This is a genomic window from Pseudorhizobium sp. NPDC055634, from assembly GCF_053618655.1.
This window is the reverse complement of the sequence record NZ_JBSHHW010000001.1, coordinates 161,406-219,076: the sequence shown is the minus strand read 5'-3', so window position 1 is coordinate 219,076 and position 57,671 is coordinate 161,406. Positions and strand designations below refer to the sequence as shown.

The following is a 57,671-nucleotide window of genomic DNA, read 5'->3' as shown; positions in this document are numbered from 1 at the left end:
CATCTTTCGGCGCCGAGCGAGAGCCATCCTCCCCCGGAACGGGCGCAGAAGCCTTGAAAACCAGTGCATCGGGCCTGCGGGGCGATTGCTTTTTACGGTTCCAGCACATACAGGTCGCCGACGACCATACGTGACCTTGCCATCGAAACAGAGCGGTGGCGACGGCCGCAAGCTTCGACAGGAGAAGAAAAACATGGCTGCGCTGCTCGCGCTCAGTCGCGCGATCGATGCCGTAACGACGGTCATCGGGAAATCCGTCTCATGGCTGCTGCTGGCGGCCGTACTGATCAGCACCGGCAATGCCATCCTTCGCAAGGCGCTGGATATCTCGTCGAATGCCTGGCTGGAAATCCAGTGGTATCTCTTCGGTACCGTCTTCATGCTGGCCGCCGGCTATGCGCTCCTGAAGAACGAGCATGTCCGCATCGACATCGTCTCCTCGACCTGGAGCAAGCGCACGCGCGACATCATCGACCTCGTGCTGCACATCATCTTCCTCGTGCCGTTCGCCGCGCTCATGGCCTATCTCGCCTGGCCGTGGTTCTGGCTGTCGTTCAATTCCGGGGAGGTCTCGTCCAATGCGGGCGGCCTGGTGATCTGGCCGGCGAAGCTCGTCGTCCTCCTCGGCTTCTCGCTGCTCCTGCTGCAGGCCTTCTCCGAGATCATCAAGCGCTTTGCCGTCGTCACCGGCCGGATCGAGGATCCGCGCGAGGACACGACCGGTGAAATGCCGCCGGCCGCGACGGAGGTCTGAGCGTGATCGACTTCATCGCACACAATCTTCCGCTGATCATGTTCTCCAGCGTCATGCTGCTGCTGCTGCTCGGTTATCCGGTGGCCTTCACGCTGGCGGCGGGGGGCCTCATCTATTTCGTGCTGGGCGTGGAGCTTTCCGCCATCTCGCCGGAAATCCGGCTGTTCTGGCCGCTCCTGCAGTCCCATCCCGAGCGCATCTACGGCATCATGTACAATGATACGCTGCTGGCGATCCCCTTCTTCACCTTCATGGGGATCATCCTGGAGCGGTCGCGCATGGCCGAAGACCTGCTCGACACGATCGGCCAGCTGTTCGGCCCGATCCGCGGCGGCCTTGCCTACGCGGTCATCCTCGTCGGCGCGCTGCTCGGCGCAACGACCGGCGTCGTCGCCGCTTCCGTCATGGCCATGGGCCTGATCTCGCTGCCGATCATGATGCGCTACGGCTACAACCGGCCGCTGGTTTCCGGCACGATCGCCGCCTCCGGCACGCTGGCGCAGATCGTCCCGCCGTCGCTCGTCCTCATCGTCATGGCCGACCAGCTCGGACGCTCGGTCGGCGACATGTATGTCGGCGCGCTCTATCCGGCGCTGCTGATCGTCGGGGCCTACTGCCTCTACATCTTCGCGGTCACCATGGTGAAGCCGCAATGGGCGCCGGCGCTGCCGAGCGAAGCCCGCACGCTCGGCTCCGGCGTGACCTCGCTGGTCGTCATGATGGTGATCGGCGTCGTGCTCTACTATCTCGGCATGTACGTGCTGTTCACCGGCATCCAGTCGCCGGAATGGCAGCAGGTGACGGCCATGGCCTTCTCCGTCGGCGTCGTCTACGCGGTGGCGCTGTTCAACGGCCGCACCGAGAAGAAGCTGATCTCGCGGCTGGCCGAGCAGGTCATCATCGTGCTCATCCCGCCGCTGGCGCTGATCTTCCTCGTCCTCGGCACGATCTTCCTCGGCATCGCCACGCCGACCGAGGGTGGTGCGATGGGGGCGACCGGCGCGCTGGTGCTTGCGCTCGCAAAGGGCCGCCTCAGCTTTGCGACCGTCAAGAACGCGCTCGACGCCACGACGAAGCTTTCCGCCTTCGTGATGATGATCCTGATCGGCGCCCGCGTCTTCGGCCTCACCTTCTACGGCATCAACGGCAATGTCTGGATCGAGGAACTGCTCCTGGCGCTGCCGGGCGGCGAGACGGGCTTCCTGATCGTCGTGACGATCATCGTCTTCATCCTCGGCTGCTTCCTCGACTTCTTCGAGATCGCCTTCATCATGGTGCCGCTGCTGGCGCCGGTGGCGGAAGCGCACGGGATCGACCTCGTCTGGTTCGGCATCATCCTCGGCATCAACCTGCAGACGTCCTTCCTGACGCCGCCCTTCGGGTTCTCGCTGTTCTTCCTGCGCTCCATCTCGCCGGTGGCGCCGTGGGTCGACAAGGTGACGGGCAAGACGATGCCGGCGGTCAAGACCACGGAAATCTATACGGGCGTCTTCCCCTATATCGTCATCCAGTTCGTGATGATCATGGTGGTGATCTTCTTCCCCGGCCTTGTGATGCACTACAAGACGGATCACCCGACCGTCGATCCGGCCAATATCCAGATCGACATTCCGGGCTTTGGCGTCCCGGGTGGCCAGCTCGGCCTGCCTCCGATCGGCGGGCAGCCGGCCCCGGGTGGCGCGCCCACGGCACCGCCCGCCTTCGGCCTCCCGCCGCTCAACCTCGGCGGGGAGCCACCCGCACCGGCGGCGCAACCTGCTACCCCGCCCGCGGCTCCGCCGGCCTTCGGACTGCCGCCGCTCGAGGGGCTGCCGGGGCAACAGGCACCGCAGCCGCCAGCAGAGCAGCCGGCCCCGCAGCAACCGGCCCCGCCCGCGGCGCAGCCGGACCTCAGCCAGCCGCCGCCGATGAACCAGTAAAAACGATGAAGAGCCCCGGCAGGTCCGGGGCTTTTTTTCGTTCTGCCTTCCGAGCGGCTTGCAGCGAGGGTGAACGCAGGGGCCCTCATCGTTCACCATGAGCGAACGGTGCGTGCCCGCAATCGCCGCGGCCGCAACCTGACGGGGCGGCCGCGACATGCCATATAAGCTCCAACACAATCGGATGGAGCACGTGATGAAGAAGATCGGTTTCCTTTCATTCGGCCACTGGTCGCCGTCGCCGCAGTCGGGCACGCGTTCGGCCGGAGACGCCCTGCTGCAATCCATCGACCTTGCCGTCGCCGCGGAGGAGCTCGGTGCGGATGGCGCCTATTTCCGCGTCCACCATTTCGCCCGCCAGCTCGCCTCGCCGTTCCCGCTTCTCGCGGCGGTGGGTGCGAAGACGAGCCGCATCGAGATCGGCACGGCCGTCATCGACATGCGCTACGAGAACCCCCTCTACATGGCTGAGGATGCGGGTGCTGCCGACCTGATCGCCGGCGGGCGGCTGCAGCTCGGCATCAGCCGCGGCTCGCCGGAGCAGGTGATCGACGGGTGGCGCTATTTCGGCTACCAGCCGGCCGAGGGGCAAAGCGATGCCGACATGGGCCGCCGCCACGCGGAAGTCTTCCTCGATGTGCTGAAGGGGGAGGGGTTTGCCCAGCCGAACCCGCGCCCGATGTTTCCAAATCCGCCCGGCATGCTGCGGCTGGAGCCCCATTCGGAGGGCCTCAGGAACCGCATCTGGTGGGGCGCCGGCTCCAACGCGACGGCGGTCTGGGCGGCGAAGCTCGGCATGAACCTGCAGTCGTCGACGCTGAAGGACGACGAGACGGGCGAGCCCTTCCATATCCAGCAGGCAAAGCAGATCCGTGCCTATCGCGAGGCGTGGAAGGAGGCGGGCCATGCGCGCACGCCCCGCGTTTCGGTCTCGCGGTCGATCTTCGCGATCGTCAGCGACCAGGACCGGGCCTATTTCGGGCAGAGCAAGGACGAGGATTCGATCGGCTATATCGACGCCAATACGCGCGCCATCTTCGGCCGTTCCTATGCGGCGGAGCCGGATCGGCTGATCGAGGAATTGCGGGGAGACGAGGCGATCGCCGAGGCCGACACGCTGCTCCTGACGGTGCCGAACCAGCTCGGCGTCGCGTATAACGCCCATGTCATCGAGGCAATCCTGACGCATGTCGTGCCGGCGCTCGGCTGGCGCTGATCGATCCGGTCAGGGTGCAACCGCAAGGGTGGGATCCGGCCTGGGCGTGAGCCTCGGCCGGGCTCGTCAGCTTATGAGCCGGCCTGTCGTCAGCTGCTGCGGGTGCGGGCGAGGCCGTCCTTGGCCGGCTGGTAGTTGGGGTCCAGCCGCGCGGCGTGGGAGAACGACTTGGCGGCGCGGGTCCGGTCGCCGCGGGTCTCGTAGACGAGGCCCTGGTTCGTCCAGGATTCGGCCAGCTTGTCGTTGTAGCCGATCGCGGTGTTGATGTCGGCGAAGGCGTTCTCGTCGTCGCCCATCGCCAGATAGGAGACGGCGCGGCCGTTATAGGGCTCCGGCGAGTTGGGCGACAGCGAGATCGCCTTGGAGAAGTCCTCGATCGCCTGCGCGTGCTGGCCGCGAAGCTGGTAGATCAGGCCGCGGTTGTGGAAGGCCCGGCCGTCGGTCGTGTCCAGCTGGATCGCCCGGTTGAAATCGTTGAAGGCCTCGTCGTTGCGGCCGGCCTGGCGGTAGATGTTGCCGCGGCCGATATAGGCGACGTCGTAATTGGGGTTGAGCTGGATGGCGCGATTGTAGTCGTTCGCGGCTTCCACGGGCTTGCCCATGTTGCGATAGACCAGCGCGCGGTTGGCATAGGCCTGGTAGAACTGCGGGTTGAGCTGGATGGCGCGGTTGAAATCGTCGAGCGCCGGCTTGAACTGCCCGGCGCGGCCATAGGCGGAACCGCGGACGTTGTAGCCCTCCGGATCGCCGGGATTGGCGTTGATGACGGAGGTCAGCGAGGCGATGTTCTCTTCCGAGCCCTGGGCGCGATCGACGGTGATGAGGTCGGTCGTCTGGGTCGTGGTCGAGCAGCCGGCAAGGAAGACGGAGGAGGCAAGGGCGAGGGCGGAGAAAGTGGCCTTGCTGCGAATCGGGGAAATGAGGGTCGGAAGGCAGATTGTTGCGGATGACGTAGCAGCAGTCTTGAAGGCCATCAGGCTCGTTTCCTCGTATCTTGCAGGAGCGGATGCACGATCCGGTAAATGCGAAAGGCGGCGGCGCCCAAGTCGCCACCGCCTCATTAGCACGTCAAAGACGTCGAAAAAACGGCCGATTAGCGGCTCGAACGCGGCGCTGCAATCAGGCCTTCGCGCTGCATGCGCTTGCGGGCCAGCTTGCGGACGCGGCGAACTGCCTCGGCCTTTTCACGCGCACGCTTCTGGGAAGGCTTTTCGTAGTAGTCGCGCATCTTCATTTCACGGAAGATGCCTTCGCGCTGCATCTTCTTCTTGAGAGCGCGGAGAGCCTGATCAACGTTGTTGTCGCGGACAAGTACCTGCACGTGTAATCCCGTTCCTTGGTTGGGTTGCTCGCCGGGAACCTGATCCGATTCGAGGCGAAAAGAATAACTGTGCCCGGCCGGAAAGCCGTGCGATTGGTTCGGCAGATAGCAGAGGCGGGCCCGGAAGTCCATATCCCCGCACGGGGTGGAGCGCCAAAAATGTGGCGCGGGCCCGGAAGAACGGGCCACACGGGCATCGCGACGAGAATGCGGCGTATACTAAAGGTTGCGTCATGCAAATATTGCAATTCATGGTGAATACGTCATAGTTGCTCCCGGGTGGGTTGCCTGCCGCGGCGGGCACTGGGGGCGATATGCGGACGACGGTCCTCTTTCTGATGATGGCGGTCATGGCGCTGTCTGCGTGCTCTCCGAATGCGGGCGCTGGAAGGATCGTGTTCGGGGAGACGGTCGGCCTGTCGACCACCGGCAATCTGCGCATCATCTCCGAGCGCCGGCGCCACGGCATGCCGGTGGTCTGCACGGAGCCCAGCCCGGACTATGCCATAGCCTTCGGCTCCGCGCGCAAGGCGAAGCTCGACCTGCCGGGACCGACGCCGGCGAGCGGGCGGAAGGTGGAGGGCGAGCTTTCCTCCACCGAGGCCGTGAGCCTCGGCGAGGGCCGAGACGCGGCCGTGCTTGCCCTGCGGGACGGTCTCTACAATGCCTGCCAGAGTTACGCGAACGGCGTAATAGGCCATGACGCCTACGCCATGATCCTCAGCCAGTACGGCGCCCTGCTGGTGGCGCTCGTCGGCAACGGCGCGGAGCGGCAGGGTGCCGCCGCGACATCGATCGGGACGCAGAACGCCACCATTTCCGCCCTCACCGTCGCCTGCGTGAGCAGTCACGACAGGTCGCGCGGCGTGGCGACCAACGCCCTGCTGACACCTGAATTCTGCCGGCGCGTCTTCGAGCGCGCGATGGCGCCACGGCGCTAGCAGCCTGCGGTTGCGCCCCTCTCCGCGGCCGTCGGAACTTTTCCGCCGGACGTCGCAAAAACGCTATTGCGGCGCGTGTCGATTTGCGATGGGTATGTCCCCAAGGACGCTCCCTCCGGAGCGAAGATCAGAAGGGGCGACATGCGCAGATATTCGGTTTTTGCCGTGGCCCGCGAGGCACTTCGCGGACACAAGGGCTGGGAAGCCCAGTGGTCTTCGCCGGAGCCCCGCGCAAGCTATGACGTGATCATCATCGGTGGCGGCGGGCACGGGCTGGGTGCCGCATATTACCTCGCCAAGGAACACGGGATCACCAACGTCGCCGTCCTGGAAAAGGGATGGCTCGGCGGCGGCAATACCGGCCGCAACACGACCATCATCCGCTCCAACTATCTCTACGAAGAGAGCATGGACATCTACGAGCATTCCCTGAAGCTGTGGGAAGGCTTGAGCCAGGATCTCAACTACAACGTCATGTATTCGCCGCGCGGCGTGATGATGCTGTCGCACAACAGCCATGACGTCCAGAGCTTCAAGCGGCATATCAGCGCCAACACGCTCTACGGCATCGACAACGAGTGGCTGACGCCCGAGCAGGCCAAGGCCATGGTGCCGGTGCTCGACATCTCAAAGACCGCGCGCTACCCGATCAACGGTGCTGCGCTCCAGAAGCGCGGCGGGACGGCCCGCCACGACGCGGTGGCATGGGGCTATGCCCGCGCTGCGTCCGACCGCGGCGTGCACATCATCCAGAACTGCGAGGTGACCGGCATCCGCCGCGGGCCGGACGGCGAGGTGACCGGGGTCGATACCAATCGCGGCTTCATCGGCGCGAGGAAGATTGGCGTTTCGGCGGCCGGCCATTCCTCGGTGGTGATGCAGATGGCGGGGGTTCGGGTGCCGCTCCATTCCAACCCGTTGCAGGCGCTGGTTTCCGAGCCCCTGAAGCCGATCTTCCCCTGCGTCGTCATGTCGAACACGGTGCATGCCTACATCTCCCAGTCCGACAAGGGCGAGCTGGTGATCGGGGCTGGAACCGACCAGTACAATTCCTACAGCCAGACCGGCGGCCTGCAGATCATCACCCATACGCTCGATGCGATCTGCGAGCTCTTCCCGATGTTCCGGCGCGTCAAGATGATGCGGCAATGGGGCGGCATCACCGACAACACGCCCGACCGTTCGGCGATCCAGAGCGTCACCCCGGTGCCGAACCTCTTCGTCAACTGCGGCTGGGGAACGGGCGGCTTCAAGGCGACGCCGGGCTCGGCGCATCTTTTCGCCCACCTGATCGCGAAGGGCGAGCCGCACAAGCTCGCAGCCGGCCTGACGCTCGACCGCTTCCGCACCGGTCGCCTGATCGACGAGGCGGCCGCGGCCGCCGTCGCGCATTGATTTCGAGGTTCCCCAGATGCTTCTGATCCACTGCCCCTATTGCGAAGAAGATCGCTCGGAACTGGAATTCCGCTGGGCCGGCGAGGCCCATATCGCAAGGCCCGAGAACATTGCCGGCATCAGCGACGAGGAATTCGCAGAGTTCTTCTTCCTGCGCAACAACGAGAAGGGCCTCACCTACGAGCGGTGGCGGCATATCCACGGCTGCGGGCGCTTCTTCAACGCCGCCCGCGACACGGTGAGCGACAGGTTCCTGACCACCTACAAGGCGGGCCTTCCGAAGCAGCCGGTGCCGCAGGCCGCAGCGACGGAGCGAACCGTCGAGACCTACGAGCAGACGGAAGGGGACGCACGATGAGCGGATCTTCCCACGGCTCGGCCAGGAACCTCGGCGCCTACCGGATCAAGGGTGCCGGCCGGCTGACCCCGGCGCGCACGGCGCGCTTCACCTTCGACGGCAGGAGCTACACCGCAATGGAAGGCGACACGGTCGCCTCCGCGCTTCTCGCGCACGGCGTCCATCTGGTCGGCCGCTCGTTCAAGTATCACCGGCCGCGCGGCATCCTGTCGGCCGGGCCGGAAGAGCCGAATGCGCTCCTCGACGTCTCCCGCGACGCGGCCCGCCGCCAGCCGAACGTGCGCGCGACCGTGCAGGAGGTCTTCGACGGGGCGAGGATCGCCTCCCAGAACCGCTGGCCGTCGCTCTCCTTCGACGTCGGCGCGGTCAACAACCTCTTCTCGCCCTTCTTCGCGGCCGGCTTCTACTACAAGACCTTCATGTGGCCGAAGGAGGCCTGGCGGAAGGTCTACGAGCCGCTCATCCGACGTGCCGCCGGCCTCGGCGTCGCGCCGACCGAAGAGGATCCGGATCGCTATGCCAACCGCTATGCCCATTGCGACGTGCTGATCGCCGGCGCGGGCGTCGCGGGGCTCACCGCAGCGCTCTCGGCGGCCGCGACCGGTGCCGAGGTCATCCTCGTCGACGAGCAGCCGGAGGTGGGCGGCGCGCTCCATTTCGACACCTCGACGACGATCGACGGCCGCAACGGCTACGACTGGGCGCAGGAGGCGGCGGCGAAGCTGCGGGCCATGCCGAATGTCCGCGTGCTGACCCGCACGACCGTCTTCGGCTACTACAACCACGGCTTCCTGGGCCTTGCGGAACGGGTGAGCGATCATATCGACCGTCCGGGCCGCGACATGCCGCGCGAACGGCTGTGGCAGGTGCGCGCCAGGCGCGTCATCCTGGCGACCGGGGCGATCGAGCGGCACATGGTGTTTGCCAACAACGACCGGCCCGGCATCATGCTGGCCTCTGCCGCGCGGACCTTCCTCAACCACCACGGCGTCGCGGTCGGCCGCAATGTCGGCGTCTACACCGCCCACGATTCGGCTTATGAGGCGGCCTTCGACCTCAAGCGGGCCGGGGTGCGGATCGCGGCGATCGTCGATTGCCGCCGCAATCCGGGCGAGGCGGTGCTGTCGGAGGCCCGCGCGCTCGGCATAGACGTGCTTTCCGGGCATTCGGTGACCGACACGTCCGGCCGGCTTCGCATCTCGTCGATGACGGTGGCGCTGAACGGCGGCTTCAACATCCGCAAGATCCCGGTCGACGCGCTGATCGTCTCGGCCGGCTGGACGTCGTCGGTGCATCTCTTCTCGCAGTCGCGCGGCAAGCTGCGCTTCGACGAGGCCAACCAGCGCTTCCTGCCGGACACTTATGCGCAGGACTGCGTCTCGGTCGGCGCCTGCAACGGGACCGACGGGATCGACGACCTGATCGACGAGGCGATCAATGCCGGCGGCGGCAGGATCGCCCTGCATGGCGAGAGCCGTTTCGACTGGAGCGGCGGCATGATCGGCGCCGGCGAAGGTGCGGGGCCCGACACGACGGTCAAGGCCTTCGTCGATTTCCAGCATGACGTGACGGCAAAGGACATCCGCCTTGCCGTGCGCGAGGGCATGCATTCGATCGAGCACATCAAGCGTTTCACCACCAACGGCATGGCGTCCGACCAGGGCAAGCTGTCGAACATGCACGGGCTGGCGATCGCCGCCGAAATGCTCGGCCGGCCGATCCCGCAGGTGGGGCTCACGACCTTCCGCGCGCCCTATACGCCGGTGACCTACGGCACGCTGGTGGCGCATTCGCGCGGCGACCTGTTCGATCCCGCCCGCAGGACGCCGATGCACGACCTCGAAGCGGCGGAAGGCGCCGAGTTCGAGGATGTCGGCAACTGGAAGCGCGCCTGGTACTTCCCGCGCCGGGGCGAGGACATGGCGACCGCCGTCAACCGCGAATGCCGTACGGTGCGCGACGTCGGCGGCATATTCGACGCCTCCACGCTCGGCAAGATCGAGGTGGTGGGCCCGGATGCGGCGGAGTTCCTCAACCTCCTCTACACCAATGCCTGGGACACGCTGCAGCCGGGCAGGTGCCGCTACGGCATCATGACCCGCGAGGACGGCTTCATCTACGACGACGGCGTCGTCGGGCGGATCGCCGAGGATCGCTTCCACGTGACGACCACGACGGGCGGCGCCCCGCGCGTGCTCAACCACATGGAGGACTACCTGCAGACGGAGTTCCCGCACCTGAAGGTCTGGCTGACCTCGACCACCGAGCAATGGGCGGTGATCGCCGTGCAAGGACCGAAGGCACGCGTGATCATCCGGCCCTTCGTCGAGGGCGTGGATATTTCCGGCGAGGCCTTCCCGCACATGAGCGTCGCGGAATGCACCGTCATGGGCATTCCGGCGCGGCTCTTCCGCATGTCCTTCACCGGCGAGCTTGGCTTCGAGGTCAACGTGCCGGCCGATCACGGGCCGGCGGTCTGGAAGGCGATGTGGGAGAGGGCGAAGGGCATGGGCGCCTGCCTCTACGGCACCGAGGCCATGCACGTGCTGCGCGCGGAAAAGGGCTACCTGATCGTCGGCCAGGACACGGACGGCACGGTGACGCCGGACGATGCGGGCTATGGCTGGGCGGTCTCGAAGAAGAAGGCGGATTTCGTCGGCATCCGCGGGCTGAAGCGCCCGGACCTCGTGCGCGAGGGTCGCAAGCAACTCGTCGGGCTGCGCACCAACCGTCCGAGCGACGTGCTGGAGGAGGGGGCGCAGATCGTCGCCGATCCGAACCAGCCGAAGCCGATGACCATGCTCGGCCACGTCACCTCCGCCTACTGGTCGGAAAATTGCGGCCGCTCGATCGCCATGGCGCTCATCGCCGGCGGGCGCTCCCGGATCGGGGAAACGCTCTACGTGCCGATGAAGGACCGGACCGTCGCCGTCGAGGTGACCGACACCGTGTTCTTCGACAAGGAAGGAGGCCGCATTCATGGCTGATCTGGCAACCCGTACCCTGCCGCTCGCGGGCGTCCACGGCGGTTCCGCCGGCGTCCGGCTGACGCCTGCCCCGCCCGCCGCGCGCATCTCGCTTCGCGCCCGTCCGGACGACGTGCCGGCCCTGTCGCGGGCGCTCGGCCTCGACCTGCCGACGACGCCGGTGAGATCGGCATCGGGCAGCGGTCGCATCGCGCTCTGGCTCGGGCCGGACGAATGGCTGGTGATCGAGGAGGGAGACGCTTCCGTCGCGGAGGGGCTCGTTTCCGCCTGCGCGGCCTCGGGCGTGCTTCATTCGGCGGTCGACGTTTCCCACCGCAACACGGCCATTCTCGTCGAGGGACCGGGAGCCGCCGCGGCGATCAATGCCGGCTGCCCGCTCGACCTGTCGCCCAGGGCCTTTCCGGTCGGCGCCTGCAGCCGCACCATCTTCGGCAAGGTCGAGATCGTGCTGCTGCGGACCGGCGAGGAAAGCTTCAGGGTGGAAGTCTGGCGGTCGTTCTCCGACTACGCCTTCGCGCTTCTGGCGGAGGGGGCGAGGGACGCGGACCTCTGAGGGGCGGCGTTGCCTTCGCCGCCGTCACCGCCAGCCTTCCCATCTTACCCAGCGGCCGTGGAAATCGGCGCGGCCGACCTCCTGCGCCTCGCCTCCCGGCCAGACCTGCAGGGTGATCGCCGCGCCCTCGCGCCTGCCGTCCGCCTCCATCTGCAGGCGGGCGAGGGGTGCCTCCGGCGTGGCGCGTTCCCCGGCCTCGCGGATGATCCCTTCCCCCTGCGCCCGGTCCTCCGGGGGCAGGTACTGCCAGGCGATCGTATGGTAGAGCACGGTGACGCCGCCCGGGCGGGGCTTGGCCAGCACGCGCGGCAGCCATGACAGGGCGCCGAGCCTGTCGACCGGCGGAGGTGAGGAGGCGGCGATCGACAGGGCTGCCCGCAGGCGCTCCATGCGGTCGGCCTGGTCGGCCCAGACATAGGACATCAGCCGCTGGCGGTCTTCGGCGGACGTCGGGTCGAGAGGATTGAGGTCGCAGCCGCGGCGATCGCGAACCTCGACCTTCGCGTCCGGCGGGCGCGGTCCCTGCCAGTCGGGCTCGAGATGGACCGGCGAGGCCGGATCGCCCCAGGCGAAACCGTCGAGCCGGTAGCGGTAGCGGTCCCATTGCAGGTTGAGGCCGGCGCTGGCGCCGACTTCCAGCAGGTCGAGGGGCATCGCGAACATGTCCGCGAGCGTCAGGAAGGCCGGCAGGAGGGCGCTGCTTCGGCGGATCTCGTTCGTCTGCGGCGCCGACTGCAGCCGGGCAAGCAGAAACGCTTCGTGCCGGACCATGGCCGCCTCGACCGCGGCCCACAGGACCCCGTCGGCGACTTCATGCGGCGGATAGGCGGCCGCCAGACCATCGTCCCGATGCGACAGGACCAGGGCGTGCAGACCGCCCGCAAGGCGCAGGGCAAGCGCGTCCCCGGTCCCGGTCGGATCATCCGGCCAGTCGAGGATCACGCGCCCGACCGGACCGGCTCGATCCAGCCTTGCGGCGGCATGACGGCAAAGCCGGGCGGTGAAGGGCGAGCCCAGATCCTCGCAGGCCATGGCCTGCCGCTCGAACGAGGCTCTGACGACGCTTTCGCGATCCATGTGATCCATGTGGTCCCTCCGTCATGTCACTGCGGGGCATTTCAGGGCGTGAGTTCGAGCGCCTTCTCCCGCTCGATATATTCGCGCTGCCTGTCGGTGATGTAGTCGCGCACGATGGGTGCTGCATCGCGCTTGCGGGACATCTGCATGTGGAAGACGAGCTGGCTGCCGGTGCGGAACATCATCTCGGCGCTGATCAGGTAGAATTCCCACATGCGGGCGAAGCGTTCGTCATACATGGCGATCACCCGGTCGCGGTTCTTCTCGAAGCGCCCGGCCCAGTGGGCAAGCGTGGTGGCGTAGTGGACGCGCAGGAATTCCAGGTCCATGACCCAGAGGCTGTTCCTCTCGACGCTGTCGAAGACTTCCGAAAGCGCCGGGGAATAGGCGCCGGGGAAAATGTACTTGCGCAGCCAGGGGCTCGCCATGCCGGGCGGGCTCATGTGGCCGATCGAGTGGAGGACGGCGATGCCGTCGTCCGGCATCAGTGCGTTCAGGTGGCTGAAGAACTCGTCATAGTGCTGGACGCCGACATGCTCGAACATGCCGACGGAGACGATGCGGTCGAACGTGTCGTCGACGTCCCGGTAGTCGCGCAGTTCGAACGTCACCCGGTCGGCAAGACCCGCCTGCCGGGCGCGTTCAGTCGCAAGCTTCTGCTGCTCCTTCGACAGCGTGACGCCGGTAACGTGGACGTTTTCCAGCCGGGCGAGATAGAGGGCGAGGTCGCCCCAGCCGCAGCCGATGTCGAGGACGCGCATTCCTTCGCGCAGGCAGAGCTTGGAGGCGAGGAGCCGCAGCTTGTTGCGCTGCGCCTCCTCCAGCGTCTCGCCGGGATCGCGGAAATAGGCGCAGGAATAGAGCATGTTGTCGTCGAGGAAGAGCCGGTAGAAATCGTTGCCGAGGTCGTAGTGGTGGGCGACGTTCCTCTCCGCCTCGCCCTTGACGTTCGACTGCTGGCGCCTGCGGAAGCGCATCTTCACCGCGCGGATCGCTTTCTGCAGCGGATAGGAGCCGAGCGACAGGCGGTTGATGGAAAAGAGCGTCAGGAAGTCGCGGAGCGTCGAGCCGTCCTCGAACCGCATCGTCCCGTCCATGTAGGCCTCGCCGGCGGAAAGCTCCGGGTTGAAGACAAGCGTCCGGTAGAGCCGCCGGTCGGTCAGCCGCATCGTCACCTCCGGGCCCGGCGTGCCCGCGAAGACGTGCCGGTTGCCGTCCGCGTCGATGACGGTGAGGCGGCCCTTGCGGATGAAGGACTTCATCATGTGGGAAAGCGGAAACATTCGTACCTCGCATATCGGTAGGGAACGATAGGTGGGTATGCGTATGCGTCTGCTGCGGATCAGGCGTCCGCGGGCCGGTCCTTGGGGTCGAACTGGACGATGGTGGTCCAGGTGGCGGTCATTGCCGGCTTCTTCTCGTTCTCGATCTCGACGGAAACGTCGTAGGTGGTCATCAGCAGGCCTGCGCCGCGGAAGCGGCATTCGGTGAGCGTGAAGTGTCCGCGCACCCGGCTACCGGCCTTGACGGGGGACATGAGGCGGATCTTGTCGAAGCCGTAGTTCAGCCCCATGGTCTGCTCGCGGATCTTCGGCACGCAGTCGTAGTTCATCGCCGAGAGCAGGGAAATCGTCAGGAAGCCGTGCGCGATCGTGCCGCCGAAGGGGCTTTCGGCCGCCGCCCGTTCAGGATCGACGTGGATGAACTGGTGGTCGTGCGTGGCATCGGCGAACTTGTCGATCATCCCCTGGTCGACGGTGATCCATTCCGAGACGCCGAGCACCTGCCCGACCAGCCCCGGCACGTCTGCAAGCGAAATTTCCCGCGGCATCTTCCCTCTCATTCCCCTTCGGTCAGGGTCCAATCTACAGACTTTGCGCGCCTTGGGTAGAAGGCACGTGCGGGTGAGGCTCAGGACGCGATGCAGAAGCTGACCGAGCGGGCGGGCGCCTTGCCGCTCCACGGCGCGTCACCGTCGATCGTCCGCCAGGCGGCGTCCGGCAGGGTGACGGCCTGCTCCGTCCGGCAACGGTTGAATATCGCCGCGATGTGGACCGTGCCGCCGGTGTCGCGATCCATGCTCTTCAGCGCCAGCACGAGGACGGAGGCATCCGGACTTTCCCAGTCCTCCCGGCTCATCGGCTGGCCGTCCGCATTGAACCAGTCAATGTCGTCGCCGGCATCGACGAAGAAGCCCGTCCCGGAGAAGACCGAGAAGCGGCGCCGCAACGTTGCAAGCTTCGCCGTATGGGCGATCAGGCCGTCGTCGAGTGCCGTCCAGTCCAGCCAGGTGATCGCATTGTCCTGGCAGTAGGCATTGTTGTTGCCCTGCTGGCTGCGGCCCGCCTCGTCGCCCATGCCGAGCATGATCGTGCCTCGGCTCATGAAGAGGGTGGAGAGGAGCGCCATGACGTCCCGACGGCGCGCCTCGGTTATAACGGGGTCTTCCGTCGCGCCTTCCATCCCGTTGTTCCAGGAGAAGTTGTCGTGGTGGCCGTCGCGGTTTTCCTCGCCATTGGCCTGATTGTGACGGGTCTCGTGCGAGACGAGGTCCATCAGCGTGAAGCCGTCATGGGCGGCGATGAAGTTGACGGTGAGCGTCCGGTGCTGACCGTGGCGGGCGAAGATGTCCTCCGATCCGGCGAGCCGCCGGGCGAGGTCGCCGATCGTCCAGCGGTCGCCGCGCCAGAAGCGGCGGATGTCGTCGCGGGCGCGGTCGTTCCACTCGAGGAAGGGCGGCGGGAAATTGCCTAGCTGGTAGCCGCCCGGTCCGATGTCCCAGGGTTCGGCGATGAGGACGCGGTCGGAGAGGACCGGATCATCGGCTATGGCGCGCAGCGTCGCGGCGTCGCGGGCGTAGCCGTGCGGACCGCGGCCGAGAATGGTCGCGAGGTCGAAGCGGAAGCCGTCGACGCCGGCATGCAGCACGAAATGGCGAAGGCTGTCGAGGATCAGGCCGCGGACGAATTGGTGGTCACAGGCGACCGTGTTGCCGGTGCCGGTATCGTTGACCAGCGTGCCGGGATGGCCTTCCGCGTGGCGGAAGCAGACGAGGTTGTCGAGACCGCGAAGCGAAAGGGTAGGACCGGCCCGGTCGCTCTCGCCGGTATGGTTGAAGACCAGGTCGAGGATGACGCCGATGCCGGCCTCGTGCAGCGCCGCGACGGTCTCGCCGAGTTCCAGCACGCCGCCGGGGCAGAGGCGCGGGTCGAGTGCCATGAAGCCGACCGGGTTGTAGCCCCAGCCATTGGTCAGCCCGAGCGGCGGCAGGTGGCGCTCGTCGATCCAGGCGGTGATGGGCATCAGTTCGACCGCATCCACGCCGATGCGCTTCAGGTGGGCCAGCACGGAGGGATGGGCGAGAGCGGCGATCGTGCCGCGCTGATGCGCCGGGACGTCCGGGTGGAGGATGGTGAAGGGCTTGACGGCAAGCTCGTAGACCAGGCCGCCGGGGGGGAGGAGTGGCGGCTTGCGGGAGACTTCCGGGTGCTGGCGGAGGATCGCCTTCGGCATCAGGCCGGCGGTGTCCAGCCCGAAGTCCGCCAGTCGGCGGTCGTATACGAAGGGCCGGTCGATCTCGGTGGCATGCGGGTCGAGGAGCAGTTTAGACGGGTCGAACCAGAGGCCGCGGTCGGGATCGTAGGGGCCGTGGGCGCGATAGCCGTAGCGTGCGCCTTCGCCGACCCCCGGCACCGTGACGCGGTGGACGTCGTCTTCGCCGCGGATCATGGGATGACGTTCCCGCTCGACGGAGCCTTCGGCATCGAAGATGCAGACCTCGATCATCCGCGCCGTCGAGGACCAGACCGCGAACTGGGCCCCACCGGGCGTCAGGGTCGTCCCAAGTGTCGCGCCAAGGGTGGTGGCAAGGGGCGCGCCAAGGGGCGTTCCGGTCGTCATTCCGGATCCTTCTCGTATGCGGTCACGCCGTCGGGCAGCCGGACCCAGCCGTGCCTGCGGCAGTCGTAGACGGAGACCTCGGGCGCCGGGAAGGCCGGATCGGCAAAGCCGCCGACCGCCACCGCCACCGAACGGTCGCCGACGCCTTCCTCCGTATGGAAGAGGTTGGTGCCGCAGACGGGGCAGAAGCGGAAGAGGAAGTGGCTGCCCTGGTCGCCGGTGCGCAGGTATTCGCTCGCCTCGCCGGTGACCCGGTAGGGACCGCGGAAGGCCGCGAGCGCCGCGAAGACGCTGCCGGTCCGCTGCTGGCAGGCGAGGCAATGGCAGAGGCCGACCCCGAGCGGTTCTCCGCTCACTTCGATGCGGAGCTGGCCGCAGCTGCAGGATGCCGTTCTCGTCGCCAAGGTCTGCCCTTTTCTCCCGACCTTAAGATCAGGTGATCACCGTCGGTGCCGTGCGGCCGGTGCGGGCGCGGATCCCGGCGATCTCGTCGGCGACGGCGATCAGGTCCGAAAGCGCTTCCTGCGTCTCGATGTCGTGGCGCGACGGGTCGGGTTCGTAGCGCTCGACATAGACGCGGATCGTCGCTCCCGACGTGCCGGTGCCGGACAGGCGGAAGACGACGCGGCTGCCGCCCTCGAAGAGCACGCGGATACCCTGCTTCGTGCTGACCGAGCCGTCGATCGGATCAGTATAGGAGAAGTCGTCGGCGGCGGCGACCTTGAGATCGCCGAAGCTTCGGCCGGGCAGCGAGGCGAGCCTGGCGCGCAGCGCGTCCATCAGCCCGTTTGCGGCATCGCTGTCGACCTCTTCATAGTCGTGGCGGGAATAGTAGTTGCGGCCGTATTCGGCCCAGTGCCCGCGGACGATCTCGGCCACGCTCTTCCTGCGGGCGGCGACGATGTTCAGCCAGAAGAGGATGGCCCAGAGGCCGTCCTTCTCGCGCACGTGGTCGGAGCCGGTGCCGAAGCTTTCCTCGCCGCAGACGGTGACCTTGCCGGCATCCATGAGATTGCCGAAATATTTCCAGCCGGTCGGGGTTTCGTACATGCCGACGCCGAGCTTTTCAGCCACGCGGTCGGCGGCCGCACTGGTCGGCATGGAGCGGGCGATGCCTGCAATGCCCTTGGCGTAGCCGGGCGCGCAGGTCGCGTTGGCGGCGATGATGGCGAGGCTGTCGGAAGGGGTGACGAACATGCCCTTGCCGACCACCATGTTGCGATCGCCGTCGCCATCGGAGGCGGCGCCGAAGTCCGGGCCAACGGCGCTCATGACGTCGTCGTAGAGTTCCTTCGCATGCACGAGGTTCGGATCGGGGTGGTGGCCGCCGAAGTCCGGCAGCGGGGTGAAGTTGCGCACCGAGCCTTCCGGCGCGCCGAGGCGCTTCTCGATGATCTCCTTGGCATAGGGACCCGTGACGGCGCCCATGGAATCCATGACGACCCGGAAACCTCCGGAAATGAGGCCGCGGATGGCGTCGAAATCGAAGAGGCTCTCCATCAGCTCGGCGTAGTCGGCGACCGGGTCGATGACCTCCACCGTCATCCCGGCGAGCTCGAAGCTCCCGACCGTGTCGAGGTCGACGTCGGGCGCGTCGACGATGCGGTATTCGCCGATGATCTTCGACCGTTCGAAGATCGCCTCGGTGATCTTTTCCGGCGCGGGGCCGCCGTTGCCGATATTGTACTTGATGCCGAAGTCCTCGTTCGGCCCGCCGGGATTGTGGCTGGCCGAGAGGATGATGCCTCCGAAGGCGCCGTACTTGCGGATGACGTTGGAGGCGGCCGGCGTCGACAGGATGCCGCCCTGGCCGACCATGACCTTGCCGAAGCCCGCCGCCGCGGCCATGCGGATCACCTTCTGGATGACCTCGCGATTGTAGTAGCGGCCGTCGCCGCCGACCACGAGCGTCTTGCCCTCGAAGCCCTCGAGCGAATCGAAGATCGACTGGATGAAGTTCTCCGCATAGTTCTCCTGGGCGAAGACGGGGACTTTCTTCCGAAGACCCGACGTGCCGGGCTTCTGGTCCTTGTAGGGGGCGGTCGAAACGGTGCGGATCATGTCAGCGGCCTCTCATCGTCATGTTGGAGTAGAGCCGGGCGTAGAGGCCGGCACTCTTGTCCCAGGAAACGTCGGTCTTCATGCCCTGCTTCTGCATCCCCGCCCAGGTCTTGGAATCGCGATACAGACGGAACGTCCGGTTCAGGGCCCGCAGCAGCGCATGGGCGGTGGCGGGGCTGAAGCTGACGCCGGTCGCGGCCTGCGCGGCGAGCGCGGCCGGGTTGGCGTCGATCACCGTGTCGTTGAGGCCGCCGGTGCGCGCCACCACCGGAATGCAGCCGTAGCGCAGGCCGTAGAGCTGGGTCAGCCCGCAGGGCTCGAAGCGGGAGGGAATGAGGATTGCGTCGCTGCCGGCCTGCATCAGGTGCGACAGCGGCTCGTCATATCCGGTGTGGATGGCGACGCGACCGGGATGGCGGGCGGCGGCGTCCTGGAAGGCGGTTTCGAGCGCCGCCTCGCCGGAGCCGAGCACCGCGAGACGGCCGCCCTGGACGACGAGGTCGTCGGTGACCTCGGCGAGGAGGTCCATGCCCTTCTGCCAGGTGAGGCGCGAGACGACGCAGAACAGCGGGCCGTCCTCGGGGTCGAGCCCGAAGCGGTCGGCGACGGCGAGCTTGTTGTCGCGACGGCGCTTGAGCTTCGACGAGCCGTAGGTGGTCGTGATCAGCGCGTCGTCTTCCGGGTCCCAGACGTCGGTGTCGATGCCGTTGACGATGCCGTGCAGGTCGCCCGCGCGGGCGGCGAGCACGCCTTCCAGGCCCATGCCGAATTCCGGCGTCAGGATCTCCTCCGCATAGGTGGGGCTGACGGTGCTGAGCGCGCTCGCCGCCTGGAGGCCGGCCTTCAGGTAGCCGACGCCGCCGTAATATTCCACGCCGTCGATGGCATAGGCATCCGCGGGCAGGCCGAGATAGGGGAAGATGTCGACGCCGAAGCGGCCCTGGAAGGCGATGTTGTGGATCGTCATCAGGCTCGGCGGCACGGGACGGCCGGCATAGCGCAGGTAGGCGGGCAGGAGGCCCGTCTGCCAGTCGTGCAGGTGGACGAGGTCCGGCCGCCAGCCGTCGAGGGTGCCGAGGGCGATGTCGGCGCCGGCACGCGCGAGCGCGGCGAAGCGACGCCAGTTGTCGGGATGGTCGAGCCCGTCGACGCCGGCATAGGGACCGCCCGGCCGGTCGAAGAGTTCCGGCGCGTCGAGGATCAGGAGGTCGAGCCCCTGGTGCTCGGCCCTGAGGAGAGTTGCCGGTTGGCCGAGGAGGTCCTTGAAGGCGTGCACCGGGGCGGCCTGCTTCACGGCGGCCATGACCGCCGGGTAGCCCGGAACCAGCGTTCGCGTGCGAACGCCGTGCTCCTTCAACGCAAGCGGCAGTGCGCCCGTCACATCGGCAAGCCCGCCGGTCTTGATCAGCGGGTAGATTTCGGAAGCGACCGAAAGAACGTTCATGCGGGTGCTACAATTCCAGTTTGTCGATCATCGGCTGGGTGATGAGGCATATGCCGCTTTCGGTGCGCCGGAACCGGCGTGCGTCGAGTTCCGGATCCTCGCCGACCACCAGTCCTTCCGGGATGGTTACATTGGAATCGATGACGACATTGCGAAGCTGCGCCCGTCGGCCGACGCGCACGTTCGGCAGCACGACCGCGCCGTCGAGCCTTGAATAGGAATTGGCGCGCACCCCGGTGAAGAGCAGGCTCCGGTGCAGCGTGGAGCCGGAGATGATGCAGTCGCCGGCGACGACGGAGGAGATCGCCGAACCGCGCCGGTCCTCGTCGTCATGCACGAACTTCGCCGGCGGCGTGATCTCCGCATAGGTCCAGATCGGCCAGGACTTGTCGTAGATGTCGAGTTCCGGAAGGATGGCGGTGAGGTCGATGTTCGCCTGCCAGTAGGCCTCGATCGTGCCGACGTCGCGCCAGTAGGAATGGCGCTCGAACTCGGAGCGGACGCAGGACTTGGTGAAGCGATGCGCCACCGCCTTGCCGTTCCTGACGATCCACGGAATGATGTCCTTGCCGAAGTCGCGGCTGGACGATGGGTCGGCGGCGTCGCGCTTCAGGGCCTCGATCAGGAACTTGGTGTTGAAGACGTAGATGCCCATCGAGGCGAGGGCGAATTCCGGATTGTCGGGAATGCCCGGCGGATCGGCGGGCTTCTCGACGAAATCGATGATGTTGTCCTTGTCGTCCACATGCATGACGCCGAAGCCGGTCGCCTCCATGCGCGGCACTTCTAGGCAGCCGACGGTGACGTCGGCGCCGGAATCCACGTGCTGCTGGAGCATGTATTCGTAGTCCATCTTGTAGACGTGGTCGCCGGCGAGGATGACCATGTATTCGGGATTGTATCCCTCGATGATGTCGATGTTCTGGTAGACGGCATCGGCGGTGCCCTCGTACCACTGCGTCTCCGAGACGCGTTGGGAGGCCGGCAGGATGTCGAAGCTCTCGTTGCGTTCCGGCCGCAGGAAGCCCCAGCCGCGCTGCATGTGGCGGATCAGCGAATGGGCCTTGTACTGGGTCGCGACGCCGATGCGGCGGATGCCGGAATTCAGGGCGTTGGACAGGGCGAAATCGATGATGCGGGCCTTGCCGCCGAAATAGACGGCCGGCTTGGCGCGCCGGTCGGTCAGTTCCTTGAGGCGACTGCCGCGGCCGCCCGCCAGGACATAGGCCATGGCGTCGCGGGCCAGTGGCTGGTAGCGCTTGTCGTCCATCTTCTCCCCCTCTCTATACCTGTTCCAGTTCCAGCATGATCGTCGCCAGCGGCGGAAGCGTCATGGTGGTGCTGATCGTTCCTCCGGCGTCGACCGCCTGTACTCGGCCGCCGTTTCCCTTGCCGCTGCCGCCGTAGATCTCGGCATCGGTGTTGAGGATTTCCCGCCATCTTCCCGCCGTTGGCAAGGGGAGGCGGTAATTTTCCAGGTAGGCGGGGGTGAAATTGGTGATGACCGCCACCGGTTTTTCGCCCGGCGCCATGCGTAGCCAGGCGAAGACGGAATTGTCGTGGTCGTCGGCAATCAGCCAGCGGAAGCCTTCCGGCTCGCAGTCGCGGGCGTGCAATGCGGGCTTTGCGCGGTAGGAGAGGTTGAGGTCGCGGACCAGCCGGCGCATGCCCTCGTGCTGGTGATAGCTCAGGAGGTTCCAGTCGAGCGCCCTTGCCTCGCTCCATTCGCTCCACTGGGCGAATTCCTGGCCCATGAACAGGAGCTTCTTGCCGGGATAGCCCCACATGAAGGCGTAGTAGGCACGCAGGTTGGCGAACTTCTGCCAGTCGTCGCCGGCCATCTTGGCGATCAGCGAGCCCTTGCCGTGGACCACCTCGTCATGGCTGAGCGGCAGGACGAAGTTCTCCGAGAACGCGTAGACGAGGCCGAAGGTGATCTCGTTGTGATGGTGCTTGCGGTGGATGGGCTCGCGCTTCAGGTAGCCGAGCGTGTCGTGCATGAAGCCCATGTTCCACTTGAAGCCGAAGCCGAGCCCGCCCTCGTGGACGGGATGGGAGACTTTCGGCCAGGAGGTCGATTCCTCGGCGATCGTCATGACGCCCGGATGATTGCCGTAGGAGAGGCTGTTCAGCTTCTGGAGGAAGCGGACCGCCTCGAGATTCTCGCGGCCGCCGTATTCGTTGGGGACCCACTCGCCTTCCTTGCGGGAGTAGTCGAGGTAGAGCATGGAGGCGACGGCATCGACGCGCAGCCCGTCGATATGGAACTTCTCCGCCCAGTAGAGGGCGTTGTTGACGAGGTAGGAGAGAACCTCCAGCCGCCCGAAATTGTAGATGAGCGTGTTCCAGTCGGGGTGGAAGCCCTGGCGCGGATCCTCGTGTTCGTAGAGCGCGGTGCCGTCGAAGCGGCGCAGGCCGTGCGAATCGGTCGGAAAGTGGGCCGGCACCCAGTCGAGGATGACGCCGATCCCGACCTTGTGGCAGCCGTTGACGAAGCGGGCAAAGCCCTCGGGATCGCCGAAGCGGGCCGTCGGGGCGTAGAGGCCCGTCGTCTGGTAGCCCCAGGACGGGTCATAGGGATGTTCGGTGATCGGCAGGAACTCGATATGGGTGAAGCCCATGTCGGCGACATAGGGGATGAGCCTGGAGGCGAGTTCGTCCCAGCTCAGGAAGGAGCCGTCGTCGTGGCGCTGCCAGGAGCCGGCATGGACCTCGTAGATCGAGATCGGCTGGCGGCGGTGATCGGCCTTTTCCCAGTGGGCGCGGTGCGCCTCGTCCTGCCAGTCCTGCTTCAGTTCGGGGGCGGCGACGGAGGCGGTCTTCGGCCGCATCTCCGCCCGGCGCGCAAAGGGGTCCGCTTTCAGGAAGCGATCGCCGTCCTGGCCGATGATCTCGAACTTGTAGGAAGAGCCCGCCGGCACGTCCGGGGCGAAGATCTCCCATATGCCGGTATCCTTGCGCAGGCGCATGACGTGCAGCCGCCCGTCCCACCGGTTGAAGTCGCCGACCACGGAGACGCGGCGGGCATTGGGGGCCCAGACGGCGAAGTGGAAGCCGTCGACGCCCTGGTGGCGGATCGGATGGGCGCCCATCTTGTCGAAGAGGCGCAGGTGCGAGCCCTCGCGGACGAGGTAGTCGTCCATGGGACCGAGGACGGGGCCGAAGCTGTAGGGGTCGGTGACGGCCCATTCGTCGTCGCCGCCGCGGCGGGCGCGGTAGCGGATCGGCCGCAGGCCGGAGACCTCGACGGGGCCTTCGAAGAAGCCGGCCTCATGGCGCTGCTTGAGCAGGCCGAGGCGTGTTCCGTCGAGCTGGTAGGCGGCGACTTCCTCGGCGCCCGGGATGAGGCAGCGGACATGGTAGCCGGTCGGCAGCTTGTGGAGGCCAAGCACGGCGAATGGATCGCTGTGCCGGCCCTCCAGGATCGCCTCGATCTCCGACAACGGAATTTCGCCAGGGGCTCTTCCGTCGTCGAGCGACTTCGGCGCTGTCGTCATCAGGCTCTCCAGATTTCCGACGCGTACTGGCGAATGGTCCTGTCAGAGGAGAACCATCCCATCCGGGCGGTATTGCGAATTGTCTTTGAATACCACGATTTAGGGTCTGTCCAGATTTGGTCAACGGTCCGCTGTGCGGCGGCGTAGGCATCGAAATCGGCGGTCACCATGAACCAGTCGTGATCGTAGATGCCGTCGATCAACCCGGTGAAGCGCGAGCGGTCGTCCGGCGAGAAGACGCCCGAGGCGATCGCGTCGAGCGCCTGGGAGAGTTCCTTGGACTTTTCGATGATGGCGCGCGGCTCGGGACCTTCCGCGCGGGCCTGGGCGACCTCTTCCGCCGTCAGGCCGAAGATGACGATATTGTCCGCCCCCACGTGGTCGCGCATCTCGACATTGGCGCCGTCGAGCGTGCCGATCGTCAGCGCGCCGTTCAGCGCGAACTTCATGTTGCCGGTGCCGGACGCTTCCATGCCGGCCGTCGAGATCTGCTCGGAAAGGTCGGCGGCAGGCACCATGACTTCGGCGAGCGAGACGTTGTAGTTCGGGATGAAGACGACCTTGAGGAGGCCGCGGACGGCCGGGTCGTTGTTGATGACCCGGGCGACGTCGTTCGCGAGCTTTATGATCAGCTTGGCATTGTGATAGCTGGGCGCCGCCTTGCCCGCGAACAGCTTGACGCGCGGCACCCAGTCGAGTTCCGGATGCGAGCGGATCTGGTCGTAGAGGGCGACCGCCTCGATGATGTTGAGGAGCTGGCGCTTGTATTCGTGGATGCGCTTGATCTGGATGTCGAACATGGCCGAGGGATCGATGCGCACGCCCATGCGGCCGCCGACGAGCTGGGCGAGCTGCACCTTGTTTTCGCGCTTCACCGCCGCGAACTTTTCCTGGAAGGCGGAATCGTCGGCGAAGGCCTCGAGTTCATGCAGCGCTTCCGTATCGTCCATGAACCGGTCGCCGATCGTCTCGCGGATCAGCGAGGTGAGGCCGGGATTGCACTGCATCAGCCATCGGCGCGGCGTGATGCCGTTGGTCTTGTTGTTGATCCGCTCGGGATAGAGCGTGTTGAGGTCGGAAAAGACCGTGACCTTCATGAGCTCCGTGTGGAGCGCGGAGACGCCGTTGATGGAATGGGAGCCGATGAAGGCGAGGTTCCCCATCCTAACGCGACGGTCGCCGTTCTCGTCGATCAGCGAGATGGCGCGGATCTGCTGGTCGTTGAAGTGCCTGGCCTTGCGTGCCTCGAGCAGGATCTTCGCGTTGATCGCGTAGACGATCTGCATGTGGCGGGGCAGAAGCCGCTCGAAGAGCGGCACCGGCCAGCTTTCCAGCGCCTCGGGCAGGAGCGTGTGGTTGGTATAGGAGAAGGTGCCGCGGGTGATCTCCCAGGCCTCGTCGAATTCCAGTCCGTGGATGTCGGTCAGCAGGCGCATCATCTCGGCGATGGAAACCGCCGGATGGGTGTCGTTCAACTGGATCGCCACCTTGTCGGCCAGGTTGGAGAAATCCGGGTACTGCTGCAGGTGGCGGCGCAGGATGTCCTGCAGGGACGCCGAGGAGAAGAAGTATTCCTGGCGCAGCCGCAGCTCCTGGCCGGCCGGATTGGCGTCGGCCGGGTAGAGGACGCGGGTGAGGGCCTCGGCCTTGTTGCTCTCGCGCAGCGCGCCGATGTGGTCGCCGGCATTGAAGGCGTCGAGCAGGATCGGGTCGATCGGGTGGGCCGACCAGAGCCGCAGGGTGTTGACGCGCTGGGCCCGCCAGCCGACGATCGGCGTGTCGTAGGCGGTGGCAATCACCCGCTCGGCGGGCTTCCAGACATAGCGCGGCGGCTCTTCGTAGCCGCCGATGGTTTCCACCGAACCACCGAAGCCGATCTCGTAGGAGCTTTCGCGCCGCTCGAACTCCCACGGGTTGCCGTGGGCAAGCCAGGTCTCCGGCAGCTCGACCTGCCAGCCATCCGCCATCTGCTGGCGGAAGAGGCCGTGGACATAGCGGATGCCGTAGCCATAGGCGGGGATGTCGACCGTGGCCATGGATTCCATGAAGCAGGCGGCGAGGCGGCCGAGGCCGCCATTGCCGAGCGCCGCATCGGGCTCGAGGCCGGCGATGACGTCGAGATCGACGCCGAGGGAGGCGAGCGCATCGCGCAGTTCGTTCATGACGCCGAGATTGGAGACGGCATCGCGCATCAGCCGGCCGATCAGGAATTCCAGCGAGAGGTAATAGACCCGCTTGTCGCCGTTCTCATAGGCGCGGCGCGTCGATTCCATCCAGCGGTCGATGATGCGGTCACGCACCACGAGGATGGCGGCGGTCAGCCAGTCGTGCGGCTTGGCGACCTTGGCATCCTTGCCAATGCGGTAGGTCAGGCGCTCGATGATCTCTTCGGCGAGTATTTCGGGGCGGGTGCTGCGGGGGCTGGGCTGCGGGATTTCCACGGCCGGGAGGCTATCATTCATGGTATGCCAACTCTTCCGGTGGGCAGGCTGGGAGGTGACCTGCGTGAACCTTCGGTCTCGAATTTCGGCGCCAGTTTATGCACCGATGCAAGGGGCTGGCAATAAAGCGATTGAGGCGGCGGAAAAAAGGCGGCGCCCGAAGAGTGCCGCCGGAGGGACGTTGGAGGCGATATCGGACGGGATATCGGGCGCCGGGTGGCGGGCGCAGCGAACCGTTGCTGCCGATCAGTTCGTCAGGCGGGTTGTTTCCTTCGCGGCATCCTTGGCAATCGTTTCGAAGGCGCTCACAAGCTTGCTCATCGTTTCCGCCTCGAAGTAGTCCTTGCTCGAGGTGGCGCAGTAATTCAGGAGGGTCTTGCCGCTGGCAGGAGCCTTCAGCGCGACGGTGTAGATGTGGATATCTGCTTCCTTGGCAGCCTCACATTTCTTCCGGACATCGCCGTCGACTTTCTTGCTCCACTTTCCATCCGTGCCGGTCATTTCGCCGTCGGTCATGAACACGATGTAACGGCGGACGGTTTCATTGCCCTTTTTCGAGTGCTCCTGGGACTCGCTGTCGTTTCCCGCAGCGTTACGCCTGATTGCGCTGGTTGCCGTCTGGAGGGGCTCGTTGGCATTGGTCGTGCCGATGTTGTCATCGACCATCTTCTTCACGGTGGTTCGCGCCGCGGTCGTGCCCCAGGCAGGCGGCGAACTCCAAACCATCTTCTGGTCGTAGGTATATACCGCTGTCCGGACCAGCTTCTTGTCGGGGTCGGCCTTGTCGAGCGCGTCAAACAGCGCTGTTGCAGCGGTTCTGAGGGCAGCGTGCTTGTTCACCCCCGGCGTTCCGACCGACGCGTGCATCGAGCCGGATTCATCCAGGATGAGGGCCATCGTAAGCGCAGGCTGCTTTGCAGATATCCCGCTCGTCGAGGCGCCGGCCGTGGCGATGTTGGTGGTGCCGTGGCCGAACGCGCCCATCAGCGGCGTCAGGGCAAGATCGTAGTTGGATTGGACCTCGACATCGAAGGTCTTGCCAGTGGCGGTCGTGGTCGTCCTGATGCCGATGTCGAGCTTCTTCGAAAGCGCGGTCGCGGCCTGCGTGCCCAGGAGGTTCGTCGCCTGTCCCACGAAGAAGCGCCGCGCGACCTCGCGGGCCTCGGCTTCATCGGCGGCCTCGCCGGTGGCAAGCGCCGTGGAGGCCGCAAGGGCGGCGGCATCCGTCGCTTCCTGGAGCTGGGTCTTCGAGACCATCATATTGGTGAGGTCGAGGGCGATGCCGGCTCCGCCGATAAGGACGGGAAGCAGGATTGCCGTCATGATGCCGAAATTGCCGCCGCGGTCGTTCAGGAGCCGCAAGAAATTCTGCCACGCCATCATCTTCCCACCCGCTCGTACAGCCGAACTTGCGGACGTTGGTAGCAAAAAGTCGTGGAGGAAGGCCTAAGCGAAAGCCTTGCATTTTAACCGATGGCGCACACGGCCACGGCCACGGCCACGGCCCCGGCCGCTGCCCTGGCGTTATCTCAGGGCAGGGTCATGTTCAGGTCGGCGGCGCGGCCTGCCTCAGCTGCGGCCGAATTCGTCGACGATGCGGATGATGTCGTCCTCGCCGAGATAGGAGCCGGTCTGCACCTCGATCATCTCGAGCATGATCTTGCCCGGGTTTGCGAGGCGATGGACCTCTCCCTGCGGGATGTAGACGCTTTCGTTCTCGCGCACCGTCTTCACCTGGTCGCCGACGGTGACCTCGGCCGTGCCCTTCACGCAGATCCAATGCTCGGAGCGGTGATGGTGCTTCTGCAGCGAGAGCTTCTTGCCCGGCGAGACGAAGAGGCGCTTCACCTGGAACCGGTCGCCGTTGAGGATGGAGGTATAGCCGCCCCAGGGCCGGTAGGAGGTGGGGTGGGTTTCGGTGAGCCCGGCGCTTGCCGGGGAGGCGGCAAGCTGCTTGACCATGCGGCCGACGTTCTGGCTGTCCTCCAGCCTGCCCACGTAGACGGCATCCTCGCTGGCGACGACGACGACGTTTTCCAGGCCCTGCACGGCCAGATGGCTGGTGCGGGACATGACGAGCGAGTTGCGGGTATCCATCAGCGTCGCGTTGCCGGAGACGACATTGCCGGCCTCGTCGCTGGTGCCGAGCTTCCAGACCGCGTCCCAGCTGCCGAGATCGGACCAGGTGAAGGAGGAGGGGACCACCGCCGCGTTCGAGGTCTTTTCCATGATCGCGTAGTCGATCGAGATGTCCGGGCTCCTCGCGAAGGCTTCCGCATCCAGACGGACGAAGTCGAGATCGATGACGGCCCGGGCGACCGCCTCGCGGGCTGCCGAGGCAACCTCCGGCGCGTAGGCTTCCATCTCTTCCATCACCTGGCCTGCGGTGAACATGAAGATGCCGGAGTTCCAGTAATAGCCGCCTTCGGCGAGCATGCGCTCGGCCTCTTTCAGCGGCGGCTTCTCGACGAAGCGGCGGACCGCGTGGGTGCCGGGGGCGATCTGATCGCCTGCCTCGATATAGCCGTAGCCGGTGGAGGGCTCCGTCGGGTCGATCCCGAAGGTCACGAGCCTGCCGCCGATCGCTGCATCGCGGGCGGCCCGGATGGCGTCGAAATAGCGCTGGTCGGCCACGATCTCGTGGTCGGAGGCGAGCACCTGCATGACGGCGTCCGGCCCGTGGCGCTCGATGACGAGGGCGGCGGCCGCGGCAATTGCTGCCGCCGTGTTGCGGGGGGTCGGCTCCAGCAGCGTGGCGGCGAGCGGCATGCCAAGCTCGCGTGCCTGCTCGGCCACCATGAAGCGGAAATCCTCGTTGGTGACGACGATCGGCGGCTCGTAGAGCGCCGGATCGGCGAGGCGCGTCATCGTCGCCTGGAAGAGGGTCCGGTCACCGATGAACCGGATGAATTGCTTGGGGGCGCTTGCCCGCGAGAGCGGCCACAGGCGCGTTCCCCTTCCGCCCGCCATGATCACGGGAATGATCTTCTGAGTCATGTCCGTCCTTGAAATCATCCGCCAACGCGCAAACTGTCCTCTTGCGTCTTCTAGCGGCTGTTTCCGGAGAAGCAAGGGAGCCTTGGAGCGGTAAGCATCGACCACCCTCGGATTTCCCGGGTTTACGGGTGCCTGGCGGCAGGAGGAAGAGATGATGGACGTGTCAGACGAAGCCGGCAGGGATGGCGCCGAGGTGGGGCGCTGCGCGGTCTGCGGGCGAAAGCTTCCCCTGAAGGAACTGCACGAGATCGAGCAGTTGAGGCCGGCGCTTCGGGCGCTCATCGCCGAGAGCGTGGAGGATATCGGCGATCAGTCGCTGATCTGCGAACCCGACCTTTCCCGCTACCGGCGGCTCTATGTGGAAAAGCTGCTGAACGACGAGCGGGGCGAGCTTTCCGAGCTGGACCGGCGGGTGGTCGAGAATTTCGTCGCGGGTGCCTCGACGGTGCAATCGAGCGCCGACATGGCGCTGGAGGGAGAGCGGACGCTGGGCGAGAAGGCATCCGACGCGGTGGCGACCTTCGGCGGCTCCTGGGGCTTCATCATCGTGTCCTGCGTCATCCTCGTCGCGTGGATGAGCGTCAACGTGTCGGGGCTGTTCGCCGACCCGTTCGATCCCTATCCCTTCATCCTTCTCAATCTGGCGCTTTCCTGCCTTGCCGCGCTGCAGGCGCCGATCATCATGATGAGCCAGAAGCGCCAGGAGGCGAAGGACAGGCAGCGGGCGGAGAGCGACTACATGATCAACCTGCGCGCCGAAATGGAAATCCGACAGCTGCACGAGAAGATCGACCATCAGATGGCGCAGCAGTGGGAGCGCCTTGCCGAACTGCAGCAGATCCAGATCGAGTTGCTGGAGCGGAATGGCGGCTCGCCGGGCGAGCGGCGGTGACGCCCGCCGGCATCGGCCGGGCGTGAGGCTCAGGCCTCATGCCATGGGGCGGCGCCCTCAGAAGACCAGACTTCCGCCGACGATCGCCAGAATCAGGAAGACGACGAAGACAACCAGCGCCAGGACGAAGAGCACCTTGGCGATCGATGCGGTTGCCGCAGAGACGCCCGAGAAGCCGAGAAAGCCTGCGACAATCGAGATGACGAGAAAGATCAGGGCCCATTTCAGCATGGCGTGCTCCTTTTGCTGGGCCGGAGAACGCAGGTCTCGCGAAAATGTTCCAGGAGCGGAAAGGGACCGGGCGGCGTGAGCATTGACGAGAGGCGGTGCGGGCGTTGGGCGAGCGGCTTCCCGCTCCGGGGGAATGGCCCGCCACCGGAAGGGGCGGGCCGGCCGCTATCAGTCGTCTTCCTCGCACTCGGTGATTTCGCATTCACCTTCCGTGCTGGTGCGCGCGGCACATTCGTTCAAGGCCCGCTTCATCGCGGCGCTCTCGCTGCTGGCGCCGTAGCTGTAGCCGTAGCTGCCCTCGTCGGACACCGCGATGCAGCCCCAGGCATGGGCAGATGTATTCGTCATGACAAGCGCGAGCGCGCCCACGACAGCGGCAAGCCCCGCCTTCTTGATATTGGTCATGTCGATCATTCCCGCGGACTTAGTGGCAGTCTGCAACGATCAGCTTGCAGTCCGGGCAGTCGTCCTTCGCAGCCTTGATTGCCGCGGCTTCCGTCGCGCCGACGCCGGTCGCGTAGTAAGCCTTGTTGCCGATATAGGCGCCGCACTGTTCGAAGGTCAGCATGACCTCGCAATTGTCATTGCCGGCTGCCTTGCATTCCTTGACCGCATTGGCCGAGGCTTCCTTCTCGGAGCCGCCGTAACCGACGGCGTAACCGGCATCTTCCGCCGACATGCCCTGAGCGTCATTCACCGCAATTGCACCCGTGGCGAAAGCAGAGGTGGAGTATGCGCATGCAATGACGACCGCTGCGAAAGCAACCTTTAAATTAGATTTCATTGAAATCCCCCAAAAATCCGCGGAATTGCGGCGCAGGGTGAATAGCTCGTTTGAAGAATAGTACAAGCGTTTTTCCATCGGGACAGTTAATTGCAGAAGAAGTCGGTCGGAGCGATGCGTAGATGCTTATATAAGCATGGCGTGATGCTGCAGGAGATGGCCGCGCAGAGCGACATACTTGCCCGGATCAATATAGTGGGTTGGCGAGCTCTGAAGGCGGGATTCGGCTCTCCAGAGCCTTGCGGTGGCGGTCCGGATTCGGCGGCTTTCACCGTCCCCGAAATGTACGCGCGAGACGCCTGCCGACGCCGGTAAATTACCTCAAGCCGCGCGGTTCATCGAACCGGAGGGAGGCCTGTGCCAGGGAGGTGGGGGAGGGCCAAAAGGCCTGAGAAACAAGGGGATCGGATGGTGGGCGTGACAGGGATTGAACCTGTGACCCCTACGATGTCAACGTAGTGCTCTCCCGCTGAGCTACACGCCCATCCGATGTCGGCGCATAGACCATAGAGTGGTCGGGCCGTCAACAGTCTTTGAAACGAAACACGAAGCTTTTTTCAGGTCCCCGTGTTTCGCCGGGACAGGGCTCACGCAGCGGCGAGCATCTTGTTGACCTCGTCGACGAGGTCACGCAGGTGGAACGGCTTGGAGAGGACTTTCGCGTCCTTCGGAGCCTTCGAATCGGAGTTCAGCGCGACGGCCGCGAAGCCGGTGATGAACATCACCTTGAGGTCGGGATCGAGTTCGGTCGCGCGCCTGGCGAGTTCGATACCGTCCATTTCCGGCATGACGATGTCGGTGAGGAGAAGCGAGAAGGGTTCCTCGCGCAGCCGATCGTAGGCGCTTGCGCCATTGTCGAAGGAAGCGACGTTATAGCCAGCCTTCTCGAGCGCCTTTACGAGGAAGCGCCGCATGTCGTTGTCGTCTTCGGCGAGAAGGATTTTTTGCATCGTTCGAGGGCCGTGTTCCATATTTTCAATTTTTCCGGAGAGTCCATTCTAGCCGTTATCTGGTAAAAGCCCATTTAATGGCAGCAGGAGCGGATCCTGACAGGACATAGATAGTATGGACTTCAGGCGGGGCAACTGGCAACATGCCCGTTCTGGAAGTTCATGACATGGTAAAGGCTAGATGGACCGGGCAAAAGGCGACTTCGAGCAGTTCGAGATCAGAGAGCCCGCCTGCCAGACCATCCCCTTCGTCTACAATTCTCCCCATAGCGGCAGCGATTATCCCTCCGCCTTCCTCGCTGATTCGCGGCTTGATTCGCTCTCCATCCGGCGCTCCGCCGACCATTACGTCGACGAACTCTTCGCCGCAGCCCCCGAACTCGGTGCGCCGCTGCTCGCCGCCAACTTTCCGCGCGCCTATCTCGACGTCAACCGCGAGCCCTACGAACTCGATCCGAAGATGTTCGACGGACCGCTGCCGCCCTTCGCCAACATCGGTTCGCTGAGGGTCGCGGGTGGGCTGGGGACAATCCCGCGAATCGTCGCCGAGAACATGGAAATCTACCGGCGCCGGCTCAGCGTCGAGGAGGGGCTTTCGCGAATCGAGACGATCTACAAGCCCTATCACGCCGCGCTTCGCCGGCTGATCGCCCGCACCCATGCGCGGTTCGGCACGAGCATCCTGATCGACTGCCACTCGATGCCCGGCAATATACGCCTTGCCGGCTCCGACATGCGACCCGACTTCATTATCGGCGACCGCTACGGCACCAGCGCCTCGGCGGACCTTTCCCGCGCGGCGATCTGCATCCTGAGCGAACTCGGGTTCAGCGCCGTGCGCAACAAGCCCTATGCGGGCGGCTTCATCACCGAGCATTACGGGCGTCCCGCGCGCGGCCTGCATGCGCTGCAGATCGAGATCAACCGGTCTCTCTACGTGGACGAGGCGACGCTTCAGAAGAGGCCGGATTTCGACGCGGTCGCCGGCAGTCTCTTCACCTTCATGCGGCAGCTGGCGGAAATCGCCGAGGAACTCTCCGGCACCACGTCGCTCGCGGCCGAATAGCGCCTCATTCACCAGACAAAAAAAACCGCGCCGAAGCGCGGCTAGTCTAGGGAGGAAACACCCAAGGAGGGCATTACAGTCAAAGACTGCAATGTCAGACTATTTTTGGGGTGCACATATGTCAAGCATTCTCAAGATCCGTCCACATTTTAATCATGTGCCGTTTAAGTCGTTGCGGATTGCTTCCTGCGGCCAGGGCGCTACAACCTCCCCATCCATGCCGCCAACGAGGTTCCCATGCTTCCCGACCGAGAGTTCTTCCATGCGCTTGCCGATGCCGCCCGGGCGGAGACGCTGCCGCGGTTCCGGACCGGCGGCGCCGTCGCCAACAAGGTCGAGGGTGGCTTCGACCCGGTGACCGAGGCGGACCGGGCGGCCGAGGCGGCGATCCGGGCGCTCATCCAGGCGCGCTTTCCCGACCACGGCATTCTCGGCGAGGAGCACGAGGACATCGGCCTCGACCGCGAGAACGTGTGGGTGATCGATCCGATCGACGGGACGCGCGCCTTCATCTCCGGCGTGCCGATGTGGGGAACGCTGATCGGTTTCCAGAGCAACGGGCGCTCGGTGATGGGGCTTATGGACCAGCCGTTCACCGGCGAGCGCTATTTCGCCGACCGGGAGCGGTCCTGGTACAGCGGGCCGGACGGCGAGCGCGAGATCAGGACGCGGGCCTGCGAGCGCCTGTCGGACGCCATCCTGTTCACGACATCTCCGCATATCTTCACGGGCGGGGAGGCCGATCGCTACCGTGCGGTGGAGCGCCAGGTGCGCCTTTTCCGCTACGGCACGGACTGCTACGCCTATGCGCTGCTCGCCTCCGGTCATGTCGACCTGGTGATCGAGAATTCCCTCAAGCCCTATGACGTCGGCGCGCTGATCCCGCTCATCGAGCATGCCGGCGGCGCGATCACCACCTGGGACGGCGGTCGTCCGGAAGGCGGCGGCAATATCGTTGCGGCCGGAAGCCGGGCGCTTCATGAACAGGCGATGGCGATCCTGAACGGCGGCTGAGCCGTCAGGCGGCCGTCTCGGAAAGGTCGAGCCCGCCGTCGAGCCCCGGCATGAAGGCCTCGATCGCCGCCAGCGCCTGGGCGCGGTAGATGTCGCGTTCCTGGAAGATCTCGTGGCGTGCGCCGTTGATGGTCACGAGCTGGCCGGCCCGGAAGTTGCGCGACAGTTCTTCCTGCGCCGCATAGGGAATGATCCCGTCGAGCACGGGCGCAAGGATCAGCGTCGGGATGGTGATCCGGGTCAGGTGCTCCTGGCGCGTGACCCGGGTCACCCCCTTCAGCGTCTCATGCAGCCAGCGATAGGTCGGCGGGCCGACGGCAAGCTCCGGATGGGCTGCGAGGAGGGCGGCGTTTCGCGCAAAGCGGGCGGCGTCCGAGGTCAGCGGGTTGCCGGCAAACGGCCGGTTCAGGCGCTCCCGCTCGGCGGAGAGGCGGCCGAAGCCGGTCCATGAGGCGAGTGCGGCAATCTGGCGGATCACGCCGACCGGCCAGGTATCGTGGCGAAGCCCGACATAGGGGGCCGACAGCGCCATCCGGCTGATGCGGGTCGCGAGCCTCGGTGCGGCGGAAAGCGCGATCAGCGCACCCGTCGAATGCGCGACGAGGAAGAAGGGCAGGCGGGTATCCGGCAGCACGATCTGCTCCAGGAAGATTTCCAGGTCCCGCTCGTAGTGCGACATGCGCCGTACATGCCCCTTGCGCGGATCCTTGAGCAGCCTGTCCGAGCCGCCCTGTCCGCGAAGATCGAAGGTGGCGACCCAGAGGCCCATCGCGTTCAGATCGCGGATCGTCTCGAAGTATTTCTCGATGCATTCGTTGCGTCCCTGCATGAGGACGACGGTGCCGCGGGCGGGCGAGATCGGCGAGCGGAAGATCGCATAGCGCAGCCTCACGCCCCTGTAGCCGGTGAAATGGCCGGCGGTGAAATTCTCGGGCGCGGGGTTTCCGGGCGTCGGATGGAGAATGTCGGGCATGATCCGTGCGGCAGCGTTGGCGATCCCACAGCGATAGGTTCTCACGGCGCAAGGTCAAGGAAAAAAGCCGGATCGGAGCTTGATCACAAGCGCCGACCCGGCCAGCCGACTGAAGAGAAGGGACGTTACTTCAGTCAACGACGGACCTGATTTCCGCCGAGACCTACACTTTTACGCGGCTTATCCTGAACCGGCGTGAAACCCCCTGTTCATATGGGGTTCATGCGATGTTCCAGCGGTCGCGATGCCGGCTGCGGGGGGCTCTTGACGCGTCGGACGGCAATTCCCATCTTTCTCCTGCGGGTGCCGCAAGGGCCCGTGGAATGCCTGCATCATCGCCATTCGGGATGAGGCGGGACACTGAAAACCGCAACACGTCGCTTCCCAGGAGGACAATAATGCGTCACGTCGATTTCTCCCCGCTCTACCGCTCCACGGTCGGTTTCGACCGCCTCTTCAACCTGCTCGACAATCGCGGCCAGCCGGAGCAGGCCCAGACCTATCCGCCCTACAATATCGAACGCACCGGCGAGAACACCTATCGCATCACCATGGCCGTTGCCGGGTTCGACGAGAAGGAACTCTCGATCGAAGCCCATGCGCACGTGCTGACGGTGAAGGGTGAAAAGGCCGAAGAGGACAAGAGCGAGCAGAGCGAATACCTGTACCGCGGCATCGCCAAGCGCGCCTTCGAGCGCCGCTTCCAGCTTGCCGACCATGTGGAGGTCACCTCCGCCTCGCTGAAGAACGGCCTTCTCCACATCGACCTTCTGCGCAACATCCCGGAAGCCATGAAGCCCCGTCGCATCGCGATCGCCGGTGATTCCGCCGACGCGCCGAAGACGATCGAGGCTCAGGTCGCCCCGCAGCAGGTCAACTAAGACCCCTTGGCCTTTTCGGAAGGCTCGAACGGCTCCTCCTTGCGGAGGGGCCGTTTTTCGTTTGGGCTCAGGCGGTCGCCGCCAGGAAGGCGTCGACGTCTTCGGGAGTGGTGGCGAAACTGGTGACGAGGCGGATCAGCATCTCGTCCTTTCCGACGGGTTCGGCCATGTCGCGCGGCTCCAGCCAGTCATAGAAGGTCGCGCCCTTGGCCTCGGCGGCGCCGGCGGCGGCCTTCGACACGAGCGCGAAGACCTCGTTCGAGCGGGTGGGCCAGGCAAGGCGCGCGCTGTTGGAGCTGCGCAGGCCCTCGCGCAGCCGGTCGGCCATGGCGTTGGCGTGGGCGGCGAGTTCCAGCCACAGGCCGTCCTTCAGATAGGCCTCGAACTGTGCGGCGATGAAGCGCGACTTGGAAAAGAGCTGCGCCGTCCGCTTGCGGATGAAGGGCAGTTCCCTCGCCATGTCCGGGTTGAAGAAGACGATCGCCTCGGCGCACCAGCAGCCGTTCTTGGTGCCGCCGAAGGAAAGGACGTCGACGCCGCGCTTCCAGGTCATCTCGGCAGGGGTCGTGCCAAGCGCGGTGAGGGCATTGGCGAAGCGGGCGCCGTCCATGTGGAGCGGCAGGCCGTGGGCCTTCGCCGTCCGCGAGATCGCCTCGATCTCGTCCAGCGTATAGACGGTGCCGACTTCGGTCGCCTGGGTCATGGTGATCGCCGCGGCGCGGCCGTGGTGGACGGCGTCCTGGGGGTAGCGGGCGATCCGTGCCTCGAGATTCGCCAGGTCCATCCTGCCGAGGGGGCCCTCGACCGGGACCATGCGCATGCCGCTGAAGAAATCGGGCGCGCCGCACTCGTCCTCGATCACATGCGCTTCGGAATGGCAGAAGACGACGCCGCCGGGGCGGGCGATGCTGGCGAGCGACAGGGAATTGGCCGCGGTGCCCGTCGCCACGAAGAAGACGGACACCTCGCGCTCGAAGATCTCGTTGAAGCGTTCCTCGATCGCGCGGTCGAGCTCGCTCGTGCCGTAGGCGGCGGCAAACCGGGTGGATTCGCGAGACAGGCGCTCGTTGATCGCCGGATGGGCACCGGCCCAGTTGTCGGAGGCAAAGAACATGGGTGGTCCTTTCGTTGGGAGGCGAAATTATCCTGTTCGGGGCTCTAATCAATCGACGGCATCCGGAAAAGCGCAATCGGCAAGCAAGCGACAATTTCTGGCAACAATGGACAACTAAGTTTCAAGAAGGGATGCGGCGGCGAAAGCTTCGGTCGCCGGGGTCGCGATTTGTGAAGGGCCGGGTCTTGTGGGCTTCCGGCAAGTATGTCATACCACGCATCGAATTAGGTCAGAATGATTGACCTAATTCCCGGATTTTCTCCCACCTTCCGCGGAAGGCCCGGAGGCGATCACCAAGAGAATTTCAGCAAAGAATAACCACCTAGTCCGCTGGACCGAAGGAGGATGACGATGACGAAGATTGTCGAAACGCGGCGCGCTGCTTCCGAAGCTGCGAGAGGGCGCGAAAAGCGAACGTCATTTGCCGCCTCCGGCCTGCCGGCCGCCCAGGGCCTCTACGACCCGCGCAACGAGCACGATGCCTGCGGCGTCGGCTTCATCGCCCATATGAAGGGGCAGAAGTCGCACCAGATCGTCAAGGACGGGCTGTTCATCCTCGAGAACCTAACGCATCGCGGCGCCGTCGGCGCCGATCCGCTGATGGGCGACGGCGCGGGCATTCTCGTGCAGATTCCGGACCGCTTCTTCCGCGAGGAGATGGCCAGGCAGGGGATCACCCTGCCGAAGGCCGGCGAGTACGCGGTCGGCCATTTCTTCCTGCCGCGCGATGGCGAGCAGATCGAGCACTTTAAGAAGGTGATCGTCGATGTCGTCGCCGAGGAGGGGCAGCAGTTCCTGGGCTTCCGCGAGGTGCCGGTCGACAATTCCTCGCTGTCCAAGGCGCCGGAAATCGCCGCGACCGAGCCCCATCATCTGCAGGTCTTCATCGGCGCCGGCCGCGATGCCGCCACCAACCACGAGTTCGAGCGCAAGCTCTTCCTCGTCCGCAAGGTCATCTCGAACCGCATCTACGACCAGTTCGGCGGCGAGGAGACCGGCTTCTATCCCGTCTCGCTGTCGTCCTCGACGATCGTCTACAAGGGCATGTTCCTCGCCTACCAAGTGGGCGCCTATTACAAGGACCTGTCCGACCCCCGTTTCGAATCCGCCGTGGCGCTCGTCCACCAGCGGTTCTCAACCAATACCTTCCCCTCGTGGAAGCTCGCGCATCCCTACCGGATGGTCGCCCACAACGGTGAAATCAACACGCTGCGCGGCAACGTCAACTGGATGGCGGCGCGCCAGGCGTCCGTTTCCTCGCCGTTCTTCGGCGACGACATCTCCAAGCTCTGGCCGATCTCCTACGAAGGCCAGTCGGATACCGCCTGCTTCGACAACGCGCTCGAATTCCTCGCCCGGGGCGGCTATTCGCTGGCCCATGCGGTGATGATGCTGATCCCGGAGGCCTGGGCCGGCAACCAGTCGATGAGCCCCGAGCGGAAGGCGTTCTACGAATATCACGCCGCCCTGATGGAGCCGTGGGACGGGCCTGCCGCGGTCGCCTTCACCGACGGCAAGCAGATCGGCGCGACGCTCGACCGCAACGGCCTGCGTCCGGCACGCTACGTCGTCACCTCCGACGACCGGGTCATCATGGCCTCGGAAGCGGGCGTGCTCCCGGTCCCGGAAGAGACGATCATCAAGAAGTGGCGCCTGCAGCCGGGCAAGATGCTGCTGATCGACATGGAAAAGGGCTGCATCATCTCCGACGAGGAGGTGAAGAGCGAGCTTGCCACCAAGCATCCCTACCGCAAGTGGCTGGACCGCACGCAGCTCATCCTGGAAGACCTTCGCCCCGTCGAGCCGCGGGCGCTTCGACGCGACGTGTCGCTGCTCGACCGCCAGCAGGCCTTCGGCTACACGAGCGAGGACACCAAGATCCTGATGTCGCCGATGGCGACGACCGGCCAGGAAGCCGTGGGCTCGATGGGAACGGATACGCCGATCTCGGCGATGTCGGCCAAGTCGAAGCTGCTCTACACCTATTTCAAGCAGAACTTCGCGCAGGTGACGAACCCGCCGATCGACCCGATCCGCGAAGAACTGGTGATGAGCCTCGTCTCCTTCATCGGCCCGCGCCCCAATATCCTCGACCACGAGGGCATGGCGAAGGCCAAGCGCATGGAAGTGCGCCAGCCGATCCTGACCAATGGCGACCTGGAGAAGATCCGGTCCATCGGCCACATGGAGGATCACTTCGATACCAAGACGCTCGATTTCACCTATGACATCGAGCGTGGCGCCGAAGGCATGCCGGAAATGCTCGACCGCCTGTGCGAGCGGGCGGAAGCGGCCGTTCGCGGCGGCTACAACATCATCGTGCTCTCCGACCGCCAGATCGGCCCGGACCGGATCGCGATCCCGGCGCTGCTGGCGACCGCGGCCGTGCACCACCACCTGATCCGCAAGGGGCTTCGCACCTCCGTCGGCCTCGTGGTGGAATCGGGCGAACCGCGCGAAATCCACCACTTCTGCTGTCTCGCCGGCTTCGGCGCCGAGGCGATCAACCCCTATCTCGCCTTCGACACGCTGACCGACATGCATGCCCGCGGCGAGTTCCCGAAGGAAGTCGATGCCCAGGAAATCGTCAACCGTTATATCAAGGCGGTCGGCAAGGGCATCCTCAAGGTCATGTCCAAGATGGGCATCTCGACCTACCAGTCCTATTGCGGCGCGCAGATCTTCGACGCGATCGGCCTGTCGTCGGAATTGGTCAACCAGTATTTCTTCGGCACCGCGACGACCATCGAGGGCGTCGGCCTGAAGGAGATCGCCGAGGAAACCGTGGCGCGCCACCAGGCGGCCTTCGGCAAGGACCCGGTGCTTGCCCGCACGCTCGATATCGGCGGCGAATACGCCTACCGGATGCGCGGCGAAAGCCACGCCTGGACCCCGGATGCGGTCGCGTCGCTTCAGCATGCGGTGCGCGGCAACAGCCAGGAACGCTACCGCGAGTTCGCCCAGATGGTGAACGACACCTCAGCGCGGCTGAACACCATCCGCGGCCTGTTCAGGCTCAAGTCGGCCGAAGACATCGGCCGCAAGCCGGTCCCGGTCGAGGAGGTCGAGGCGGCCGTCGACATCGTCAAGCGCTTCTCCACCGGCGCCATGTCCTTCGGCTCGATCAGCCGCGAGGCGCATACGACGCTGGCGATCGCCATGAACCGGATCGGCGGCAAGTCGAACACCGGCGAGGGCGGAGAGGAGAGCGACCGGTATATGCCGCTTGCCGACGGTTCGCAGAACCCCGAGCGCTCGGCGATCAAGCAGATCGCGTCCGGCCGGTTCGGCGTCACCACGGAATACCTGGTCAATGCCGACATGCTGCAGATCAAGGTGGCGCAGGGCGCAAAGCCCGGCGAGGGCGGCCAGTTGCCCGGCCACAAGGTCGACGCGACCGTCGCCAAGACCCGACATTCGACGCCGGGCGTCGGCCTGATCTCGCCGCCGCCGCACCACGACATCTACTCGATCGAAGACCTCGCGCAGCTGATCTATGACCTGAAGAACGTCAACCCGGCGGCCGACGTCTCGGTCAAGCTGGTGTCGGAAGTGGGCGTCGGGACAGTTGCGGCCGGCGTCGCCAAGGCGCGCGCCGACCATATCACCGTTGCCGGCTTCGACGGCGGCACGGGCGCCTCGCCGCTGACCTCGCTGAAGCATGCGGGCAGCCCCTGGGAGATCGGGCTTGCCGAAACCCAGCAGACGCTGGTGCTGAACGGACTGCGCTCGCGGGTCGCGCTGCAGGTCGACGGCGGGCTGAAGACCGGCCGCGACGTCATCATCGGCGCGCTGCTCGGCGCCGACGAGTTCGGCTTTGCCACCGCACCGCTGATCGCCGCCGGCTGCATCATGATGCGCAAGTGCCACCTCAACACCTGTCCGGTGGGCGTGGCGACGCAGGACCCGGTGCTGCGCAAGCGCTTCAAGGGCGCGCCCGAGCATGTGATCAACTACTTCTTCTTCGTCGCCGAAGAAGTGCGTGAAATCCTCGCCTCGCTCGGCTTCACCAGGCTCGACGAGATCATCGGCATGTCCGAGCTCCTGTCGAAGGACGAGATGATCGCGCACTGGAAGTCCGAGGGGCTCGACTTCACCAGGATCTTCCACAAGGTGGAGGCGCCGAAGGAAGCCACTTACTGGACCGAGCGGCAGCAGCATCCGATCGACGACGTCCTCGACCGCAAGCTGATCGAGAAGTCGATGCCGGCGCTCGAAAGCAAGGAGCCGGTGGTCTTCGAGGTGCCGATCAAGAACGTCGACCGTTCGGCCGGCGCCATGCTGTCCGGTGCGCTTGCCCAGCGGTGGGGCCACAAGGGGCTGAAGGACGACACCATCCACGTGACGCTGCGCGGAACGGCCGGCCAGTCCTTCGGCGCATTCCTCGCCCGCGGCATCACCTTCGACCTGGTGGGCGACGGCAACGACTATGTCGGCAAGGGCCTGTCGGGTGGCCGCATCATCGTCCGCCCGCCGGAGACCTCGCAGCTCAGGGCGGAGCAGGCGATCATCGTCGGCAATACCGTGCTCTACGGCGCGATCACCGGCGAGTGCTACTTCCGCGGCGTGGCGGGCGAGCGCTTCGCCGTCCGCAACTCGGGCGCGATCGCCGTCGTCGAGGGCGTGGGCGACCACGGCTGCGAATACATGACCGGCGGCATCGTCGTGGTGCTCGGCGAGACGGGCCGCAACTTCGCGGCCGGCATGTCGGGCGGCGTCGCCTACGTTCTCGACGAGAGCGGCGATTTCGCCAAGCGCTGCAACATGGCCATGGTCGAGCTGGAGCCGGTTCCGGAAGAGGACGACATGCTGGAGAAGCTGCACCATCACGGGGGCGACCTCATGCACAAGGGACGCGTCGACGTTTCCGAGGACATGACGCGCCACGACGAGGAACGCCTCTACCAGATGATCTCCAACCACCTGCACTACACGGGTTCGGAGCGGGCGAAGGAGATCCTCGACCGGTGGAGCGAATTCCGGCCGAAGTTCCGCAAGGTCATGCCTGTCGAATACCGCCGGGCGCTGGAAGAGATGGAACGCATGCGCATGGGCGTCGCGGCGGAGTGAACCGCCGGCGCCTCATTCATCGGCTGCTTGCCTGAAGGAATTGCAGCCGCCCTTTGGCGGCGTGTTCGTGGCGGGCGGCGCTATCGCAGTAGAGCATTTCGTGCCGGGGCGGTCGTTGGACCGCCGACCGGTACCGGGGGCCGACAGGCGCCCCAAATTGAAGAGGGACGAAAATGGGCAAGGTGACGGGTTTCATGGAGATCGACCGGCAGGTCATGAAGTACCAGCCGGCATCGGACCGTATCCGCCATTTCCGGGAGTTCACCATCCCGATGTCGGATGCGGAAGTGACCAAGCAGGCGGCGCGCTGCATGGATTGCGGCATTCCCTATTGCCACGGCCCGACCGGCTGTCCGGTGCACAACCAGATCCCGGACTGGAACGACCTCGTCTACAACAACAAGTGGGAGGAGGCGATCCGCAACCTTCATTCCACCAACAACTTCCCGGAGTTCACCGGCCGTGTCTGCCCCGCGCCCTGCGAGGAAGCCTGCACGCTGAACCTCGAGGACGCGCCGGTCGCCATCAAGACGATCGAGCAGGCGCTGGCCGACAAGGCCTATGAGCTCGGCTATATCGGCCCGCAGCCGGCGACCGAAAAGACGGGCCGGAAGGTTGCGATCATCGGTTCGGGTCCCGCCGGAATGGCCGCGGCCCAGCAGCTCGGCCGCGCCGGCCACGACGTGCATGTCTTCGAGCGCGAGACGAAGCCCGGCGGCCTGCTGCGCTACGGCATTCCGGACTTCAAGCTGGAGAAGAACTTCATCGACCGCCGTGTCGAGCAGATGAAGGGCGAAGGCGTCACCTTCCACTGCGGCGTCAATGTCGGCGTCGACATGCCCGTCGAACAGCTGATGGCCGAGCATGACGCGGTCCTCTACTGCGGCGGTTCGGAAACCCCGCGCCCGGCCGGCATTCCCGGCACCGACCTGCAGGGCGTCTATGACGCCATGCCCTATCTGGTGCAGCAGAACCGCCGCGTCGGCCGCGAGAACATCGACAGCGTCGGCTGGCCGGCAGATCCCATCCTGGCGGGCGCCAAGCATGTGGTCGTCGTCGGCGGCGGCGATACGGCATCGGACTGCGTCGGCACGGCCTTCCGCCAGGGCGCGGTCAAGGTCACCCAGCTCGACATCCGCCCGCAGCCGCCGGAGAAGGAAGACAAGCTCGCCGTCTGGCCGTTCTGGGCAACGAAGATGCGGACCTCGTCCTCGCAGGCCGAAGGCGCCGTGCGCGAGTTCCAGGTCGCGACCCTCGAATTCGTCGGCGAGGACGGTCATCTGACCGGCGTGCGCTGCTGCGAGGTGGACGAGCGCCGCAAGCCGATCGCCGGCACGGACTTCATCATCAAGGCCGATCTCGCCTTCATCGCCATCGGCTTCTCCGGTCCGCTGAAGGACGGCGTTCTCGGCGAACTCGACGGCAAGCTCGAACTCAATCTCGACCGCCGCGGCTCCACCAACGTCGTCGCCAACGACCGCGACTACAAGACCTCGGTCGACAAGCTGTGGGTCGCCGGCGACGTGCGTCGCGGCCAGTCGCTGGTGGTTTGGGCGATCCGCGAAGGCCGCCAGGCGGCCCGGGCGATCGACGAGGCCCTGATGGGAAGCTCGGTGCTGCCGAGGTAAGACCGGAAGACACCCGCCCGGGGCCTCGGCCCTGGGGAGGCTATCGCGTCGCGTTCCGCTGGTAGTCGTCGATGCGGCCCTTCGGGGCCGGCGGCAGTTCACCGCGCTTGACCAGCATGTCCCGCGGCGTCTCGACCAACTGCGGCGGCGGCGGGGCCGCGCCCAGGAGTTCCGACCCGCCGTCGAGTTCGGGGTCCATTAGGCTGATGGGCTGGACGGGGATCGCCGTGGTCGCCGAAGGCGGCAGGACCTGAAGCTCGGGCAGGTTGCTGCCGTCGAGCGTGACCAGTTCCGGGCTTGCCATTTCGCCGAGGTGGCGGCGCGCGTATTTCTCGACATAGAAGGCGAGCTTGCGCTTGCCGGCCTTGGTGAAGTTGATGCCGTCGGAGCCGCGCAGGCGGGCCTGCTGGCCGTTCATGTCGGAGCCCGTGACGATGAAGCGGCCTTCCTCGTCGACGAAACCCTCCCAGATATCAACGAATTCACCGCCGAGCTTTTCCACTTCCGCGCGGTAGAGGCCGTTCAGCTTCACCGCGTCGCGCATCAGCGACGGGGACTGGAAGGAGGGCAGGCCGACCCAGAGGAGCGGAACCTTGCGGCTCGTGGCGATGGTCGCGACTTCGCGGATCCGCCGCTCGTATTCGGTGAACCAGCCGTCGCTCGGGAATTCGAAGCGGGTGTCGCCCGCCTTCATCTGCTGGCGGTCGTTCGCGCCCAACATGACGACGACAAGCGCGGGCTTGATCTCGTCGATCAGGGCGGGGAGTTCCGCGGGCCAGTTGTAGTAGTCCTGCCGAACGAGGCCTGACGAGCCATTGCTCCGTTCCGCGACCGCAACGCCCGGAGACTGCTCGAAGGCGGTGGCGAGTTCGTCGCCCAGTCCGCCCGCAAGGAAGTCGCCGACGACCAGGACCTGGCGGGCATTTTCGAGCTTGGCGATCGGTTCGGGCTTGGGCGGGGCCGCGGGGGCTGCGGGACGGGGTGTGGAGGCCCGCGCGGCGGGTGCGCGGCCGCGCGGGCGCTGCTGCTGTCTCAGCTGCCGCTGGCGGCGCGGTTCCACGTCGATGATGGAGGGTTCCGGGTCGATGTAGCGCCGTCCGCCGCCGAACAGCATCTGGAACAGGTTCCGCCGCTGGACGCGCTCCTGCGCCTCCGCCGGGGCCGGAGCCACCGGAACGGCAAGCGCGAGTACGAGCGCGATCGCCAGGAAACGGCCGAAAATGCCTGTGCCGCCCATCACTCGAGACCTCATGTCCTGCCGGACGCTTCCGCCCGCCTGCTCAGGCAGGCGATGTGGGACGGAATGCGCCGCTTGTCAACGCAGTGCGTTCAGCAGCGATTGCGACGGGTTGCCGTCCGCCTGCATGCCGAGCCGCTCCTGCAGGGCAGTGATGGCCGCCTTCGACCCGGAGCCGAAATTGCCGTCGATCTCGCCTTCGTAGTAGCCGAGCTGCTTGAGTTTCGTTTGTAGCTCGAATTTCTCGACGATATCGAGCGTGCCATCCGGCCGCGGCCAACGCTGCTGCATGCCACCGTAGCCGGCGATCTGGTCGGCAAGAAGGCCGACGCCGAGCGCGTAGCTGTCGGCCGCGTTGTAGCGCTTGATGACGAAGAAATTGCGGGTCATCAGGAAGGCGGGGCCCTTGCCGCCGGCGAGAAGCTTCAGCTCGGCCCGGTCGGAACCGCGCGGGAAACCCTTGCCGTTCGGGCGGGTAAAGCCGAGGGCTGCCCATTGCGACAGGGTCTTCGTCTGGCCGTCGTATTTCGCGGCACCCGGCGGCAGCACCGCCTCGTAGCCCCAGGTCTTGCCGGTCTGCCAGCCGTTCTTCTTCAGGAGGTTGGCAGCGGTGGCGAGCGCATCGGGTATCGAGTTCCAGATGTCGGCGCTTCCGTTCCCGTCGGCATCGACCTTGTAGAGGAGGTAGCTGGAGGGAATGAACTGGGTATGGCCCATGGCGCCGGCCCAGGAACCAGTCAGGTGACGGGCGGAAATCTCGCCGGACTGCAGGATCTTGAGGGCCGCGATCAGCTGGGTGCGGGCGAACTTGGCGCGCTTGGGATCGCCCCAGGCGAGCGTGGCCAGGGCCTGCGGCACGTGGTGCAGGCGATCGGTCTTTTCGAGGACAGCGCCGTAGTTGGATTCCATCGACCAGATGGCGAGCAGGATGTGCCTGTCGACGCCGAAATGGTTCTCGAGCGCCGCCAGCGTGCGGCCATGGCGGGCCAGCATCTCGCGGCCGATCTTGACGGTATACGGGTTGACCCGGGAGTCCAGGTAATCCCAGATCTGCGACTTGAATTCGGGCTGGTAGGCGGCCTTTTCGAGCACCGCCCGGTCGGGGCTGGAGATCCCGGCGAAGGCCTTTTCGTATGTCGAACGGCTGATCCCGGCCTTGGCGGCCGTGGGATAGAAATCGGCGATCCAGGACTTGAAACCCGTATCGGCTCTGGCATGTAACGGGGTGGTCGCCAGGGCAGCCCCTGCGGCCAGGGCGAAAATCAAACCGCGAAGGCGATAGGTGCGAAACATGGTCATCGGCTAATCGTGTCCGTCGTTCTTCAGGTTCATCCTCGGCCGAACGTGATGTTCGACTTAACGAATGAATAACAGAACAGAGTCAACAAACCCTTTACCATAGGAAGCCGGTCCCGTCATCGGTCACGGTTTCGTAGCAATTCTTGACTAGATGACGCGATTGTGAGTTGGCTCCCCGACGGAGTACTTCAGGAGGTGTGCGTGGCACAGAAGAAGATACGCAAGGCAGTGTTTCCCGTAGCCGGGCTTGGAACGCGGTTCCTGCCGGCGACGAAGGCCGTGCCAAAGGAAATGCTGACGGTCGTCGACAAGCCGGTGATCCAGTACGTCGTCGACGAGGCCGCGGAAGCGGGGATCGAGCACTTCGTGTTCGTGACCGGGCGCGGCAAGGGCGTCATCGAGGACTATTTCGACATCCAGTTCGAACTCGAACAGATGCTGCGCGAGCGCAACAAGAATGCCGAACTCAGCCTGCTCGCCGACCTTCTGCCGACAGCCGGCACGGCGAGCTTCACGCGCCAGCAGGTGCCGCTCGGCCTCGGCCACGCCGTCTGGTGCGCCCGTGACATCGTCGGCAACGAACCTTTCGCCGTGCTGCTTCCCGACATGATCATGTCGTCGGAGAAGAGCTGCCTGAAGGGCATGGTCGAGCTTTACGAAGAGACAGGCGGCAACGTGCTGGCGGTCGAGGAATGCGACCCGGACATGGCCCACAAGTACGGCATCGTCGGCGTTGGCGAACAGGTCGGCGAGGGCTTCAAGATCACCGAGATGGTCGAGAAGCCGGCCAAGGGGACCGCCCCTTCCAACTTCTATATCAACGGCCGCTACATCCTGCAGCCGGAGATCTTCGGCATCCTGGAGACCCAGGAGCGCGGTGCGGGCAACGAGATCCAGTTGACCGACGGCATGCTGGCGCTTGCCAAGAGCCAGGAATTCGCCGGCTATCACTTCAAGGGCGAGACCTTCGACTGCGGGGCCAAGGATGGCTTCATCCTGGCGAACCTCGCCTTCGCGCTCCAGCGCGGCGACATCCGCCCGGCAATCGAAGGGCCGCTCAAGGACATGGTGGCGCGGCTGACAGAGGGACGCTGAGCCCTCGAAACGACGACCATGATGCCCGGTTCACGCCGGGCATTTTCTTATCTGCGGAGGGTGAGGCCCATGCCGGCCCGCCAGGTGCTCGTGTCGCCGCCGGTGCGCAGCGTGTGCTCGTATTCGAGATCGCCGGTAAGATCGAGATAAGGGTTGATCGCCCAGGCAAGCCCGGCGCCCGCAAGCCACGTGGTCTCGTTGTCGCCTTCGGGGAAATCGCGCAAGACGGTGCCGCCGACGAGGCGTCCGACCAGCCGGTGGCGCAGCTGCTGCGTCACTACCGCGGCAAGGTCGTATTCCGTCCAGCCGCTCGCGCCGGGCGCGGTGGCATCCTGAAGCGTCGTGCGGAGCGCCAGCTCGACATCGGTTCCCCGTCGCGGAGACCACACGGTCCGTCCGTCGAAGGTCACGCCGCCGAGGTCCTCGAGCCTTGCGTCGTCGTAGTCGGCGTGCCGGTAGCCGGCGGCCAGTTCGCCCCGCAGCTTCTCGCCGAGATCGAATTCCACGCCGGCGCGCGCCGCGTAGCGCCAGGACGAGCGCTCGTAGCCGGCGGAATCGTAGCGGTCGTCGTAGAGGCTGCGCCCGCCGCCCACTTCCACGAAGGGGATGAGCGCCGGCGACAGCTCGTAGCCGAGCCTCAGGCGGCCGTCGACGACCGTCCGGTTGCGGTCGCCGAGGTCGAGCGAGGAACCGTCCTGCAGCTCGGCATCGGAGTAGACTTCCCGGCGGACGCCGATCCCGGCGAGACCGTGGATCAGCCCGGCGCTGCGCTCGAGCGAGAGGCCGCCGTCATACTGGTGGACGCCGGACTGGACGCTGGCGCCACCGATCGCGTTCGGATCGTCATTGTCCTCGCGCTCGAAGCCGTAGCCGGCCGTGATGTTGGCGATCGTCTCGTCGGCGAGATCGAGCCGCAGTATGCCGTCGACGCGGCCTTCCGGCTCGAAATCGTCGCGGCCGCCGATATCGCGTTCGAACGTGCCTTCGCCGATGATCGCCAGCTCGTGCCGCGCCCAGTCGGAGGTGAGCGTGCCGCGGACGACGGTGGCGAGGTAGTCGCGCTCGGTCTTGAGGTCGCCGTTGCGGATCGTCTCGCGGTTGACGCTGGTGCCGACCGAGGGGCGGAGCATGAAGGTGCCGAGCCGGATGCCGGTCGGATCGGCGGGAACCAGAGGCGGTTCGCCCGGCTCCACCGCATCGACGCCGGCGTCCAGGTCCTCCTCGTAGGCGAGGAACAGGTCTTCTTCGGATGGACCCGGCGTCGCCTGCTGCGGGATGGCGCCGGTGGCAAGCGAAGGAGCGTCGCTGGCGGAAGCCGCCGGATCAGTCGCGGGAATGCCTGGGGCAGGCGGGGCGAGGGGGGCGGCGGCGAGGGAGGTGCCGAGAGGGACGGCACTGCCCGTCGCCGAAGTCTGCGCGGGCGAGGCGCCCGTCGTCGCGGAGCCCGCCGGGTAGGACGTCTGGGCAAGCGGAGACGCAGGCGTCAGCAGGGACGTGCAGGCAAGCAGCACGGCCAGTGCCGGCAGGCGCCGCACAGGTCTTTCGCCTTGCTTGTCCATTCTCTCCATCCAGATGCCCGTTCGTGCAGCGGTTACGCGAACGTAAAGCCTCGTGGTTAACACTTGGTTCTGGAGAGGCCGGCCGGGATCGTCCCGATGGACTTTCGGGCGCAAAAGCGCTAGATGCCGCGCCATGACACAGAAAGCACTACAGGTGAGCGAGACATCCGTCATCGGGTCTGCACTGCGCACGATCCTGGTGGAGAGGGAAGGGCTGGACGCCCTCGAGCAGGCCCTGCAGAACGGGCTTTCGGAGCCCTTCCGGCAGGCCGTCGACCTGATCCTCGGCCTGAAGGGCCGGGTGATCGTCTCCGGCGTCGGCAAGAGCGGACATATCGGCGCGAAGCTCGCGGCCTCGCTGGCTTCCACCGGTACGCCGGCATCCTTCGTCCATGCAGCAGAGGCGAGCCATGGCGATCTCGGGATGATTTCCCGCGACGACGTCGTCCTTGCGGTGTCCTGGAGCGGCGAGACGGCCGAACTGCAGAGCATCGTCGGCTATTGCCGGCGCTTCTCCATTCCCCTGATCGCGCTGACGGCGGGCGAGGTATCGACCCTTGCGCGGGAGGCGAGCATCGCGCTCCTCCTGCCCAAGGTGCAGGAGGCCTGCCCGCACGGGCTGGCGCCCACCACGTCCACGCTCCTGCAACTCGCGCTCGGCGATGCGCTCGCGGTCGCGCTGCTGGAAGCCCGCGGGTTTACCGCGCTCGACTTCCGCGTCTTCCATCCGGGCGGCAAGCTCGGCGCCATGCTGAGCCATATCGGCGACATCATGCATACGGGCAGCCGCGTTCCGCTGGTGAAGAAGGGGACGCCGGTCCCGACGGCAGTGATGACGCTGGCCGAGATGCGCTTCGGCTGCGTCGGCGTCGTCGACGAGGAAGGGCGCCTGTGCGGCGTCCTGACCGACGGCGACCTTGCCCGCGGCCTGAACCTCAACCTCACGTCCATGATCGTCGACGACATCATGACGCCGGATCCGAAGACGGTGAAGGAACGGACGCTCGCGACGAGCGCCATGGCGCTGCTCAACCAGTACAATATTTCCGCGCTGATCGTCGTGGACGACGAGAGCCGGCCGGTCGGCATCGTCCACTTCCACGATCTCCTGCGCGTCGGCGTCGCCTGAACTAGGCGACGGCCTCCACCCGCAGGTCCCGGCCGTCGGCCGAGATCACCGTCACCCGCGTTCCCGCCGGCAGGTCCGGCCCCATGACCGGCCACCACGTGTCGTCGAGCCGTATGCGGCCGCGACCCTCGGTGATCGGCTCGTGCAGCGTCGCGGTGCGGCCGACGAGGCTTTCGCCGCGCCGGTTGAGATAGGGCTGGTCGCTCGCTTCCTTCCTTGCGTAGAAGCGCCGTCCCGCGACGGCGAGGACGGCAGCGAGCGCTGCGAAGAGCACGAACTGCAGCTGCCACGACCAGATGGCGGCATCCCAGAGGACGAGCGAGAGCATGCCGACGACGATCGCGGCGGCGCCGATCCAGATCAGGAAGACGCCCGGGGCGGCGAGTTCGGCGGCAAGGAGCAGGATCCCGACGATCCACCAGCTCCAGGGCCCGAGATTGGCGGCGAGTGCGTGCAGCATGGTCAGGTCTCGGTCCGCGGAGCGAAGGGATTGACGGCCGGCGTGGCGGCGCGGGCAGGGGCCGTCGCCGAAGGACGAGGCGGCGCTGCGGGCGACTGCGGCGGGGGTGCGAGCGGGCGTGCTCTTGCCGGACCGTCACCATCGCCGAAGACCTCCCTGGCGATCGCTCCGATGCCGCCCAGCGAGCCGATCAGCGAGGAGGCCTCCATCGGCATGAGGACGATCTTGGAGTTCGGCGCCCTGCCGATTTCCGCCAGTGCCTCGGTGTATTTCTGCGCCACGAAGTAGTTGATCGCCTGCACGTCGCCGAGCGCGATTGCCTCGGATACCGACCGGGTTGCCCTGGCCTCGGCCTCGGCCAGGCGCTCGCGGGCTTCCGCCTCGCGGAAGGCCGCTTCCCGTTCGCCTTCCGCCTTGAGGACGGCGGCCTGCTTGGCGCCTTCCGCCCGCAGGATCTGGGCGTTGCGGGCACCTTCTGCCTCCAGGACCTGTGCGCGCTTCTCGCGTTCGGCCTTCATCTGCCGTCCCATGGCTTCCACGAGGTCTTCCGGCGGCTGGATGTCCTTGATCTCGACGCGGGTGACCTTGATGCCCCAGGGGCCGACCGCCTCGTCGACGACGTGCAGAAGCCGCTCGTTGATGACCTCGCGGTTGGAGAGAAGCTCGTCCAGGTCCATCGAACCCATGACCGAGCGGATGTTGGTCATGGTGAGGTTCTGGATGGCATTCTTCAGGTCGGCGATCTGGTAGGCGGCCTGGGCGGGATTGAGCACCTGATAGAAGGCCACCGCATCGGCGGAGACGCTGGCATTGTCCTTGGTGATGACTTCCTGGGTCGGGACGTCGAGGACCTGTTCCATGACGTTCATGCGCGCGCCGATGCGCTCGATGAAGGGCGTGATCAGGTTCAGGCCGGGATCGAGGGTGCGGGTGTAGCGCCCGAACCGCTCGACGGTATAGCGATAGCCCTGCGGCACGGTCTTGATCCCGGCGAAGAGCACCAGGATGACGAGAAGTACGATGGCGATAACGACGATATCAAAGCCGCCCAGCATGGCTGCCCCCCAGCTCGAAAAGTTTGAGACTGGAGTAACACGTTCGCGCCGAGGATCAAACGGAAGAGGTCAGACCCAGCCCTGAAGCTCCCGGCGGACGACGTTTTCGAGGACGCCCATGCCTTCCTGGCTGTCGTTGAGACAGGGGATGTGCAGGAACTTCTCGCCACCGTGGTGCTGGAAGATCTCGCCCGCTTCGCCGGCGATCTCTTCCAGCGTTTCCAGGCAGTCCGACACGAAGCCGGGGTTCATCACGGCGATGCGCTTGATGCCCTGGTCGCCGAGCTTCTCCATGGTCTTGTCGGTATAGGGCTGCAGCCACTCCTCCGGCCCGAAGCGGGACTGGAAGGTAACCATGAACTTTTCCTTCGGCAGGCCGAGGCGCTCGCGCAGCAGCCGGCCGGTCTTCTGACAGTGGCAGTGGTAGGGATCGCCCTGTTTAAAATAGGATTCCGGGATGCCGTGGAAGGAGGCCACCAGCATTTCCGGCTCCCAGTCCACCTTGGCCAGGGCCTTCTCCACCGAGACGGCGAGGGCGTCGATGTAGACGGGATCGTCGTGATAGGGCGGGACGGTGCGCACGGCGGGCTGCCAGCGCATCTTCATCAGGTGCTCGAAGGCCTTGTCGTTGACGGTTGCCGTCGTCGAGGCCGAATATTGCGGATAGAGCGGGAAGAGCAGGATCTTCTCGCAGCCCTGCGCATGGAGGGCGTCGATCTTCGAGGCGATCGAGGGCTTGCCGTAGCGCATCGCCCAGTCGACGACGACGTTCGGCAGGTCCTTCAGGCGCTCGGCCATCAGCTCGCCCTGGTTGCGGGTATAGGTCCGCAGGTAGCTCTCGTCGAGGTCCTTGTTCCAGATCTCCTCATAGGCCTTGCCGACCTTCTGCGGCCGCTTGCTGAGGACGATGCCATGCAGGATCGGGTACCAGTAGAGCCGCGACCATTCGATGACGCGGCGATCGGACAGGAACTCGGCCAGGTAGCGGCGCATCGACCAGTAGTCGGTGCCGTCCGGCGTTCCGAGATTGACGAGAAGCACGCCCACCTTGCCGAACTTGACCTTGGGGTGATCGGGGGGAAGGTGGCTGGGCACGGCGTTCATGTGTGAAATTCCATTCTTCGGGACGTCAGGCACCTATACGGTGCCGACGTGATTTCGGTTTCTATCTAGAAACAAAAAACGGCCCGGGGAAGCCCCGGGCCGGACCGCAACGCGAGACAAATCGTCTTACCGGGGCGGCAGGCGCAGCTCCTGCCCGACTTCCAGGTGGTCGGCATCGCGCAGGTTGTTGGCCTCGGCGATCTTCGTCCACATCATGCCGTCGCCATAGGTCGCCTCGGCGATCTTCCAAAGGGAATCTCCGCGGACCACGGTGTAGGTGCCCGCAGCGGCCGAGCCGGCAGGGGCGGCGGTTCCGGCGGCCGGCGCAGGGGCTGCCGGCGCAGGGGCGGCCGGTGCAGGGGTTGCCGGTGTCGTGGTCGCGGGAGCCGCCGGCGCGGAGGTTGCGGGTGCGGAGGTTGCAGGCGCCTGGGCTGTCGTCTCCGCCGGAGCTCCTGCGGGCGCCCCTACCGGGGTCACATCGGTGATCCGCCCGTCGGTATAGGGCTGGTAGGGGTTGTTGTTGGTCAGGTATTCGGCGACCGCCTGCTCCAGGTTCGGCCCGAAGTCATAGGGGTTGATGGCATTGCTCTCGAAGATGTCGAAGCCGTCGCCGCCGGCGCGGACGTAGTTGTTGGTGACGACGCCATAGGTCTTTTCCGGGTCGAGGGGCACGAAGGCCTCGCCTTCCCTGACCTGAACATCGACGATCCGTTCGCCTGCCGGCTTCGACCTGTCGAAGGAGTACTTCATTCCGGCCACCTGCGGGAAGCGGCCCGCGCCCTCCTCGATCTGGCTGACGCCGTTTTCGAGTGCGGCGCGCAGGTCTGATCCCTTGATCTGGAACGTCGCGATCGTGTTCTGGAAGGGCAGGACGGTGAGCACTTCGCCCATGGTCACGCCGCCGCGGTCGATCGAGGCGCGCAGCCCGCCGCCGTTGGCGATCGAGATGGTGATGCCCTGGTCCTTGACGCGGTCGAGCTGCGCATCGGCGACCAGGTTGCCCATGGTGCATTCCTGGATGCGGCAGACATTGCGATCGCCGACGATCACGTTCTGCGTCTCGCCGACGACCTTCTGCTTCAGTTCCTCCAGCGGCAGGCCGAGTTCCTTGACCTTGGCGGCGTAGCCCGCATCGTCCACGACGGAGGAATCGAGGAGTTTCGGCGCGCCCTCGACGGACTTCACCGCCCCGTTGTCGTCGAACACGACCTTCAGGTCGCCGAGGTATTTGGAATAGGCATAGGCCTGCACGATCGGCACATCGGTACCGGCGGGGTTCTTGACCAGCGTCGGGTAGGGACCGGAGGCCTTGTCGTCGGTGCTGGAGAGCAGGGTATGGCTGTGGCCGCCGACGATGACGTCTATGCCGTCAACGGCCGCGGCGATCTGCTTGTCGCGTTCATAGCCCACATGCGAGAGCACGATGATCTTGTCGATGCCCTGGCCCTGGAGATCGGCGACCGCCTTCTTGAGGTATTCGACCTCGTCCTCGAAGGTGATCTGGTCGCCGGGCGCGGAGGTCTCGTCGGTATCGGTGGCGAGAACGGAGACGACGGCGACCTTCTCGCCGCCCAGGTCCTTGATGATGTAGGGGTCGTACTTGCCGGCCAGGATGCTTCCCTCTGCGGCGATGGTGTTTCCGGAGATGATCGGGAATTCGGACGCCTCGATGAACTTGAGCAGTTCCTCCGGTCCGTCGTCGAATTCGTGGTTGCCGATCGCCATGGCGTCGAAGCCCATGCCGTTCATGAAGTCGGCGATCGGTCCGCTCTTGAACATGCTGTAGAACAGCGAGCCCTGGAACTGGTCGCCGGCGTCAAGGACCAGCACGTTCTTGCCCTGCAGCTCGCCGCGGCGGGTGTCGATCGCGGTCTTCACGCGGGCGATGCCGCCGAAGCACTCGTTCTTCGACGCTTCCTCGTCCGAGCAGGTTGAATCGTACTTGTTGATCGGTTCGATGCGCGAGTGGAGGTCGTTGATATGGAGGATATTGAGCTCGTAGTCGGCCAGCGCGCTGCCGGCAAGGAGGGCAACCGCCGAGGCTGTCATCAGCCCCAGTCTCACTGTCTTCATCATTGTCTCTCTCTCCTGTTGTCGCATTCGCATCACGATCCGACGCCCGATCCCGTGGTCCCACGACCGGCGACGGGGCATGTTTTCATCAAGGCATTGCGACTGCAAGGGGGAAAGTGCGGCGCCCGGCGTAGCGGAAAGGGCTTGCCCGTAACGAGAAAACCCCGCCACTGGCGGGGTTTTCGGGATCGGTGCCGGGAGCGATATCAGCTGCGGCGGGTGAGCGAGAACTGGGCCCCGCTGTCCTGCGTGCAGTTCAGCTGGCTCGGCGAGACCAGCGCGCAGTTGACCCGCGACTGGGTGTTGCGGACGAGCGACGTCATGCTGATCTCGACGAGGGTCGGCGACAGGTTGACGTAGCTGCCGGAAGCGAGAAGCGTGTTGCTGTCGGTCGAGCGGGTGTTGAAGGTGCCGCCCTGGAAGGTGGACACGATCCCGTTGGGATCGACCCATGCGCCTTCGACACCCTGCGGCTGCGCCTGCTGCGGCAGTCGCGGCGGCGGGTTGGAGACGCAGGCAGTCAGTGTGGCGGCAGCGATGATCGCGATGATCGCTTGCAGTTTCATGTCGGGGTCTCCCGCGGTTCGACCGTCTGATTATTAGCGTTAACAATCGTATCTAATGCAGATTCGGATATTTCGCAGCCTTTTTCGGGTTCTTTCAACAAGGGAGAGGCGATAGGCCGCCTCCTCCCTCCTTCGTGTCGGCGCCGTTCAGCGCACCAGAACGTTGCGGAACTGCCAGGGGTCGGACGTGTCGATGTCCTCCGGGAAGAGGCCGGGGCGTCCGTCCAGCGGGGTCCAGTCGGTATAGTGGCCCTCGACCGGTCCGAGATAGGGGCGCTGGACTTCCAGGCAGCGCTTGTAGTCCACCTCGTCGGCCTCGACGATGCCCGCCTTCGGGTTCTCGAGCGCCCAGACCATGCCGGCGAGGACCGCGGAGGTCACCTGCATGCCGGTGGCATTCTGGTAGGGGGCGATGCGGCGGGTTTCCTCCAGCGACAGACGCGAGCCGAACCAGTAGGCGTTCTTCTCGTGGCCGTAGAGCAGCACGCCGAGTTCATCGACGCCGTCCACCAGTTCGTCCTCGTCGAGGACGTGCTGGACGGGCTGGGCATGGCCGCCATTGCCGAACATCTCGTGCAGCGACAGCACGGCGTCGTTGCAGGGATGGTAGGCGTAGTGGCAGGTCGGGCGATAGGTGACCTCGCCGTGCTTGTCGCGCACCGTGTAGTAGTCGGCGATCGAGATCGCCTCGTTGTGGGTGACCAGGAAGCCGTATTGCGGGCCGGGCGTCGGGCACCAGCTGCGCACGCGGGTATTGGCGCCGGGCTGTTCGAGATAGATCGCCGCCTGGCAGCCCTTCTTGTGCTTGCGGGCGTTCTTCGGCATCCACTTTTCATGGGTGCCCCAGCCGAGCTCCGACGGCTGCAGGCCTTCGGCGATGAAGCCCTCGACCGACCAGGTGTTCCAGAAGACGTTCAGCGGCTTGGGATTCTTGGCGCGCTGCGTGTCGCGCTCGGCGATGTGGACGCCCTTGACGCCGAGCTTCTTCATCAGCTTCGCCCAGCCCTCGCGGTCGTCCGCCGACGGTTCGTCGAACTTCAGCCCCGTCTCGTTGGCGAGATCGACCAGCGCCTGCTTGACGAACCAGGAGACCATGCCCGGGTTGGCGCCGCAGGTGGAGACGGCGGTAGTGCCGCCGGGGTTCTTCGCCTTCTCGCGACGGACGGTCTCGCGCAGCGCGTAGTTGGTGCGCTCGGAATTCTTCACCGAGGTATCGAAGTAGAAGCCGAGCCAGGGCTCGACGACGGTATCGATGTAGAGCACGTCCAGCTTGCGGCAGAACTTCATGAGGTCGAGCGACCCGGTGTCGACCGAGAGATTGACGCAGAAGCCCTGGCCGCCGCCTTCCATCAGGAGCGGCTTCAGGAGTTCCTTGTAATTGTCCCGGGTGACATGTGCCCGGACATGCCTGATGCCGTGCCGGGCAAGGATGTCAGCGCCGTCGTCGCGGGGATCGATGACGACCATCCGGCTCTTGTCGAACTTGAAGTGACGCTCGATCAGCGGCAGCGTTCCGCGACCGATGGAGCCGAAGCCGATCATCACGATCGGGCCTGTAATCTCGCCATGCACAGGGTATTTCTGTTCAGACATGTATCTCTCCTTCGCCGCCTCGGCATCACGCCGCTGCGCCGCTTGGCCGACAGGGAACGATGAGAGCGCTGATCGCAAAATGCCGGCGCTCTAGATCACAAATCCCCGTCACAATAAAGAGGTTGCAAAAAGGGGCCAGAAAACGGCGATCCGGGCGTCTTTCGCAGTCCGACAGCGTCGCGGACATAGGGTCAGGTCGAGCGGTGGCGCCGCAGGTGATCGACCAGTGCCCGCAGCTTGGGCGCCATGTGGCGACGGCTCGGATAGTAGAGGTAGAAGCCCGGGAAGCGCGGGCCGTAGTCCTCCAGAAGCGGCACCAGTTCGCCGCGCGCGATGAAGGGCAGGAACGTCTCTTCCATGCCGAAGCTGATGCCCGCACCGGCGACGGCGAGCCGGGTCATTAGCGCCATGTCCGTCGTGGTGATGTAATCGCCGACGGCAACCGAGAATTCCTTGCCGTCCTCCGCGAACTCCCACCGGTAGGAGGCGCGGCCGGCGCCGGTGCGCCAGCCGATCGTGCGGTGCTGCGTGAGATCCCGGGGGTGCTGCGGCGTGCCGGCGCGGCGAAGATAGTCGGGAGACGCGACCGCGAGCTGTCGCTGCGGGCCGGAGACGGGGACGGCGATCATGTCCTGCGCGATCACCTCGCCGAGCCGCACGCCGGCGTCGTAACCCTTCTCGACGATATCGAACTCCTCGTCGGTGACGGTGACATGGAGCTTCACCTCCGGGTTTGCCTCCGCGAACGACGCGAGGAGCGGGCCGGACAGGAAGCTTTCGGCAATCGAGGATACGGCGAGGTTCAACTGGCCCCGGGGTCCGTCGCGCAGGCTGCCGGCCGCCTCGATCGCGGCATGCATGCCGGCGAGCGCCGGCGCGGCCTCGGCGTAGAGCCGCTCCCCGGCTTCCGTCAACGAGACGCTGCGAGTGGTGCGGTTGACGAGCGCGATGCCCATCGTCTCCTCCAGTTTCCGCATGACCTGGCTGACCGCGGCGCGGGTGACGCCGAGCCGGTCGGCGGTCGCCCGGAAGTTCTT

Annotated in this window: 46 protein-coding genes and 1 tRNA gene (1 of these 47 only partly in view); 16 read left to right on the top strand and 31 right to left on the bottom strand. The window is 65.6% G+C overall.

Annotation, left to right across the window (positions count from 1 at the left end):
- Nucleotides 1-193 precede the first annotated feature (193 nt).
- The 3 genes from ACWGPT_RS01120 (at nt 194) to ACWGPT_RS01110 (ending at nt 3,889) form a co-directional block, all read left to right on the top strand.
- Complete coding sequence (locus ACWGPT_RS01120) at nt 194-754, top strand: TRAP transporter small permease subunit (protein WP_452603726.1); 561 nt, start codon at nt 194-196, stop codon at nt 752-754.
- Between the two features lie 2 nt (nt 755-756).
- Complete coding sequence (locus ACWGPT_RS01115; protein ID WP_452603725.1) at nt 757-2,673, top strand: TRAP transporter large permease; 1,917 nt, start codon at nt 757-759, stop codon at nt 2,671-2,673.
- A 196-nt stretch (nt 2,674-2,869) separates the two neighbouring features.
- Nucleotides 2,870-3,889 (top strand): LLM class flavin-dependent oxidoreductase, encoded by a 1,020-nt coding sequence (locus ACWGPT_RS01110; protein WP_452603724.1) that lies wholly within the window; start codon nt 2,870-2,872, stop codon nt 3,887-3,889.
- 89 nt (nt 3,890-3,978) lie between these two features.
- Here the strand turns inward: ACWGPT_RS01110 and ACWGPT_RS01105 are convergent, their stop codons facing one another.
- Both ACWGPT_RS01105 and rpsU read right to left on the bottom strand, forming a co-directional pair.
- The gene (locus ACWGPT_RS01105; protein ID WP_452603723.1) at nt 3,979-4,863 is read right to left on the bottom strand and encodes a tetratricopeptide repeat protein; all 885 of its coding nucleotides are present in this window, start codon (nt 4,861-4,863) and stop codon (nt 3,979-3,981) included.
- A 119-nt stretch (nt 4,864-4,982) separates the two neighbouring features.
- Complete coding sequence (gene rpsU / locus ACWGPT_RS01100) at nt 4,983-5,210, bottom strand: 30S ribosomal protein S21 (RefSeq protein WP_452604085.1); 228 nt, start codon at nt 5,208-5,210, stop codon at nt 4,983-4,985.
- Between the two features lie 314 nt (nt 5,211-5,524).
- Here rpsU and ACWGPT_RS01095 point away from each other — a divergent pair, with 314 nt between their 5' ends.
- The 5 genes from ACWGPT_RS01095 (at nt 5,525) to ACWGPT_RS01075 (ending at nt 11,444) form a co-directional block, all read left to right on the top strand.
- Nucleotides 5,525-6,151 (top strand): hypothetical protein, encoded by a 627-nt coding sequence (locus ACWGPT_RS01095; protein WP_452603722.1) that lies wholly within the window; start codon nt 5,525-5,527, stop codon nt 6,149-6,151.
- Between the two features lie 141 nt (nt 6,152-6,292).
- The gene (locus ACWGPT_RS01090; protein ID WP_452603721.1) at nt 6,293-7,546 is read left to right on the top strand and encodes a sarcosine oxidase subunit beta family protein; all 1,254 of its coding nucleotides are present in this window, start codon (nt 6,293-6,295) and stop codon (nt 7,544-7,546) included.
- 16 nt (nt 7,547-7,562) lie between these two features.
- A complete protein-coding gene (locus tag ACWGPT_RS01085; protein ID WP_452603720.1) occupies nt 7,563-7,904 on the top strand; it encodes a sarcosine oxidase subunit delta in 342 nt (113 codons plus the stop codon).
- Nucleotides 7,901-10,891, top strand: coding sequence for a sarcosine oxidase subunit alpha (locus tag ACWGPT_RS01080; RefSeq protein ID WP_452603719.1), 2,991 nt, complete (start codon nt 7,901-7,903; stop codon nt 10,889-10,891). Before ACWGPT_RS01085 ends, ACWGPT_RS01080 begins: the two co-directional genes overlap by 4 nt.
- Complete coding sequence (locus ACWGPT_RS01075; RefSeq protein ID WP_452603718.1) at nt 10,884-11,444, top strand: sarcosine oxidase subunit gamma; 561 nt, start codon at nt 10,884-10,886, stop codon at nt 11,442-11,444. Before ACWGPT_RS01080 ends, ACWGPT_RS01075 begins: the two co-directional genes overlap by 8 nt.
- Before the next feature lie 24 nt (nt 11,445-11,468).
- Here the strand turns inward: ACWGPT_RS01075 and ACWGPT_RS01070 are convergent, their stop codons facing one another.
- The 12 genes from ACWGPT_RS01070 to ACWGPT_RS01015 all read right to left on the bottom strand — a co-directional run bounded on the left by ACWGPT_RS01070 (nt 11,469) and on the right by ACWGPT_RS01015 (nt 28,861).
- Nucleotides 11,469-12,530, bottom strand: coding sequence for a DUF2332 domain-containing protein (locus ACWGPT_RS01070; protein WP_452603717.1), 1,062 nt, complete (start codon nt 12,528-12,530; stop codon nt 11,469-11,471).
- Between the two features lie 32 nt (nt 12,531-12,562).
- Nucleotides 12,563-13,804, bottom strand: coding sequence for a class I SAM-dependent methyltransferase (locus ACWGPT_RS01065; protein ID WP_452603716.1), 1,242 nt, complete (start codon nt 13,802-13,804; stop codon nt 12,563-12,565).
- A gap of 59 nt (nt 13,805-13,863) precedes the next feature.
- A complete protein-coding gene (locus ACWGPT_RS01060) occupies nt 13,864-14,352 on the bottom strand; it encodes a MaoC family dehydratase (RefSeq protein WP_452603715.1) in 489 nt (162 codons plus the stop codon).
- Nucleotides 14,353-14,432: 80 nt separating this feature from the next.
- The gene (glgX, locus tag ACWGPT_RS01055) at nt 14,433-16,421 is read right to left on the bottom strand and encodes a glycogen debranching protein GlgX (RefSeq protein WP_452603714.1); all 1,989 of its coding nucleotides are present in this window, start codon (nt 16,419-16,421) and stop codon (nt 14,433-14,435) included.
- Entirely contained in the window at nt 16,418-16,825 is a 408-nt protein-coding gene (locus ACWGPT_RS01050; RefSeq protein WP_452603713.1) for a GFA family protein, read from the bottom strand. Before ACWGPT_RS01050 ends, glgX begins: the two co-directional genes overlap by 4 nt.
- 28 nt (nt 16,826-16,853) lie before the next feature.
- Nucleotides 16,854-18,482, bottom strand: coding sequence for an alpha-D-glucose phosphate-specific phosphoglucomutase (locus ACWGPT_RS01045; RefSeq protein WP_452603712.1), 1,629 nt, complete (start codon nt 18,480-18,482; stop codon nt 16,854-16,856).
- 1 nt (nt 18,483) lies between these two features.
- The gene (gene glgA, locus ACWGPT_RS01040) at nt 18,484-19,926 is read right to left on the bottom strand and encodes a glycogen synthase GlgA (RefSeq protein WP_452603711.1); all 1,443 of its coding nucleotides are present in this window, start codon (nt 19,924-19,926) and stop codon (nt 18,484-18,486) included.
- A 7-nt stretch (nt 19,927-19,933) separates the two neighbouring features.
- A complete protein-coding gene (glgC, locus tag ACWGPT_RS01035; protein WP_452603710.1) occupies nt 19,934-21,196 on the bottom strand; it encodes a glucose-1-phosphate adenylyltransferase in 1,263 nt (420 codons plus the stop codon).
- A 13-nt stretch (nt 21,197-21,209) separates the two neighbouring features.
- Nucleotides 21,210-23,423, bottom strand: a complete 2,214-nt coding sequence (gene glgB / locus ACWGPT_RS01030) for a 1,4-alpha-glucan branching protein GlgB (protein WP_452603709.1) — start codon at nt 23,421-23,423, stop codon at nt 21,210-21,212.
- A complete protein-coding gene (locus ACWGPT_RS01025; protein WP_452603708.1) occupies nt 23,423-25,885 on the bottom strand; it encodes a glycogen/starch/alpha-glucan phosphorylase in 2,463 nt (820 codons plus the stop codon). Before ACWGPT_RS01025 ends, glgB begins: the two co-directional genes overlap by 1 nt.
- Nucleotides 25,886-26,110: 225 nt before the next feature.
- Nucleotides 26,111-27,244: a VWA domain-containing protein gene (locus ACWGPT_RS01020; protein ID WP_452603707.1), complete on the bottom strand. Its 1,134-nt coding sequence runs from the start codon at nt 27,242-27,244 to the stop codon at nt 26,111-26,113.
- A gap of 189 nt (nt 27,245-27,433) precedes the next feature.
- Nucleotides 27,434-28,861 (bottom strand): mannose-1-phosphate guanylyltransferase/mannose-6-phosphate isomerase, encoded by a 1,428-nt coding sequence (locus ACWGPT_RS01015; RefSeq protein ID WP_452603706.1) that lies wholly within the window; start codon nt 28,859-28,861, stop codon nt 27,434-27,436.
- Between the two features lie 151 nt (nt 28,862-29,012).
- On the opposite strand from ACWGPT_RS01015, the gene ACWGPT_RS01010 reads away from it, so the two are divergent.
- Complete coding sequence (locus ACWGPT_RS01010; RefSeq protein ID WP_452603705.1) at nt 29,013-29,753, top strand: DUF1003 domain-containing protein; 741 nt, start codon at nt 29,013-29,015, stop codon at nt 29,751-29,753.
- A 57-nt stretch (nt 29,754-29,810) separates the two neighbouring features.
- Here ACWGPT_RS01010 and ACWGPT_RS01005 read toward each other — a convergent pair whose 3' ends face one another.
- From ACWGPT_RS01005 to cpdR1, 5 genes are all read right to left on the bottom strand, one after another.
- On the bottom strand, nt 29,811-29,984 hold the full coding sequence (locus tag ACWGPT_RS01005) for a DUF1328 domain-containing protein (RefSeq protein WP_452603704.1): 174 nt from the start codon (nt 29,982-29,984) through the stop codon (nt 29,811-29,813).
- A 168-nt stretch (nt 29,985-30,152) separates the two neighbouring features.
- Nucleotides 30,153-30,389 (bottom strand): DUF4189 domain-containing protein, encoded by a 237-nt coding sequence (locus ACWGPT_RS01000; RefSeq protein ID WP_452603703.1) that lies wholly within the window; start codon nt 30,387-30,389, stop codon nt 30,153-30,155.
- A 19-nt stretch (nt 30,390-30,408) separates the two neighbouring features.
- Nucleotides 30,409-30,834, bottom strand: a complete 426-nt coding sequence (locus ACWGPT_RS00995; RefSeq protein ID WP_452603702.1) for a DUF4189 domain-containing protein — start codon at nt 30,832-30,834, stop codon at nt 30,409-30,411.
- A gap of 343 nt (nt 30,835-31,177) precedes the next feature.
- A tRNA-Val gene (locus ACWGPT_RS00990) sits at nt 31,178-31,252 on the bottom strand.
- A gap of 103 nt (nt 31,253-31,355) precedes the next feature.
- On the bottom strand, nt 31,356-31,718 hold the full coding sequence (gene cpdR1 / locus ACWGPT_RS00985; RefSeq protein WP_452603701.1) for a response regulator CpdR1: 363 nt from the start codon (nt 31,716-31,718) through the stop codon (nt 31,356-31,358).
- A gap of 181 nt (nt 31,719-31,899) precedes the next feature.
- Between cpdR1 and ACWGPT_RS00980 the strand changes: the two genes are divergently transcribed.
- A complete protein-coding gene (locus ACWGPT_RS00980) occupies nt 31,900-32,784 on the top strand; it encodes an N-formylglutamate amidohydrolase (RefSeq protein WP_452603700.1) in 885 nt (294 codons plus the stop codon).
- Between the two features lie 237 nt (nt 32,785-33,021).
- Nucleotides 33,022-33,798: a histidinol-phosphatase gene (gene hisN / locus ACWGPT_RS00975; protein ID WP_452603699.1), complete on the top strand. Its 777-nt coding sequence runs from the start codon at nt 33,022-33,024 to the stop codon at nt 33,796-33,798.
- Nucleotides 33,799-33,802: 4 nt separating this feature from the next.
- Here hisN and ACWGPT_RS00970 read toward each other — a convergent pair whose 3' ends face one another.
- The gene (locus tag ACWGPT_RS00970; protein ID WP_452603698.1) at nt 33,803-34,771 is read right to left on the bottom strand and encodes an alpha/beta fold hydrolase; all 969 of its coding nucleotides are present in this window, start codon (nt 34,769-34,771) and stop codon (nt 33,803-33,805) included.
- Between the two features lie 398 nt (nt 34,772-35,169).
- Here ACWGPT_RS00970 and ACWGPT_RS00965 point away from each other — a divergent pair, with 398 nt between their 5' ends.
- Nucleotides 35,170-35,652: an Hsp20 family protein gene (locus tag ACWGPT_RS00965; protein ID WP_452603697.1), complete on the top strand. Its 483-nt coding sequence runs from the start codon at nt 35,170-35,172 to the stop codon at nt 35,650-35,652.
- A 67-nt stretch (nt 35,653-35,719) separates the two neighbouring features.
- Here ACWGPT_RS00965 and ACWGPT_RS00960 read toward each other — a convergent pair whose 3' ends face one another.
- Complete coding sequence (locus ACWGPT_RS00960) at nt 35,720-36,766, bottom strand: threonine aldolase family protein (protein ID WP_452603696.1); 1,047 nt, start codon at nt 36,764-36,766, stop codon at nt 35,720-35,722.
- A 345-nt stretch (nt 36,767-37,111) separates the two neighbouring features.
- On the opposite strand from ACWGPT_RS00960, the gene gltB reads away from it, so the two are divergent.
- Both gltB and ACWGPT_RS00950 read left to right on the top strand, forming a co-directional pair.
- Entirely contained in the window at nt 37,112-41,836 is a 4,725-nt protein-coding gene (gene gltB / locus ACWGPT_RS00955) for a glutamate synthase large subunit (RefSeq protein WP_452603695.1), read from the top strand.
- 173 nt (nt 41,837-42,009) lie between these two features.
- Nucleotides 42,010-43,464: a glutamate synthase subunit beta gene (locus tag ACWGPT_RS00950; protein WP_452603694.1), complete on the top strand. Its 1,455-nt coding sequence runs from the start codon at nt 42,010-42,012 to the stop codon at nt 43,462-43,464.
- A gap of 40 nt (nt 43,465-43,504) precedes the next feature.
- Here the strand turns inward: ACWGPT_RS00950 and ACWGPT_RS00945 are convergent, their stop codons facing one another.
- Entirely contained in the window at nt 43,505-44,701 is a 1,197-nt protein-coding gene (locus ACWGPT_RS00945; RefSeq protein ID WP_452604084.1) for an SGNH/GDSL hydrolase family protein, read from the bottom strand.
- 78 nt (nt 44,702-44,779) lie between these two features.
- On the bottom strand, nt 44,780-46,000 hold the full coding sequence (locus ACWGPT_RS00940; RefSeq protein ID WP_452603693.1) for a lytic murein transglycosylase: 1,221 nt from the start codon (nt 45,998-46,000) through the stop codon (nt 44,780-44,782).
- 201 nt (nt 46,001-46,201) lie between these two features.
- Between ACWGPT_RS00940 and galU the strand changes: the two genes are divergently transcribed.
- Nucleotides 46,202-47,095, top strand: a complete 894-nt coding sequence (galU, locus tag ACWGPT_RS00935; RefSeq protein ID WP_452603692.1) for a UTP--glucose-1-phosphate uridylyltransferase GalU — start codon at nt 46,202-46,204, stop codon at nt 47,093-47,095.
- Nucleotides 47,096-47,142: 47 nt separating this feature from the next.
- Here galU and ACWGPT_RS00930 read toward each other — a convergent pair whose 3' ends face one another.
- Complete coding sequence (locus ACWGPT_RS00930; RefSeq protein WP_452603691.1) at nt 47,143-48,654, bottom strand: outer membrane beta-barrel protein; 1,512 nt, start codon at nt 48,652-48,654, stop codon at nt 47,143-47,145.
- A gap of 133 nt (nt 48,655-48,787) precedes the next feature.
- On the opposite strand from ACWGPT_RS00930, the gene ACWGPT_RS00925 reads away from it, so the two are divergent.
- On the top strand, nt 48,788-49,783 hold the full coding sequence (locus ACWGPT_RS00925; RefSeq protein WP_452603690.1) for a KpsF/GutQ family sugar-phosphate isomerase: 996 nt from the start codon (nt 48,788-48,790) through the stop codon (nt 49,781-49,783).
- Nucleotide 49,784: 1 nt separating this feature from the next.
- On the opposite strand, the gene ACWGPT_RS00920 is transcribed toward ACWGPT_RS00925, so the two are convergent.
- The 7 genes from ACWGPT_RS00920 to ACWGPT_RS00890 form a co-directional block, all read right to left on the bottom strand.
- The gene (locus tag ACWGPT_RS00920) at nt 49,785-50,243 is read right to left on the bottom strand and encodes an NfeD family protein (RefSeq protein ID WP_452603689.1); all 459 of its coding nucleotides are present in this window, start codon (nt 50,241-50,243) and stop codon (nt 49,785-49,787) included.
- Nucleotides 50,244-50,245: 2 nt separating this feature from the next.
- Nucleotides 50,246-51,298, bottom strand: a complete 1,053-nt coding sequence (locus tag ACWGPT_RS00915; RefSeq protein ID WP_452603688.1) for an SPFH domain-containing protein — start codon at nt 51,296-51,298, stop codon at nt 50,246-50,248.
- 69 nt (nt 51,299-51,367) lie between these two features.
- Nucleotides 51,368-52,402: a ferrochelatase gene (gene hemH, locus ACWGPT_RS00910; RefSeq protein WP_452603687.1), complete on the bottom strand. Its 1,035-nt coding sequence runs from the start codon at nt 52,400-52,402 to the stop codon at nt 51,368-51,370.
- A 126-nt stretch (nt 52,403-52,528) separates the two neighbouring features.
- A complete protein-coding gene (locus ACWGPT_RS00905; RefSeq protein ID WP_452603686.1) occupies nt 52,529-54,478 on the bottom strand; it encodes a 5'-nucleotidase C-terminal domain-containing protein in 1,950 nt (649 codons plus the stop codon).
- Nucleotides 54,479-54,681: 203 nt separating this feature from the next.
- Entirely contained in the window at nt 54,682-55,041 is a 360-nt protein-coding gene (gene omp10 / locus ACWGPT_RS00900) for an outer membrane lipoprotein Omp10 (protein ID WP_452603685.1), read from the bottom strand.
- 147 nt (nt 55,042-55,188) lie between these two features.
- Nucleotides 55,189-56,634 carry a homospermidine synthase gene (locus ACWGPT_RS00895; protein WP_452603684.1) on the bottom strand — a complete coding sequence of 482 codons (1,446 nt, stop codon included), beginning with the start codon at nt 56,632-56,634 and terminating at the stop codon, nt 55,189-55,191.
- Nucleotides 56,635-56,825: 191 nt separating this feature from the next.
- On the bottom strand, nt 56,826-57,671 hold the 3' portion of the coding sequence (locus tag ACWGPT_RS00890) for a LysR family transcriptional regulator (protein ID WP_452603683.1). 51 nt of this gene lie beyond the right edge of the window; 846 of the gene's 897 nt are visible here — the last part of the coding sequence; its start codon lies off the right edge, out of view; the stop codon is at nt 56,826-56,828.

Excerpts from the sequence above, each read along its gene's own strand:
- ACWGPT_RS00895 (WP_452603684.1), bottom strand. The coding sequence starts at position 56,634 with ATGTCTGAACAGAAATACCCTGTGCATGGCGAGATTACAGGCCCGATC.
- ACWGPT_RS01005 (WP_452603704.1), bottom strand. The coding sequence starts at position 29,984 with ATGCTGAAATGGGCCCTGATCTTTCTCGTCATCTCGATTGTCGCAGGC.
- ACWGPT_RS01000 (WP_452603703.1), bottom strand. The coding sequence starts at position 30,389 with ATGACCAATATCAAGAAGGCGGGGCTTGCCGCTGTCGTGGGCGCGCTC.
- glgB (WP_452603709.1), bottom strand. The coding sequence starts at position 23,423 with ATGACGACAGCGCCGAAGTCGCTCGACGACGGAAGAGCCCCTGGCGAA.
- cpdR1 (WP_452603701.1), bottom strand. The coding sequence starts at position 31,718 with ATGCAAAAAATCCTTCTCGCCGAAGACGACAACGACATGCGGCGCTTC.
- ACWGPT_RS00915 (WP_452603688.1), bottom strand. The coding sequence starts at position 51,298 with ATGCTGGGCGGCTTTGATATCGTCGTTATCGCCATCGTACTTCTCGTC.
- ACWGPT_RS01060 (WP_452603715.1), bottom strand. The coding sequence starts at position 14,352 with ATGCCGCGGGAAATTTCGCTTGCAGACGTGCCGGGGCTGGTCGGGCAG.
- ACWGPT_RS01020 (WP_452603707.1), bottom strand. The coding sequence starts at position 27,244 with ATGGCGTGGCAGAATTTCTTGCGGCTCCTGAACGACCGCGGCGGCAAT.
- ACWGPT_RS00950 (WP_452603694.1), top strand. The coding sequence starts at position 42,010 with ATGGGCAAGGTGACGGGTTTCATGGAGATCGACCGGCAGGTCATGAAG.
- ACWGPT_RS01110 (WP_452603724.1), top strand. The coding sequence starts at position 2,870 with ATGAAGAAGATCGGTTTCCTTTCATTCGGCCACTGGTCGCCGTCGCCG.
- ACWGPT_RS00905 (WP_452603686.1), bottom strand. The coding sequence starts at position 54,478 with ATGATGAAGACAGTGAGACTGGGGCTGATGACAGCCTCGGCGGTTGCC.
- ACWGPT_RS01045 (WP_452603712.1), bottom strand. The coding sequence starts at position 18,482 with ATGATCCGCACCGTTTCGACCGCCCCCTACAAGGACCAGAAGCCCGGC.
- glgX (WP_452603714.1), bottom strand. The coding sequence starts at position 16,421 with ATGACGACCGGAACGCCCCTTGGCGCGCCCCTTGCCACCACCCTTGGC.
- ACWGPT_RS01010 (WP_452603705.1), top strand. The coding sequence starts at position 29,013 with ATGATGGACGTGTCAGACGAAGCCGGCAGGGATGGCGCCGAGGTGGGG.
- ACWGPT_RS01080 (WP_452603719.1), top strand. The coding sequence starts at position 7,901 with ATGAGCGGATCTTCCCACGGCTCGGCCAGGAACCTCGGCGCCTACCGG.
- ACWGPT_RS01095 (WP_452603722.1), top strand. The coding sequence starts at position 5,525 with ATGCGGACGACGGTCCTCTTTCTGATGATGGCGGTCATGGCGCTGTCT.
- ACWGPT_RS00960 (WP_452603696.1), bottom strand. The coding sequence starts at position 36,766 with ATGTTCTTTGCCTCCGACAACTGGGCCGGTGCCCATCCGGCGATCAAC.
- ACWGPT_RS01025 (WP_452603708.1), bottom strand. The coding sequence starts at position 25,885 with ATGAATGATAGCCTCCCGGCCGTGGAAATCCCGCAGCCCAGCCCCCGC.
- ACWGPT_RS01120 (WP_452603726.1), top strand. The coding sequence starts at position 194 with ATGGCTGCGCTGCTCGCGCTCAGTCGCGCGATCGATGCCGTAACGACG.
- omp10 (WP_452603685.1), bottom strand. The coding sequence starts at position 55,041 with ATGAAACTGCAAGCGATCATCGCGATCATCGCTGCCGCCACACTGACT.
- ACWGPT_RS00930 (WP_452603691.1), bottom strand. The coding sequence starts at position 48,654 with ATGGACAAGCAAGGCGAAAGACCTGTGCGGCGCCTGCCGGCACTGGCC.
- ACWGPT_RS01070 (WP_452603717.1), bottom strand. The coding sequence starts at position 12,530 with ATGGATCACATGGATCGCGAAAGCGTCGTCAGAGCCTCGTTCGAGCGG.
- ACWGPT_RS00970 (WP_452603698.1), bottom strand. The coding sequence starts at position 34,771 with ATGCCCGACATTCTCCATCCGACGCCCGGAAACCCCGCGCCCGAGAAT.
- ACWGPT_RS01065 (WP_452603716.1), bottom strand. The coding sequence starts at position 13,804 with ATGTTTCCGCTTTCCCACATGATGAAGTCCTTCATCCGCAAGGGCCGC.
- glgA (WP_452603711.1), bottom strand. The coding sequence starts at position 19,926 with ATGAACGTTCTTTCGGTCGCTTCCGAAATCTACCCGCTGATCAAGACC.
- ACWGPT_RS01075 (WP_452603718.1), top strand. The coding sequence starts at position 10,884 with ATGGCTGATCTGGCAACCCGTACCCTGCCGCTCGCGGGCGTCCACGGC.
- ACWGPT_RS00920 (WP_452603689.1), bottom strand. The coding sequence starts at position 50,243 with ATGCTGCACGCACTCGCCGCCAATCTCGGGCCCTGGAGCTGGTGGATC.
- ACWGPT_RS00980 (WP_452603700.1), top strand. The coding sequence starts at position 31,900 with ATGGACCGGGCAAAAGGCGACTTCGAGCAGTTCGAGATCAGAGAGCCC.
- ACWGPT_RS00965 (WP_452603697.1), top strand. The coding sequence starts at position 35,170 with ATGCGTCACGTCGATTTCTCCCCGCTCTACCGCTCCACGGTCGGTTTC.
- glgC (WP_452603710.1), bottom strand. The coding sequence starts at position 21,196 with ATGGACGACAAGCGCTACCAGCCACTGGCCCGCGACGCCATGGCCTAT.
- ACWGPT_RS01085 (WP_452603720.1), top strand. The coding sequence starts at position 7,563 with ATGCTTCTGATCCACTGCCCCTATTGCGAAGAAGATCGCTCGGAACTG.
- ACWGPT_RS00945 (WP_452604084.1), bottom strand. The coding sequence starts at position 44,701 with ATGGGCGGCACAGGCATTTTCGGCCGTTTCCTGGCGATCGCGCTCGTA.
- ACWGPT_RS00925 (WP_452603690.1), top strand. The coding sequence starts at position 48,788 with ATGACACAGAAAGCACTACAGGTGAGCGAGACATCCGTCATCGGGTCT.
- ACWGPT_RS00940 (WP_452603693.1), bottom strand. The coding sequence starts at position 46,000 with ATGACCATGTTTCGCACCTATCGCCTTCGCGGTTTGATTTTCGCCCTG.
- ACWGPT_RS01105 (WP_452603723.1), bottom strand. The coding sequence starts at position 4,863 with ATGGCCTTCAAGACTGCTGCTACGTCATCCGCAACAATCTGCCTTCCG.
- hisN (WP_452603699.1), top strand. The coding sequence starts at position 33,022 with ATGCTTCCCGACCGAGAGTTCTTCCATGCGCTTGCCGATGCCGCCCGG.
- ACWGPT_RS01090 (WP_452603721.1), top strand. The coding sequence starts at position 6,293 with ATGCGCAGATATTCGGTTTTTGCCGTGGCCCGCGAGGCACTTCGCGGA.
- hemH (WP_452603687.1), bottom strand. The coding sequence starts at position 52,402 with ATGAACGCCGTGCCCAGCCACCTTCCCCCCGATCACCCCAAGGTCAAG.
- gltB (WP_452603695.1), top strand. The coding sequence starts at position 37,112 with ATGACGATGACGAAGATTGTCGAAACGCGGCGCGCTGCTTCCGAAGCT.
- ACWGPT_RS01015 (WP_452603706.1), bottom strand. The coding sequence starts at position 28,861 with ATGACTCAGAAGATCATTCCCGTGATCATGGCGGGCGGAAGGGGAACG.